General features: G+C 58.8%; 39 protein-coding genes and 26 pseudogenes. 32 read left to right on the top strand and 33 right to left on the bottom strand.

Annotated elements, in window-relative coordinates; genetic code table 11:
• Nucleotides 1–315 precede the first annotated feature (315 nt).
• Nucleotides 316–1,206, bottom strand: a complete 891-nt coding sequence (dapA, locus tag ACVIGB_RS42055; protein WP_456724915.1) for a 4-hydroxy-tetrahydrodipicolinate synthase — start codon at nucleotides 1,204–1,206, stop codon at nucleotides 316–318.
• A 178-nt stretch (nucleotides 1,207–1,384) separates the two neighbouring features.
• Between dapA and ACVIGB_RS42050 the strand changes: the two genes are divergently transcribed.
• Nucleotides 1,385–1,579, top strand: a complete 195-nt coding sequence (locus ACVIGB_RS42050) for a hypothetical protein (RefSeq protein WP_456724916.1) — start codon at nucleotides 1,385–1,387, stop codon at nucleotides 1,577–1,579.
• Between the two features lie 258 nt (nucleotides 1,580–1,837).
• On the opposite strand, the gene ACVIGB_RS42045 is transcribed toward ACVIGB_RS42050, so the two are convergent.
• Nucleotides 1,838–2,200, bottom strand: a complete 363-nt coding sequence (locus ACVIGB_RS42045; protein ID WP_456724917.1) for an ABC transporter permease — start codon at nucleotides 2,198–2,200, stop codon at nucleotides 1,838–1,840.
• Nucleotides 2,201–2,282: 82 nt separating this feature from the next.
• On the opposite strand from ACVIGB_RS42045, the pseudogene ACVIGB_RS42040 reads away from it, so the two are divergent.
• The 3 pseudogenes from ACVIGB_RS42040 to ACVIGB_RS42030 all read left to right on the top strand — a co-directional run.
• Nucleotides 2,283–2,384: pseudogene (locus tag ACVIGB_RS42040) on the top strand (GntR family transcriptional regulator); the annotation flags it as partial.
• Nucleotides 2,385–2,726: 342 nt separating this feature from the next.
• Nucleotides 2,727–4,115 (top strand): annotated as a pseudogene (gene pabB / locus ACVIGB_RS42035) (aminodeoxychorismate synthase component I); the annotation flags it as partial.
• A gap of 48 nt (nucleotides 4,116–4,163) precedes the next feature.
• Nucleotides 4,164–4,651: pseudogene (locus ACVIGB_RS42030) on the top strand (anthranilate synthase component II).
• A 1,117-nt stretch (nucleotides 4,652–5,768) separates the two neighbouring features.
• On the opposite strand, the gene ACVIGB_RS42025 reads toward ACVIGB_RS42030, so the two are convergent.
• From ACVIGB_RS42025 to ACVIGB_RS42010, 4 genes and pseudogenes are all read right to left on the bottom strand, one after another.
• Nucleotides 5,769–6,014: a hypothetical protein gene (locus tag ACVIGB_RS42025; RefSeq protein WP_176540006.1), complete on the bottom strand. Its 246-nt coding sequence runs from the start codon at nucleotides 6,012–6,014 to the stop codon at nucleotides 5,769–5,771.
• Between the two features lie 2 nt (nucleotides 6,015–6,016).
• Nucleotides 6,017–6,163: pseudogene (locus ACVIGB_RS42020) on the bottom strand (transposase domain-containing protein); the annotation flags it as partial.
• A 164-nt stretch (nucleotides 6,164–6,327) separates the two neighbouring features.
• Nucleotides 6,328–7,267, bottom strand: a pseudogene (locus ACVIGB_RS42015) (tyrosine-type recombinase/integrase).
• Nucleotides 7,264–8,277: a tyrosine-type recombinase/integrase gene (locus ACVIGB_RS42010; RefSeq protein ID WP_456724918.1), complete on the bottom strand. Its 1,014-nt coding sequence runs from the start codon at nucleotides 8,275–8,277 to the stop codon at nucleotides 7,264–7,266. Before ACVIGB_RS42010 ends, ACVIGB_RS42015 begins: the two are co-directional and overlap by 4 nt.
• Nucleotides 8,278–8,352: 75 nt before the next feature.
• On the opposite strand from ACVIGB_RS42010, the gene ACVIGB_RS42005 reads away from it, so the two are divergent.
• The 6 genes and pseudogenes from ACVIGB_RS42005 to ACVIGB_RS41980 form a co-directional block, all read left to right on the top strand.
• Nucleotides 8,353–9,530, top strand: a protein-coding gene (locus ACVIGB_RS42005; RefSeq protein WP_456724919.1) for an IS3 family transposase whose coding sequence is annotated in 2 segments (ribosomal slippage) — nucleotides 8,353–8,650 and nucleotides 8,650–9,530 — 1,179 coding nt in all. Because the reading frame shifts where the segments join, the coding sequence is not laid out codon by codon here.
• A gap of 111 nt (nucleotides 9,531–9,641) precedes the next feature.
• Entirely contained in the window at nucleotides 9,642–10,385 is a 744-nt protein-coding gene (locus tag ACVIGB_RS42000) for a reverse transcriptase domain-containing protein (protein WP_456749401.1), read from the top strand.
• The gene (locus ACVIGB_RS41995) at nucleotides 10,382–10,711 is read left to right on the top strand and encodes a group II intron maturase-specific domain-containing protein (RefSeq protein WP_456749400.1); all 330 of its coding nucleotides are present in this window, start codon (nucleotides 10,382–10,384) and stop codon (nucleotides 10,709–10,711) included. The genes ACVIGB_RS42000 and ACVIGB_RS41995 overlap by 4 nt, the downstream gene beginning before the upstream one ends.
• A gap of 529 nt (nucleotides 10,712–11,240) precedes the next feature.
• Nucleotides 11,241–12,296, top strand: coding sequence for a group II intron reverse transcriptase/maturase (ltrA, locus tag ACVIGB_RS41990; RefSeq protein ID WP_456724921.1), 1,056 nt, complete (start codon nucleotides 11,241–11,243; stop codon nucleotides 12,294–12,296).
• Nucleotides 12,257–12,541 (top strand): group II intron maturase-specific domain-containing protein, encoded by a 285-nt coding sequence (locus tag ACVIGB_RS41985; RefSeq protein WP_456725305.1) that lies wholly within the window; start codon nucleotides 12,257–12,259, stop codon nucleotides 12,539–12,541. Before ltrA (ACVIGB_RS41990) ends, ACVIGB_RS41985 begins: the two co-directional genes overlap by 40 nt.
• A 172-nt stretch (nucleotides 12,542–12,713) precedes the next feature.
• Nucleotides 12,714–13,136: pseudogene (locus ACVIGB_RS41980) on the top strand (IS66 family transposase); the annotation flags it as partial.
• 226 nt (nucleotides 13,137–13,362) lie between these two features.
• On the opposite strand, the gene tnpB (ACVIGB_RS41975) reads toward ACVIGB_RS41980, so the two are convergent.
• Together tnpB (ACVIGB_RS41975) and ACVIGB_RS41970 are read right to left on the bottom strand one after the other, a co-directional pair.
• A complete protein-coding gene (tnpB, locus tag ACVIGB_RS41975) occupies nucleotides 13,363–13,809 on the bottom strand; it encodes an IS66 family insertion sequence element accessory protein TnpB (protein WP_456724922.1) in 447 nt (148 codons plus the stop codon).
• A gap of 170 nt (nucleotides 13,810–13,979) precedes the next feature.
• Nucleotides 13,980–14,180, bottom strand: a complete 201-nt coding sequence (locus ACVIGB_RS41970; RefSeq protein ID WP_456724923.1) for a hypothetical protein — start codon at nucleotides 14,178–14,180, stop codon at nucleotides 13,980–13,982.
• Nucleotides 14,181–16,931: 2,751 nt separating this feature from the next.
• On the opposite strand from ACVIGB_RS41970, the pseudogene ACVIGB_RS41965 reads away from it, so the two are divergent.
• Nucleotides 16,932–17,082 (top strand): annotated as a pseudogene (locus tag ACVIGB_RS41965) (Dabb family protein); the annotation flags it as partial.
• A gap of 1 nt (nucleotide 17,083) precedes the next feature.
• Here the strand turns inward: ACVIGB_RS41965 and ACVIGB_RS41960 are convergent.
• The 3 genes and pseudogenes from ACVIGB_RS41960 to ACVIGB_RS41950 all read right to left on the bottom strand — a co-directional run.
• Nucleotides 17,084–17,314: pseudogene (locus tag ACVIGB_RS41960) on the bottom strand (ATP-binding protein); the annotation flags it as partial.
• A gap of 739 nt (nucleotides 17,315–18,053) precedes the next feature.
• Nucleotides 18,054–18,743, bottom strand: coding sequence for a cytochrome-c peroxidase (locus ACVIGB_RS41955; protein WP_456749306.1), 690 nt, complete (start codon nucleotides 18,741–18,743; stop codon nucleotides 18,054–18,056).
• Nucleotides 18,744–18,834: 91 nt separating this feature from the next.
• A pseudogene (locus tag ACVIGB_RS41950) lies at nucleotides 18,835–19,074 on the bottom strand (cytochrome c peroxidase); the annotation flags it as partial.
• A gap of 630 nt (nucleotides 19,075–19,704) precedes the next feature.
• Here ACVIGB_RS41950 and ACVIGB_RS41945 point away from each other — a divergent pair.
• The 4 genes from ACVIGB_RS41945 (at nucleotide 19,705) to ACVIGB_RS41930 (ending at nucleotide 22,984) form a co-directional block, all read left to right on the top strand.
• Entirely contained in the window at nucleotides 19,705–19,854 is a 150-nt protein-coding gene (locus ACVIGB_RS41945; protein ID WP_456724925.1) for a Flp family type IVb pilin, read from the top strand.
• Between the two features lie 516 nt (nucleotides 19,855–20,370).
• Nucleotides 20,371–20,700, top strand: coding sequence for a hypothetical protein (locus tag ACVIGB_RS41940; RefSeq protein ID WP_456749305.1), 330 nt, complete (start codon nucleotides 20,371–20,373; stop codon nucleotides 20,698–20,700).
• Nucleotides 20,701–20,747: 47 nt separating this feature from the next.
• Nucleotides 20,748–21,455, top strand: coding sequence for a PAS-domain containing protein (locus ACVIGB_RS41935; protein WP_456724927.1), 708 nt, complete (start codon nucleotides 20,748–20,750; stop codon nucleotides 21,453–21,455).
• Nucleotides 21,416–22,984 carry a putative bifunctional diguanylate cyclase/phosphodiesterase gene (locus ACVIGB_RS41930; protein WP_456724928.1) on the top strand — a complete coding sequence of 523 codons (1,569 nt, stop codon included), beginning with the start codon at nucleotides 21,416–21,418 and terminating at the stop codon, nucleotides 22,982–22,984. The genes ACVIGB_RS41935 and ACVIGB_RS41930 overlap by 40 nt, the downstream gene beginning before the upstream one ends.
• 79 nt (nucleotides 22,985–23,063) lie before the next feature.
• Here ACVIGB_RS41930 and ACVIGB_RS41925 read toward each other — a convergent pair whose 3' ends face one another.
• Together ACVIGB_RS41925 and ACVIGB_RS41920 are read right to left on the bottom strand one after the other, a co-directional pair.
• Nucleotides 23,064–23,372, bottom strand: coding sequence for a hypothetical protein (locus ACVIGB_RS41925; RefSeq protein WP_456724929.1), 309 nt, complete (start codon nucleotides 23,370–23,372; stop codon nucleotides 23,064–23,066).
• A 1,366-nt stretch (nucleotides 23,373–24,738) separates the two neighbouring features.
• Nucleotides 24,739–24,966, bottom strand: a pseudogene (locus tag ACVIGB_RS41920) (transposase); the annotation flags it as partial.
• Between the two features lie 197 nt (nucleotides 24,967–25,163).
• Between ACVIGB_RS41920 and ACVIGB_RS41915 the strand changes: the two are divergent.
• The 4 genes and pseudogenes from ACVIGB_RS41915 to ACVIGB_RS41900 all read left to right on the top strand — a co-directional run bounded on the left by ACVIGB_RS41915 (nucleotide 25,164) and on the right by ACVIGB_RS41900 (nucleotide 30,395).
• A pseudogene (locus tag ACVIGB_RS41915) lies at nucleotides 25,164–26,505 on the top strand (IS110 family RNA-guided transposase).
• A 33-nt stretch (nucleotides 26,506–26,538) separates the two neighbouring features.
• A complete protein-coding gene (locus tag ACVIGB_RS41910; RefSeq protein ID WP_456724930.1) occupies nucleotides 26,539–27,000 on the top strand; it encodes an IS3 family transposase in 462 nt (153 codons plus the stop codon).
• A 602-nt stretch (nucleotides 27,001–27,602) separates the two neighbouring features.
• Nucleotides 27,603–29,060 (top strand): group II intron reverse transcriptase/maturase, encoded by a 1,458-nt coding sequence (gene ltrA, locus ACVIGB_RS41905; protein ID WP_456724931.1) that lies wholly within the window; start codon nucleotides 27,603–27,605, stop codon nucleotides 29,058–29,060.
• 428 nt (nucleotides 29,061–29,488) lie between these two features.
• Nucleotides 29,489–30,395, top strand: a pseudogene (locus tag ACVIGB_RS41900) (IS481 family transposase).
• A 275-nt stretch (nucleotides 30,396–30,670) separates the two neighbouring features.
• Here ACVIGB_RS41900 and ACVIGB_RS41895 read toward each other — a convergent pair.
• Nucleotides 30,671–31,765, bottom strand: a pseudogene (locus tag ACVIGB_RS41895) (IS3 family transposase); the annotation flags it as partial.
• 392 nt (nucleotides 31,766–32,157) lie between these two features.
• Entirely contained in the window at nucleotides 32,158–33,330 is a 1,173-nt protein-coding gene (locus ACVIGB_RS41890; protein WP_456724932.1) for a M24 family metallopeptidase, read from the bottom strand.
• Between the two features lie 221 nt (nucleotides 33,331–33,551).
• Between ACVIGB_RS41890 and ACVIGB_RS41885 the strand changes: the two are divergent.
• Nucleotides 33,552–34,646: pseudogene (locus tag ACVIGB_RS41885) on the top strand (IS630 family transposase).
• A gap of 176 nt (nucleotides 34,647–34,822) precedes the next feature.
• Here ACVIGB_RS41885 and ACVIGB_RS41880 read toward each other — a convergent pair.
• Nucleotides 34,823–35,479 (bottom strand): class I SAM-dependent methyltransferase, encoded by a 657-nt coding sequence (locus ACVIGB_RS41880; protein WP_456724933.1) that lies wholly within the window; start codon nucleotides 35,477–35,479, stop codon nucleotides 34,823–34,825.
• A 262-nt stretch (nucleotides 35,480–35,741) separates the two neighbouring features.
• Here ACVIGB_RS41880 and ACVIGB_RS41875 point away from each other — a divergent pair.
• Together ACVIGB_RS41875 and tnpA are read left to right on the top strand one after the other, a co-directional pair.
• A pseudogene (locus ACVIGB_RS41875) lies at nucleotides 35,742–35,909 on the top strand (IS5/IS1182 family transposase); the annotation flags it as partial.
• A gap of 87 nt (nucleotides 35,910–35,996) precedes the next feature.
• Nucleotides 35,997–36,458, top strand: a complete 462-nt coding sequence (gene tnpA, locus ACVIGB_RS41870; RefSeq protein WP_456749304.1) for an IS66-like element accessory protein TnpA — start codon at nucleotides 35,997–35,999, stop codon at nucleotides 36,456–36,458.
• Between the two features lie 1,157 nt (nucleotides 36,459–37,615).
• On the opposite strand, the pseudogene ACVIGB_RS41865 reads toward tnpA, so the two are convergent.
• Nucleotides 37,616–38,821 (bottom strand): annotated as a pseudogene (locus tag ACVIGB_RS41865) (IS91 family transposase).
• Nucleotides 38,822–38,832: 11 nt separating this feature from the next.
• Nucleotides 38,833–39,206: pseudogene (locus tag ACVIGB_RS41860) on the bottom strand (tyrosine-type recombinase/integrase); the annotation flags it as partial.
• A 41-nt stretch (nucleotides 39,207–39,247) separates the two neighbouring features.
• Between ACVIGB_RS41860 and tnpB (ACVIGB_RS41855) the strand changes: the two are divergent.
• Nucleotides 39,248–39,442 carry an IS66 family insertion sequence element accessory protein TnpB gene (gene tnpB, locus ACVIGB_RS41855; protein WP_456749399.1) on the top strand — a complete coding sequence of 65 codons (195 nt, stop codon included), beginning with the start codon at nucleotides 39,248–39,250 and terminating at the stop codon, nucleotides 39,440–39,442.
• A 74-nt stretch (nucleotides 39,443–39,516) separates the two neighbouring features.
• A pseudogene (gene tnpC, locus ACVIGB_RS41850) lies at nucleotides 39,517–40,566 on the top strand (IS66 family transposase); the annotation flags it as partial.
• Nucleotides 40,567–40,654: 88 nt separating this feature from the next.
• Here the strand turns inward: tnpC (ACVIGB_RS41850) and ACVIGB_RS41845 are convergent.
• Both ACVIGB_RS41845 and ACVIGB_RS41840 read right to left on the bottom strand, forming a co-directional pair.
• Entirely contained in the window at nucleotides 40,655–41,479 is an 825-nt protein-coding gene (locus tag ACVIGB_RS41845; protein WP_456724935.1) for a reverse transcriptase domain-containing protein, read from the bottom strand.
• Complete coding sequence (locus ACVIGB_RS41840) at nucleotides 41,392–41,808, bottom strand: hypothetical protein (protein WP_456724936.1); 417 nt, start codon at nucleotides 41,806–41,808, stop codon at nucleotides 41,392–41,394. The genes ACVIGB_RS41845 and ACVIGB_RS41840 overlap by 88 nt, the downstream gene beginning before the upstream one ends.
• Here ACVIGB_RS41840 and ACVIGB_RS41835 point away from each other — a divergent pair.
• The 3 genes from ACVIGB_RS41835 to ACVIGB_RS41825 are packed head-to-tail and all read left to right on the top strand — an operon-like array spanning nucleotide 41,807 to nucleotide 44,175.
• Nucleotides 41,807–41,974, top strand: coding sequence for a hypothetical protein (locus tag ACVIGB_RS41835; protein ID WP_456724937.1), 168 nt, complete (start codon nucleotides 41,807–41,809; stop codon nucleotides 41,972–41,974). The genes ACVIGB_RS41840 and ACVIGB_RS41835 overlap by 2 nt on opposite strands.
• On the top strand, nucleotides 41,967–43,424 hold the full coding sequence (locus tag ACVIGB_RS41830) for a recombinase family protein (protein ID WP_456724938.1): 1,458 nt from the start codon (nucleotides 41,967–41,969) through the stop codon (nucleotides 43,422–43,424). The genes ACVIGB_RS41835 and ACVIGB_RS41830 overlap by 8 nt, the downstream gene beginning before the upstream one ends.
• Nucleotides 43,372–44,175, top strand: coding sequence for a helix-turn-helix domain-containing protein (locus ACVIGB_RS41825; protein WP_456749421.1), 804 nt, complete (start codon nucleotides 43,372–43,374; stop codon nucleotides 44,173–44,175). Before ACVIGB_RS41830 ends, ACVIGB_RS41825 begins: the two co-directional genes overlap by 53 nt.
• An 11-nt stretch (nucleotides 44,176–44,186) precedes the next feature.
• On the opposite strand, the gene ACVIGB_RS41820 is transcribed toward ACVIGB_RS41825, so the two are convergent.
• A complete protein-coding gene (locus ACVIGB_RS41820; protein ID WP_456749303.1) occupies nucleotides 44,187–44,633 on the bottom strand; it encodes a reverse transcriptase domain-containing protein in 447 nt (148 codons plus the stop codon).
• A 681-nt stretch (nucleotides 44,634–45,314) separates the two neighbouring features.
• Here ACVIGB_RS41820 and ACVIGB_RS41815 point away from each other — a divergent pair.
• A pseudogene (locus ACVIGB_RS41815) lies at nucleotides 45,315–45,701 on the top strand (IS66 family transposase); the annotation flags it as partial.
• 28 nt (nucleotides 45,702–45,729) lie between these two features.
• Here ACVIGB_RS41815 and ACVIGB_RS41810 read toward each other — a convergent pair.
• The 4 genes from ACVIGB_RS41810 to ACVIGB_RS41795 all read right to left on the bottom strand — a co-directional run bounded on the left by ACVIGB_RS41810 (nucleotide 45,730) and on the right by ACVIGB_RS41795 (nucleotide 48,240).
• Entirely contained in the window at nucleotides 45,730–45,894 is a 165-nt protein-coding gene (locus ACVIGB_RS41810) for a hypothetical protein (protein ID WP_456725307.1), read from the bottom strand.
• 274 nt (nucleotides 45,895–46,168) lie between these two features.
• Nucleotides 46,169–47,236 (bottom strand): recombinase family protein, encoded by a 1,068-nt coding sequence (locus ACVIGB_RS41805; protein ID WP_456724941.1) that lies wholly within the window; start codon nucleotides 47,234–47,236, stop codon nucleotides 46,169–46,171.
• Nucleotides 47,211–47,642: a recombinase family protein gene (locus ACVIGB_RS41800; protein WP_456725308.1), complete on the bottom strand. Its 432-nt coding sequence runs from the start codon at nucleotides 47,640–47,642 to the stop codon at nucleotides 47,211–47,213. Before ACVIGB_RS41800 ends, ACVIGB_RS41805 begins: the two co-directional genes overlap by 26 nt.
• Nucleotides 47,643–47,913: 271 nt before the next feature.
• Nucleotides 47,914–48,240: a DUF5372 family protein gene (locus tag ACVIGB_RS41795; RefSeq protein WP_456724942.1), complete on the bottom strand. Its 327-nt coding sequence runs from the start codon at nucleotides 48,238–48,240 to the stop codon at nucleotides 47,914–47,916.
• Between the two features lie 35 nt (nucleotides 48,241–48,275).
• Here ACVIGB_RS41795 and ACVIGB_RS41790 point away from each other — a divergent pair.
• Together ACVIGB_RS41790 and ACVIGB_RS41785 are read left to right on the top strand one after the other, a co-directional pair.
• Nucleotides 48,276–48,446: pseudogene (locus ACVIGB_RS41790) on the top strand (transposase domain-containing protein); the annotation flags it as partial.
• A 391-nt stretch (nucleotides 48,447–48,837) separates the two neighbouring features.
• Nucleotides 48,838–49,205 (top strand): annotated as a pseudogene (locus ACVIGB_RS41785) (IS481 family transposase); the annotation flags it as partial.
• Here the strand turns inward: ACVIGB_RS41785 and ACVIGB_RS41780 are convergent.
• Nucleotides 49,158–50,069 carry a TauD/TfdA dioxygenase family protein gene (locus ACVIGB_RS41780; protein ID WP_456724943.1) on the bottom strand — a complete coding sequence of 304 codons (912 nt, stop codon included), beginning with the start codon at nucleotides 50,067–50,069 and terminating at the stop codon, nucleotides 49,158–49,160. The pseudogene ACVIGB_RS41785 and the gene ACVIGB_RS41780 sit on opposite strands and share 48 nt — an antisense overlap.
• Before the next feature lie 494 nt (nucleotides 50,070–50,563).
• A pseudogene (locus ACVIGB_RS41775) lies at nucleotides 50,564–50,850 on the bottom strand (transposase zinc-binding domain-containing protein); the annotation flags it as partial.
• 767 nt (nucleotides 50,851–51,617) lie between these two features.
• Between ACVIGB_RS41775 and ACVIGB_RS41770 the strand changes: the two are divergent.
• A pseudogene (locus ACVIGB_RS41770) lies at nucleotides 51,618–52,079 on the top strand (integrase core domain-containing protein); the annotation flags it as partial.
• Between the two features lie 407 nt (nucleotides 52,080–52,486).
• Here the strand turns inward: ACVIGB_RS41770 and ACVIGB_RS41765 are convergent.
• The 6 genes and pseudogenes from ACVIGB_RS41765 to ACVIGB_RS41740 form a co-directional block, all read right to left on the bottom strand.
• On the bottom strand, nucleotides 52,487–52,804 hold the full coding sequence (locus ACVIGB_RS41765; RefSeq protein WP_456724944.1) for a UPF0149 family protein: 318 nt from the start codon (nucleotides 52,802–52,804) through the stop codon (nucleotides 52,487–52,489).
• A gap of 50 nt (nucleotides 52,805–52,854) precedes the next feature.
• Nucleotides 52,855–53,067: a transposase domain-containing protein gene (locus tag ACVIGB_RS41760; protein ID WP_456724945.1), complete on the bottom strand. Its 213-nt coding sequence runs from the start codon at nucleotides 53,065–53,067 to the stop codon at nucleotides 52,855–52,857.
• Between the two features lie 47 nt (nucleotides 53,068–53,114).
• Nucleotides 53,115–53,261, bottom strand: a pseudogene (locus ACVIGB_RS41755) (IS66 family transposase); the annotation flags it as partial.
• 119 nt (nucleotides 53,262–53,380) lie between these two features.
• Nucleotides 53,381–54,301 (bottom strand): IS66 family transposase, encoded by a 921-nt coding sequence (gene tnpC, locus ACVIGB_RS41750; protein WP_456724946.1) that lies wholly within the window; start codon nucleotides 54,299–54,301, stop codon nucleotides 53,381–53,383.
• Nucleotides 54,302–54,587: 286 nt separating this feature from the next.
• Nucleotides 54,588–55,181: pseudogene (locus tag ACVIGB_RS41745) on the bottom strand (transposase).
• 192 nt (nucleotides 55,182–55,373) lie between these two features.
• Nucleotides 55,374–55,535 (bottom strand): annotated as a pseudogene (locus ACVIGB_RS41740) (Mu transposase domain-containing protein); the annotation flags it as partial.
• A 1,129-nt stretch (nucleotides 55,536–56,664) separates the two neighbouring features.
• Between ACVIGB_RS41740 and ACVIGB_RS41735 the strand changes: the two are divergent.
• Nucleotides 56,665–57,414, top strand: a complete 750-nt coding sequence (locus tag ACVIGB_RS41735) for a phytanoyl-CoA dioxygenase family protein (RefSeq protein WP_456718260.1) — start codon at nucleotides 56,665–56,667, stop codon at nucleotides 57,412–57,414.
• Nucleotides 57,415–57,671 lie beyond the last annotated feature (257 nt).

The following is a 57,671-nucleotide window of genomic DNA, read 5'->3' as shown; positions in this document are numbered from 1 at the left end:
CGCCGATTCGCCTCAACAGATCCCTAGCAGGACGATGGACGCACGTTCGTCGAGACGTGCGACAAGATTGCGTCGCATTCGCACAGCGAAATTGACGCGCAGGATGACACACGTGCTCGACCTCCGATGGGCGACGCGAACCGACGATGTTTCATCCGAATTTCTTTCACGAAGGCATCACTCCTTCAGCAATCACCTGAGATCGACGACCAACTTCGGAACCTCTATCACCATGGATCAGATGCTTCACCGCGAACCGCAGATCGATCCCAAGCTGTTCGATCATGGAATAGAAGACTTCAAGTCGGGTTTGGATCAGTTGATTAAACCAGCGTGTAGCATCGCTTCGCGAATCCGCTCTTGCGTGTTTTCGCTAACGGGTACCATCGGCAATCTGAGCGTCGACGAACATTTCCCAAGCAGCGACAACGCAAACTTGACTGGTGCAGGATTTGTCTCTTCAAATAGACTGACATGTAGGGGGGCAAGCTTGTCGTGCAATTTGAGCGCTGTCGCGTGATCCCCCGTCAGGCATGCGTTTTGCAAGTCCGCACAGAGGCGCGGTGCGACATTTGAGGTTACGGAGATCCAGCCGTGGCCACCATGCGCCATAAAGCCCAGTACAGTCATGTTCTCCCCCGACAACTGAATAAAGTCCGGACCCATAGCAGCGCGCTGCTGCGAGACGCGGCCCAAATCGTTGGTCGCATCCTTTACTCCCGCAATATTCCTCAGTTCCTGAAGCCGCTTCATCGTCTCCAGTGACATGTCGACGACAGAACGGCCGGGGATATTGTAAATGATTATAGGAATCCCGATCGCATCGTTGATCATCTTGTAATGTTGGAAAAGACCTTCCTGAGTTGGGATGTTGTAATACGGTGTAACAATCAATACCGCGTCCGCTCCCACCTTCTCCGCGTGTCTCGATAGTTCAATCGCCTCTGACGTTGAGTTTGAGCCGGCACCAGCAATTACCGGCACTCTTCCCCCAGCTTCATTGATGCACCACTCAATCAGCTGTTTATGTTCATCGTGAGAGAGGGTCGGACTCTCGCCGGTGGTTCCGACGGGCACCAAGCCATGCACTCCTTCCGCGATCTGCCATTCGACGAGATTGCGAAATGCCTCCTCATCCAGATTGTCTCCGTCAAAAGGGGTAGCCAGGGCGGTGAAACATCCTCGAAAATGCGCCTTTTTCGTCATTCGCATCCCTTCAAATTTGTCGCTGCAGCCAGCGTCGAAAGAAGCTTCTCAGGTATTGGTGGATGTCGAATTTTGGATCTGCCTGAGTGGTGGCGGACTGCTTGCCCCGAACGATCGTTAGCGACAACGATGTCATTTAGCTTGATATGGTACCGACCGATCGATATCGAATAATGCAATGGGCGCGCCATTTGCGCTTGAATTCGGCGCCGAGTCGCCATTTGTGACGGATTTCGCCGACCACATGAATCTCAGTGCCCTCGTGGCGATGAATGTCATTCCGAAGATAGTCGAGAGCCTGAGCGAGACAGTCGGGGATCTGCAGGAGGCGGAGCGTTTAGACTGGAGTGTGCAATGTCGGCTTTTCCATTAGATGACGCCGGTGCGCAATTCGCGAGGAAAATATGACGACCTCGTCGCCGAAGCGTCGCGAGTCGCCGCGGAAAAGGGATGGATCATAGTGTCTGGCTACTGCGGACGGTAGCACGAGTCGCCAAGTGCGCCTCGGGGGGCGTAGCACATCGTCCATCGACTTGGTTACGTGCCCTTCGCGTCTTCGCATCCGGCGACGCCCGAACAGGTCCGCCAAGGGAGCGCTGAAGCCACATAGATCCTGCGCTCGGAGAGCGATTCATATGTCAGCTCGGGGCGGCCCAATGCGGCGGAACGCGCCGAAGAGAAATTGTGCCAGTAGTGGAATGGTGACCGTAATCGCGATGAGGATCGAGGCGAACGCGTTCACCGTTGGCTCAATTCCGGTCATAATCATCGAATAGACCTGCGTGGGGACAGTCTGTGTCACCGGCGTGACTATGAATTGGGTTGCCGAAAACTCGTCGAATGATGCCGTGAATGCCAATAAGAGGCCGCCGATTAGCGCCGGCATCATCGTTGGGATTGTCACCCGGAACGTCGCCTGAATTTCGTCCGCGCCTAGGCTCAGCGCCGCCTCCTCGTAGTCCTTTCCGGTGGTCCGCAGCCGCGCCCAGATCACCAGGCGGTGATCCTAATTGGGCCACGGTCGCCAGCCAGCATTGCGCGCCACCGCGAACACCAATCGCGAATTTGCAAGCGTAGTGATTCTGCAAGCGCTGCGAGCGCGCAGCATCGATCAAGCCTGTAACCTGCTGGCGCGCCACATTCAAACGATTGAGCGTCTCGCCCTTCCCGCGGCCTGACCCGGAATGAGATCTGGCGAGCTGCGTTTCAGACCGCCGGCCATCGCAAGAGTGTCAAACCACTCTCTTTGGCACACGAGGCGGCAGGTGGCGCTAGCGTTGTAACGGGCTCGATCTCAAGATAGCGCCTCGCGGCCGACTATGACGTATCAACGGACGCGCGTTTCGCCTCAGAGGCAGGCGTAATCCAGCTTAGTCGGCGCGTCGTATCCAGCGACGGATCTTAATCTGACAGTCAACCTCGAGAGCATGCGACGCTCCGACGAGCGTCGCGCTCGTTGGGGTCGGGATCACAACCGAAGCGCGTCCCACAGCATGCCAGTCGCCGGTGCTTCATCAACCATGCACGTCCGTGAACTACAGTGGATTGAGCCTATCACAGCCGTGCGATGTCTCGCGCATCGACCGAACCTCACGTTTCTCGACAGCGCAGCAAGGCATGAATTGCTCGGGCGTTATTCCTATCTGACTTGCGATCCATTCAGCACCTACATAGTCGCGGGTGGACAGGCGAGTTGCAACGGCGAAGATATCGATGGCGATCCATGGGGCGTTCTTCGCACCCTTCTCGGCAAGTATCCGCAAGAGCATCGTCCCGACCTCCCGCCGTTTCAGGGAGGAGCGGCTGGCTTTCTTGCCTACGATTTGAACAGGACGCTGGAGGAATTGCCGGCGCCAGCAATTCCCGGTCAGCATTTGCCCCAATCCATTCTGCATCTTTAAGACGTTGTCGTCAGCTACGACCACCGGCACAACAGATGCCGGATCGTCTCGACCGGATGGCCGGAGCAGGATCCCGCGCGTCGCGGCGAGCGCGCACGTCGTCGAGCAGATGAGTTTGAAGCACTGCTTGCCAACCCGAAGTCGCCGCGGATTGTGCTCCCTGGCACAGCCGGTGCATGGAATTCCAGCTTCAGCCGGGAAGCATATATTGCGGCTGTACAGCGCGTCATCGATTTGATTCTGGCCGGAGACCTCTTCCAAGCCAATATTGCGCAGCGCTTCACAGCCAGGCTGTCGACTATATTCGATCCGCTCACCTTCTACCGCCAACTGCGGTCATTGAATCCGGCACCCTTCGGGGCCCTCCTGCGCTACGGCAGGCTGACCATCGCATCGAGCTCACCTGAGCGCTTCCTGAAGCTAGACGGAACACGGGTCGAGACACGACCCATCAAAGGCACGATCGCGCGTTCGTCTGACTCCAACGAAGACCAGCGCCGCGCTCAAATGCCCGTTGCGTCCGAAAAGGATCGGGCCGAGAACATTATGATCGTCGACCTCGTGCGTAACGATCTATCACGCGTTTGCACTCCGCATTCTGTCGACTTTCCAGCCCTGTGCGATCTTGAATCCTATGCCTCCGTGCACCACCTCGTCTCCGTCGTTACGGGTCAACTTGCGGGAGACGAAGATGCGGTTACCCTACTTCGCGCTTGCTTTCCTGGTGGCTCCATTGCCGGCGCGCCGAAGGTGCGATCGATGCAGATAATTACGGAAATCGAGCGTGTGGCGCGAGAGGTCTATTGCGGAGCGATCGGCTTTATCGGCTTCAACGGGCAGATGGACACGAACATTGCGATCCGCACAGTAACGATTGACGACGATATGGCTGTGTTTCATGCAGGCAGCGGTATAACGGCGATGTCGGACCCAGCGGCAGAATACGAGGAGACGCTTGCCAAGGCGCAGCGAATCTTTGACGCATTTCGCGCTGAAACATGCGGTGCACATTTCAACATCGCCCGCTATTTCCACAAGCTTGGTGAAGCAACGGAAGTGTTCCGCAACGACGTGGTCAGCGTCAGCGACCTGATTGACCTCAAGCCGCGCGCAGTGGTCATCTCCCCCGGTCCCTGCACTCCAATGGAGGCCGGAGTATCGACTACCGTCGTCCGCGAACTCTCAGGGCGTATTCCGATTCTCGGCATCTGCCTCGGACACCAGTGTATCGGCAGCATATTCGGCGGGCGCGTGGCGCGTGCACGTCGCCCAATGCACGGTCGGTCCTCGTATATAACCCACGACGCCGAGGACTATTCAAGGACCTCCCGTCCCCAATTTGCGTTGGTCGCTACCATTCTCTTGTCGTTGAGCTCAATGAGTCATGCGCACCGCATCTTGCGGTTACCGCGCGTTCCGACGAGGGCGAGATCATGGCGCTCGCACATCGGTATGAACCAACCTATGGCGTGCAGTTCCATCCGGAATCGATACTTACCCGAGACGGGCACGGGGTGCTTAGAAACTTCTTGCGAGTCGCGTAGACTTACTCGTCGCAGCAGGCAATGGCAACAAAGTAACCTCGTGACTTGGAATTGGGCGCCGCTATCTCGTAGAACCAACCATAATCGAAGAACTGCTTTTTGTGGCGTGCACCCACTACATCCGGAGCGGAGGCCGCCTTGCCGAGCAAAGCGAAATATTGAGAGCGTCGATCGGGAGTGATTCATCGCAGCTGAGAACTTCAAGACGATGGTCATAGCGGGCCGTGTGAAGGCGAGCTTTGCCAAGCTAGTTGAGGCTCCGTCCGAAGGAATGACGCAATGCGACCTTGCACCTTCAAATATTTCGACTAGAAAATGAGAGGCCCCGCTCTCGTGGAGACAAGGGCGGGGCCGCTCCCCTGCCCCCGAGGGTGGGAGCCGCGCTGGTGAGAACAGCGCGCTACTACGCAACGTTCGTTTCCGTCGGCCTCGTGTTCGGCGGAGCGCTCAGAGACTCACGGCGCTGGCCTTTGTGCCTCTGCGCTATCTACGACGTTGCGTAAGACGATTTCAGACAGTTGCAAAACCAGCTGTTTGAGACGCGTAATCTCTTGCTTGCAGCGCTCAAGCTCGCACTGTTCGTCGGTCATGAGCGATATTTCGTGACGATCTCTGTTTTCTGTCACATGAGTCATCCAGAACCTGGTCGAGAAGAGGCTCAAATCCGAATTCGCAATGAGTTCCGCGTGTGTCCACCCCATTCATTCCGCTTAGTTACTTCGCGAACCATCTAAAATGCAAGGATGCAAGGCATTGGCCGTGCGACGTCAATTCGACAAGTAGTGGCCTTGATGCAATATTCGCATGTCATCTCGGATGGAGTTACACCGGTTCAGGCACCGTCGCTTCCTGCCGAACGGGCTGGTTCGCTGCGCTAGACCAGTGCTCGGAATGCCTCAATTCCTTCCCCAGCCGAATCAGGTTGTACCGCAGCCAGTCCCTCTCATGCCTCTCGCGCTGGCTGCGCCGAAACAACGTCTCAGCATAGATGCCCATGCGATGTCGGTAGAAATACCTAGCCATATCGTAGCTCATATGCCGCTGGGCCGAGGGGAGATGGTTTAGCCTTTGCTAGAACCAAGGTTAGCATCCGGCGTAGGCCCGCAGCTTGATTGGATTATTCCGGCGGCCAGCGCTTAAGCAATCCCGGATTTTCTTTGTACATGCGGACGAGCTCGATCAGGTTTTCGATACCGAAGTCTGTGAACGCCTGGACGCCATCTTCTCCGACGCCATAGACCCAGATGACGCCGTCCTCGATCTCCATTCCGTTGGCGACATCCGACAGCCAGTCTTCTTCCACACCGAGATCCTCGGCGACGCGATTGATTGTGGTGACGTGATGGACCTTGTTGACGTGCATGGTCACGCAGCTCGAGCGGGGATCCTTGAGGCCGATGGGGTCCAATTCCAAGGCAGCAGCTCGTCCAGCCGATGAGCTGGATGAGAGGCGATACGGGCAAGGACATCGGTCAGCCAAGCCTGCGGATCAACACCGTTCATCTTGGCCGTTTATGCCGGCCGCCGAACTATGCCGAACGGGTTTGGTATGGCGCGCCGTTGTCACGCTGGCACGCGTCGATTGCGTGCGCGGCAGCCCCACTCCATTCGGCATAGTCTGGCGTTCAGAGCGCCTCCAGAAAGGCGAGCAGGCGGTCGTTCGGCTGGAAGCGGGTTCACTTGCCGCGCTCGTACGGCTTAAGCTTCGCCAGGGCAGCTTCCTTGAGGGCGAGGTGGGCGTGCAGGTACGTCTGCGTCGTCTCGACCGAGCCACAGCGCGATCACGGAACAGTCGACGCCGGCTTGCAGCAGTTCCATCGCAGCGCTGTGCCTCAGCACGTGCGGCGACACGCTCTTGGCCTTCAAAGACGGGCAACTCTTGTGAGCGACACGAACATGCTTTCCCAGCAGGGACTGGACGCTGTCGGCACTGAGCCGGCCCCCGTGCACGTTCGGGAACAACGCTGTTGCTCCTTTCCGCAACGGTTCCTTGAGCCATGCCTGGAGCGCACACCGAGCGAGTGTGGTCAGCGGAGTGGTCCGCTCCTTCCGCCCTTTACCGACGCATCGCACGTGTGCGCCAGACCCGAGGTGGACGGCATCCCGGTCAAGGCCAGTCAGCTCTGAGAGGCGTAAGCCCGTCTGGGCCGCGACCAGCAGCAAGGTGTGATCGCGGCGGCCAAGCCACGTCGTTAGATCGGGCGCGGCGAGAACCGCCTCGATCTCGGGGCGCGTCAGGAAGTGCACCTGTCGCTTGTCGTGACGCTTGCTCGGTATGGCGAGCACGCGCTGGATCAGCGAACCGTCTGCCGGCTCTTCGAAGGACACAAACTTGAAGAAGGATCGGATGGCCGTCAGACGCAGGTTACGCGTCTTCGCGCTGGCGCCGCGCTTTACCTCGAGATCGGTTAGGAACGCGCCGATGAACGTTGCGTCCAAATCGGTGAGCGTCAGGGCCGATGGGGGCTTCCGCAGCTGCACCTGTGCGAACATGAACAGCGGCCGGAACGTGTCCCTGTAGGAGGCGATCGTGTTGCCGCTAACATTGCGCTGGCGCATGAGGCGCTCGGTGAAGAAGCGCTCGATCAACGTGGCGACATTGCAGGCGGGCTTCATGGCGTCACCTCCCATCGCCGATCGAGACGCCGCGCGGCTTCTTCCATCAACTCGGGGCAGGCCGAGAGATACCAGGAAGTGTCGCGCACGCAGGCGTGGCCGAGGTAAGTGGATAGTACTGGGAGTTGTTGCTCGACGTCCTTGCCTTCGCGATACCAGTTGAGCAGCGTCCGGATGGCGAAGCGATGACGGAAGTCATGCACGCGTGGCCCGGTACGATCACCTGGGCGCCGCAGCCCGATCTCTCTGGACAATCGCCAGAAGATGCGATGAACGTACTGGTGCAGCAAGCGGCCTCCCTGTTCGGCAACGGTCGAGCCGCAGCGTGATCCGAGCAGCGCATCGCGCCGGTGGGCGTAGTCGCGCAGCGCGGTTCTCGTCGTCAAATGCAATGGTACGAGCCGCGACTTGCCGAACTTGGTCAGCCGGACCGTCAGCACGCCGGCGTCGAGGTCGACGTCATCACGCTCCAGGCCCATCGCCTCGGATATACGCATGCCCGTCACCGCGATCAGCCCGAACAAGGCATGGTAGGTCCATCGGCGCAGCCCGTCCGCTGGTGACAGAGCCAGCGCTGCCGTCAGCAACGCATCGATCTCCGCGTCGCTGTAAACATAGGGCTTGGCGCGCTTCCATCCGGGCAGCATGCCGACGGGCGGCACCTCCGTTCTCGGGTCGAAGTTGGCGACATGGCGCGCGAACCCGCGCACGTCGCTCAATCGCAGCGCCCAGGATGCATGACGATCAGGCGGCAGCGTTGCCCATTCCATGGCCAGCTTCGTCGTGATGCTCCTGGCCTTGCGCTTCTCCATGAAGGCGACGAAGTCGGCGGCGCCACCGGGGCACACCTCGTGCAGGAACCTGCGGATGACCGGGAGATGGCGGACGATGGACCTCGGGGCCAAGCCGCGCTCTGATCGTAGGTAGGCATCGAACTCCTTGAAGATCCGTTCGTGCGGGGTGAGAGGCAGTAGCACCAACGGCGCGATCGCGCCTTCCGCGCGCAGCACCGACAGCCATCGCTTGTGAACCTCCTCCGAATTGATGGACACCTGTAGTAGGCTCGAAGAGCCAGGAGGTGTCGGATGGAAGGACGTCAACGTCGGTCATTTACGGATGACTACAAGCGGCAAGCGGTCGATCTCGTAGCATCGAGCGGGCGCTCGGTCGGATGGGTGGCCAAGGAGCTTGGGCTGCGCGATTCCGTGCTGCGGCGGTGGGTGGAGCAGCGAGGGGCCCGGCTGCAGCCGACGGCGGCGACGCGGCGCCCCACAACGCAGGCGGCGCTGCCGTCGGCGGACCACGCGGCAGAGATCGCGCGTTTGCAGCGAGAGAACGAGTGGCTGCGCATGGAGCGCGACATTTTAAAAAAGTCGATCGCGATCTTTGCTGGAACGCGGACATGAGGTTCCGCTTCATCGAAGATCGTCGCGCCGATTATCCGGTAACGCTCCTGTGCGACGTGCTCGGCGTCTCGCCGGCCGGCTATTATGCCTGGCGCTCGCGCCCGGAGAGTCAACGATCTGCGGCCAATCGTGACCTCGTCGACGACATCAGGCGGGTCCATCGCGGCGCCCGCGGTCGTTATGGCAGCCCGCGCATCCATGTCGAGTTGAAGGCCCAGGGCCGCGGGGCGAGCCGCGGTCGCATCGAGCGGTTGATGCGCCATCACGGTATCAGGGCCATCATGGCGCGGCCACGCCGGGTGCGCACCACCGACAGCCGTCATGACTTCCCGATCGCCCCGAACCTGCTCGAGCGTAACTTTATCGCCACCGCGTCGAACCGAATCTGGCTCGCCGACATCACCTACGTCGAGACCGATCAGGGCTGGCTTTATCTGGCCGCGGTCATGGACCTCTACAGCCGCAGGATCGTCGGCTGGGCGATGGCGGATCATTTGCGCGCCGAGCTGCCCTTGGCGGCCTTAGCGATGGCCATTGCAACACAACGGCCTGGCACCGGCCTGGTCCACCATTCAGATCGTGGCGTTCAATACGCCTCGGCGGAGTATCGCAAGGTGATGCAGTCCGCCGGATTCCGGGCCTCGATGAGCCGCAGGGCCGATTGCTATGACAACGCTCCGATGGAGAGCTTTTTCCACACGCTCAAAACTGAACTCGTCCATCACCGGCACTATGCAACACGGCAGGAGGCCACATGTGATATCTTTGCCTACATCGAAGGCTTCTACAACCGGACCAGGCGCCACTCAGCCATCGGCTATATCAGCCCGATCGAGATGGAGCTAAAAGCAGCTTAACCCTGTCCATTTTTTGGGGGGAAGATCACTTGAGCGCGGCTCGGTCACCGGGTTGGATAAGGTGTCGCTCGAAGTTTTTGAGAAGGACTTGAAGGGCAACCTTTACAAGGTCTGGAATCGAATGTCTTCTGGCAGCTACTTTCCACCTGCCGTTCGGGCTGTCCCTATTCCCAAGCGCAAACGGTCGTCAAGCTGCAGATTGACCAAGCACTCGAGGAAATCTTCCTTCCCGATTCCTACGGCTACCGGCCCGGAAAATCCGCGCTGGACGCCGTCGGCGTGACCCGGCAACGGTGCTGGAAGATGGACTGGGTGCTGGAGTTCGACATCAAAGGCCTGTTCGACAATATCAGCCACAAGTTGCTTATGAAGGCCGTCAGGAAGCATGTGCAAGACGAATGTGCTCTGCTCTACATCGAACGCTGGCTAACAGCGCCGATGCAAGGCAGAGACGGGGCGATCACCGCTCGCGACCGGGGCACGCCCCAAGGCGGCGTGATCAGTCCCGTCCTTGCCAATTTGTTCTTGCATTATGCGTTCGATACATGGATGGCGCGGAACTTCCCGCGGTCACCATGGTGTCGATACGCGGACGACGGGCTCGTTCATTGCCGAATCAAGGCTGAGCGGAAGCCATCAAGGCGGCGCTGCAAGCAAGGTTTGAGGAATGCGAACTCGAAATGCATCCCGACAAGACCAAGATCGTCTACTGCAAAGACAGCAATCGCCCGGGTAGCCATGCCAGTCAGTCATTTGACTTTCTGGGATTTACCTTTCGACCGCGCAGGGCAAGAAACCATCAAAAGAAAGAAAACTTCTGTACGTTCTCGCCAGCGGCCAGCAGGGTGGCGATGAAGTCTATGCGTACGACGATCCGGCAGCTCCGGCTCAGGCTTCGCTCGCAGACGGAAGTCGACGCAATCGCCTTGGAACTGAACCCCGTCCTTCGTGGATGGTTGCAGTACTACGGCAGATATGGGCGGTCAGAAATGCACAACCTGTATCGATACGTCGACGAATCTCTTAACCGCTGGGCGCGACGCAAATACAAAGGGCTGAAGAATGGAAAAGTCAGAGCCTCCACCTGGCTCAGATTGATCCGCTGCCGTAGGCCGAAGCTGTTCGCTCATTGGGCGATGTTGAGTTCTGCTTCGTTACTTGTTGAGAGCCGTATGACGTGAGAGCGTCACGTACGGTTGTGTGTCCAGTAAAGACTGGTGTGTTCAGCAGGAGATAGACCTGCCGGGGCAAGAGTCAGGAACCCCGTAGTTTGGATGGCAGGATGGAGGGAAACCAAAATCCTGAAGCCCATCGACAAGATCTCCCTTGGGGAGATTAGCGAGTCACCGGGCCGTAATAACAGTGAACGCGTTGTGGCCTCGAAAGTGAGTAAGTCCGAGGGCCGAGCCCGCAACCGAAGGGCGAAGGCAGCATGAACAGTCGAACACTGACCGACACGACTGTTCATCTCGGCGGGGTGGAAGCGACAGCACGGTGACAAGGACACACCGAGGAACTGGAGAAGCCTTCCTCGTCCCGGGGAGAAATCGTCGGAGCAAGGTAAGTCGTATAACCGGCAACACCGGGAAGGCGGCTAAAGACGAGAAGGTGGCGGCCGGGTCCGTAGTAGCAATGAAGCGGAGTAATGTCCGTGGAGCCAAGGGGCCCTGCCATTTGCAACGTCTCCAACATAAGGAAGGCAAGGACGAGATGACAAAGGCGTCCATCGATTTGCAGGACCTGAGGCGGAGACTATACGTCAAGGCGAAGGCTGAACCGTCCTGGCGTTTTTGGGGACTGTACGTCCACATCTGCAAGATGGAGACGCTGCGCGCAGCGTATGAGATGGCCAAACAAAACGACGGTGCTCCGGGAGTAGACGGAGTGACCTTCGAGGTCATCGAAGCGCAAGGCGTGGAGACTCTCCTCGAGCAGCTAAAGGACGAACTGACCGGGCGCACCTATGAACCGCTTCCGGCCCGGAAGCACGAGATACCGAAAGACGGGGGCAAAGTCCGCGTCCTGTCGATTCCGGCGATCCGGGACAGAGTGGTGCAAGGTGCGCTCAAGCTCATCCTCGAGCCTGTGTTCGAGGCTGACTTCCAACCCGGGTCGTATGGATATCGGCCCAAGCGGACAGCACATGGCGCGATCAAGCGCGTGGCTGAAGCGATAGTCCAACAGAAGACGCGAGTTCTCGACTTTGACCTGCGGGCCTACTTTGACAACGTCCGACATGACCGGCTGTTGGAGAAGGTGGCGCGGCGGGTTGATGACGCGGACATCATGCATCTCCTGAAGATGATGCTGAAAGCCTCCGGCAAGAGGGGCGTTCCTCAGGGCGGTGTGATCTCGCCCTTGCTCAGTAATCTCTACCTCAATGAGGTGGACAAGATGCTGGAGCGAGCGCGGGAAGTGACCCGCAACGGCAAGTACATCTACGTCGAATACGCGCGGTTCGCTGACGACCTGGTGGTCTTGATCGACGCCTACAAACGTCATGACTGGCTGATTGGAGCCGTGACCAAACGACTCCGGGAGGAGTTCGCCAAGCTGCAGGTGGAAATCAATGATGAAAAGAGCCGAACCGTGGACCTGGAACGAGGCGAGAGCTTCGGCTTTCTGGGGTTCGACTTCCGCTACCTCCGCAGTCTACGCGGAGCGATGCGGCCGCATTACACGCCCAAGCTCAAAAAGCGGACGGCGCTTTGCGCGGGCTCAAAGAGGTGTTTCGCCGATACCGGTCGCAGCCGATTGACAGGGTAATAAGCCTGATCAATCCGATGCTCCGGGGGTGGGTGAACTACTTCGCGGTTGGACACTCCAGCGAGTGCTTCAGCTTCATCAAAGATTGGGTGGAGAAGAAGGTCAGGCGCCATCTGGCGCATGCTCGGAAACGAAAGGGCTTCTGCTGGAAGCTGTGGAATAGGTCGTGGTTGTACGACACTCTCAGGCTGTTCAACGGCTATCGAGTGCGACGCGACGGACCGAAAGCGGCCCCAGCCGGATAAGTCCCATAAGCGTTGGAGTGAAGCAAATGGGAGCGCGCAGTGCGGGAAATCCGCATGCTGCGTGCGACGTGGCGGGGGCTGGAAACGTGGCACGGTCGAGAGGCCTGCCGGCGCGCCAGTCCTCGACCCTACCTGCGAGAGGCTGGAGGTGAAATCCCTCCGGCCTACTCACCCGACGGTGCCGGTGCTGGCCAAGGGAAAGACCGACACGGGGCGATGCTGGATCTACGTGCGAGATGACCGGCCTTTTGGTGGCACAGGCCCGCCGGCGGCGATGTTCTACTACTCGCGCGACCGCAAGGGCGAGCATCCCCAGGCGCATCTGGCCCGCTATGCAGGCATCCTGCAGGCCGACGCTTATGATGGGTATAACCAGCTTTATCTGGCTGGGCGCCATCCTGGACCGATCCGTGGGGCAGCTTGTTGGGTCCATGCGCGGCGCCCGTTCTTCGCCATGGCCGATATTGAAGAGAATGCGCGTCGTAAGGCCGACGGCAAAAAGGAAATCCCTCTCTCCCCGATCGCGATCGAGGTCGTGCGTCGGATCGATGAGCTGTTCGAGATCGAGCGCTCGATTAATGGCAGGAGCCCCGAGGAACTTGTTTCGGCCCCTTCGCTCCAGTCCCATTACAGCACCTTCATCACTACTACGAGCCGATCCGCCCCAGTGTTGTGCTTCGGTACTCTCGTCTCGCGGTTTGCGCCGCTTGAACTTCTCCCTTGGCATCACAACGACTGGTTCCTGCAGTTCTCTACAAGAGCCTGTATCCAGATCGCGTCCCCTAAACGCCGGTCGCCATCCGGGCAGTAATCCAGGCGCCTCACGGATTGATCTCAGGGATGGCACGCGCCCCTGATTTTGGCGACGCCTTAGTAATTTTCGACGCGTCATCGGAAGATTCGCTTTCGCTCGCCTTCTGGATACTTACCTGCCCCGTAAACCCGGGACTTTTGCAACACTTGCTCATGACCGCGCCTTTTAAGCGAAGCCACAGTGTCGTGGTTTTGCATCTGCGCCTGAAACGCCGATGCAGGAGGGCCATCCTCCATCTCTCATAAAGCTGTACCTCCTTCATGCTCTGCAGCACACCATGCCAAAGAATCTTGACCAGATCGCCGCGACGGCCGCGGAAGATGTAGAGGTCGCCGGCGTGAGGATCGCGCTTCAGGCTCTGCTGAACCGTAAGAGCCAGGCTTTGCATGCCGCGGCGCATATCGGTGTGGCCGGTGGCGATCCAGACCCTGACGCCGCTCGGGAGCGGGATCATCGCGTTCGCCCATCCGCCAAGGCCGCGACAGCAGCCTATCCCAACCGATGTCGCTAGAATGGTATGCCCCTCCTAAACTCCGCCAAGTGCGCGAACCCGCCCGGATAAGTTCACCACGATCTTCAGACTGCGACTTGAAAACTCGCCTTACGACAACACCATTTCTGCTCTCATCGCCACATAGTTGGTGCTTGACGAACAGCATCTACGCCAATCTGCTTAAGGCGCTCGCGTGTTCTCTCACCTTGGCTGGCGGCCTCCAAAATCTTCGAGGCGACATGTGCGCGGATGCCAGTATCACGCAGAGGAACGCCCTGGCAGACCTCATCGAGGATCGCGCGCAGGAGCGCGGTGGTGACAGCGTCCAGCATCTCAAGATTCTCCGCGGATCACGATAACACGAGCAGACCTGCTCTTGAATTCAAATAGTTTGCCACGCAGCACAACTCAAAAATCCCGTTCACTCGCAATACCTGTCCCGTCTTATCGCCTGAATTCATCTTTCTTTCCTCAGGTCGCCACTCTTGCCTGCCCTGCTGCGTGATCTTCTGCTGTGCCAACGTTCCTGTCTTTTATGCAGTGACGACAAAACAAATCCATAATGCTTACGATGACGCTCAAATACCGCAACCGGGCAGCCGCTTGCGGCGCATTTCATCTTAGCGATTGTGCGAGGTTACGGCGCGTTCAGATAGGCTGGGCTTGTCGCCATCCAGGAAGTCTCTTGGACGCCGTTGGCTGGATCAGGCGGAGGGCATGCGCGCAGGCAGGCCTAACTTCGAGATTGGCGAGTGCAGCATTAAGAGTCCAATCTGCTGAGCGAATTGAGATCTCTCATAAACGTCCTCACCATCACTCTAACTGGTGACACCATTGAATATTCCAGCGCTGCTTCGGACACGGCTCCGGTAAAACGCAGGGAGTAGTCTGGCGGCTTATTGAACTATTGAAGAGGAAAATCAGTTCTCACGGCGCAAGCTGTGCATGCTGCCTCGATCAGTTCGCTTCCGATAACTGGCTGAGTTCCAGACCCAGGCATCACTTGGAAAGGGAGCTTACGAGAATTGCACTCGAGTCAATTTTCAGGATACAATCGCTTTAATGACGATTTATACTTATGTCCGATCAATTTTCAGTTTTTGATATCTTTGTAACTCGACCAGGACGTCACTGGGTATGGTCTGTCCGGTCGACCGAGGGCACGCGGATTATGACAGGATCGAGAAGCAGCCGCCCTGGCGCTAGTTACGAGGCCAATAGGGCGCTCTTTCTGTTGCTGATGAACGCGCCATATCGCTTGCGGCTTTAGCCTCCAGTGATCCAGCCCCTCGCGAAGACCTCCGCAACGCACCCGCTTCCCAGGGATCAGAAGCAATGATCGATGATCTTCAGCGATCGGTGATTGCACAATTGCACACGTCAGTTTCTGATCTGGACTTGAACCGCCTCTACAAAGCGGTAGTCCGACTGATCGGCCACGACGCTTAAAACCTAGGAGCCGAGCGGTCGTCGTCGGAAAAAATGGCCCCCATCGATCAGGATCGTAGATCCGATCTCGTCATCGGCCACGGGAGGTTGTTCATTCGTTCATTCCGCCGTGAGCAAGGTTGCTGCTGCAGCAATCGTGAACATCGACAATCCTGGAGCTACTTCCTCTCCGCCGGGATGTCCAGAGCGATTACGCGCGCTTTGCGCGAGTTCGATAATGGGAATCATTTGATTCGGCTAACGAGGCTCAACCAAACGTCAGGATGGCACCGAGCACATCACGATAGTTCCCGCTTTATCGCCATGGACCGCCATGATAGGCATTTCGACTTCCCGCAAGCTTTGACGTTATGGTGACGAGAGCAGATTCAGCCAGCCCATTTGCATCCGGCGAAGGAGCCACCAGTAATAGTAAAAATGTGCGAGCGTATCATCGGCCGCAGTCGAGCAGCCCTCACTGCCTGACCGCTCAACTGCAGCTCGTTTGTTTGCCCTGTAAATACTGAAGTCGATGATTGTTGCCGATGTTTCGGTCACTTTAATACCTTCGTCTTGCGCGTTGGGGCACCAGATTCAAAGAGCTGCAACTATCGGCTAGCACTTGCTCGCGGCTTACGCATTCCACACGATAACTTGGTGGAACAACCTGCGCCGCCAGTATCCGGCGAAGCCATTTATGATCAGCTTCCCGGCGAGCCTTGAAGTGCTCCAAGCATTTCTTTGAGCAAAGGGCCGTTCGCCAACAATAATGACGGATTAGGCCGAACCTTCTGCCGCATATCGCGCAGCGCTTTGCTGAATCATCGTGGGACGGATGGGACTTTTCGCGCATTCTTGCCTCCTGTCGGGATGAATGAACAGCCTTGCTTCTTGCACTTACTGTCGCCACAGCAGGACGCCCGCTCGGGCGGCATCTGCTTGCTTCTTTTGCGACATGTATGGCTACCAGGCGCAGGCTCGCGAAGCGGAATGCGCCTCCTCGGCGACGCAGGCGCTCCGCCGAAGCGCGTCACCAAGATTTTTCTATGATAGTGAATAATTGATCTGTTTTAGTGCACTGATCAACGCTGCGCCGGTTAATTTCTGCGTTCTGTCGCGGGCCGCTGAAGGATTTCAACATTCCATGGGCCTTCTAACTAGCCATCTCATGATTGCCGCCTCGTTGACCTGTCAGATGGCGGCGATCACGCTTAGTTCAACGTCTCGCCTATTGCCGTTTGCGCGTACGATTCCGAATGTGGCGATCTGCATAATTTGATAGAGAGACGCGGGATCATCGAATTCGACGCATAAAGTGGAACGTCCCGCAAGCAGCCGCGCGTTCAAGCAAGCACATAGGCTGCCTCGTTGGTATAGATACAGATGATCTAATCAGGATCTGCCGCCTCAGGCGCAGTGAGGGCATCGCATTTAGATCAGCCTGTTCAGTCGAAGACTGTCGCGCCATCTCAATCTGAGAAGCGGACACATATCCCGAATCTCGATCGATCGTCACACCTAATTGCGAACCTCAGGCGATCCTCGAAGCTGACAGATCGAGGCTGTTACGGTGCGGGGCACAGCGTACTATGGGTCATGGCGGATCCGATCCACTTTGTGCTGTAATCCGCTCGAACAGACTCCCAAGGCTTTTCATGATTCGTCACATCGTCTTCTTCACCTGCAAGGATAGGGCGGATATCGATCAAATAGTTGATGGCCTATCGATTCTCGCGGGGATCCCGCATGCGCGCCGGCTGCAGGTGGCTCGCAATCGGAAAAACTGACCAACTCGGCAATGAGATTGTCAAACGCCATCCGGAACTGCCCCCTTTGCGTCATGAAGAACTGCCCCCACCATCGGGATTATGATCTCGGTGGCTCCGCCGCTGACGGGACGGAGGGAGGCGGAGCCGACCCGAGGGCCGTCAGCGGCGGGCAGCTTGATGAGGCCGCTCTTTCGCTTGGCGCGGAGCCGATAGCTGTCGCCGCGGATCGTCAGCACGTGGCTGTGGTGCAGGAGCCGGTCGAGAATCGCGGTGGCCACCACGGGATCGCCGAACACGACAGAGTACCAGTCCTTAGATATCCAGAGAACCTTGCCGCAACGCTCATCAAGCCCATGCCCGCGAAGGATTGCCCAGTCACCAACGGCTGGCAAACCAGGCGGCGCCAGTCCCCTGCTCACCTTCAGCTCAGGAAAGAGACGCCGCGCGACCCATCCCCACCAGCCCAGGAAGGCTCGTTGCGTTGTCGTTCGTAGTTGTCCGGCCACAACGTGTACTCCACCTGCTTCAGAGCGGCTGTTAGTGCTGACTGCCATGATTCGGACATCCATACCTTGGGCCCGTAGGCTGCGCTCCTGCAAACACAGTACGCCACGGACGAATAATCTCGTTTCGCGCCTGTCATCTAGGTTTCTGATTGGAGTGCTTCGTACAAAGGATCCCGCCATCTCGCTCTGAACACGCTTTGTTGCGCGCGGCTAGAGGTCGCTTGGACCAAACAGAGTTCAACGACAAACCTTCAATCCATTCGTCGTAACTGAATGCTTAGACGAACGGATGTCTGGAGCCATCAATGTTCGGAACGTACAGTGCGAGGGTTTTGGCCAAGGGCTTGGCGCTCGTGGTCAGCGCAAAGCGGTACGTAGCCCGCACTGAAACTCTGGAGAGCTGGACGGGCGCACTCCTCATCGCTGCGTTTGGCCTGCTAGGAGCAGCATTGGCGCACTTTCCCTGAGGCCTTCCCGCCCGCCGTGCAATCAGGATAACTGGTCATTGAGCCAACCCCCGAAACGTCGGGGCCGTTGAAGACGCGGTGAGCGTCTGAAGGAAAGCGACCAGGTCGGCCTTTTCGCTTTCCGCAAGGAACAGCGGCTTTATTGAAGGCGAGCCGCTGGGACGGTCAATGCCACCCTTGTTATAGAGTTCGACGACCTCTTCGAGGGTTGCGACCGATCCATCATGCATGTAGAGCGCCCGCCGCGCGACGTCGCGCAATGTCGGCGTCTTGAACGCGTAACGTAGCTTTTCCGAGGCCGGAAACAGCCAGCCGCGTCCAACATCGCTGTTTCTTCCGATGCCAATATCCTGAAACGATCCATCAGTAAGAGATGGTCCACTGTGGCAAGAGCAATGGGCCTTGCCGTTGAAAAGCTCAAAGCCACGTTTTGCCGCCGCGCTGATCGCGATTTCGTTTCCCAGGATCCATCGGTCGAATGGCGCTTCGCCAGCGACGATGGTTCGTTCAAAAGTCGCCAAGGCGCCTTCGATCCTAGGGCGTCTGATCGAACCATCCCCGAATGCAGTTGTGAATGCATCAGTATAGGCCGGGATGGCGGCTAGACGCGCGATCAGTTCCGATTCCGTCAAATTCATGTTCGCCCGGCCTGTGATTGGCGCGAACGTGACGGCTTCGAGAGTCTTGAATCTGCCGTCCCACCCTAAGAATTCGATGAATGCCACATCGATCAATCTCCAAGGTCGGCGTACGCAGTGGCAGTCCGTTCGGATCCTCGCCGATCGCACGCGCAAGGCCGTCCCCCCAGGAAAGCGCCGGATTGTGGCATGTCGCGCAGGAACGGGTGCCGGAGCTCGAGAGCAACGGATCGAAGAAGAGTCTTTCCCCGACTTTCGGCACCGTATAGGGATTGCGATCTGGAAAAGGGATCGCCGCCGGCCGCCGATAGCTGGCGCGCTGCGCGGCATCGCCTGATGTTTCTGCTGCTGCCGGGGTAGAACACTGACCCAGCGGCAAACAGGCCGCGAATAAAGCCAAGCTGATCCAGATCCTCATCGGCTCCTCCGCGATTGACTGGCTTCTATACGCCAACCTGGTCAGAACACCTTCAACCCCAACTATGCGCAGCCGCCGATTCGTTGAAGTTGACTCTATAAATCCTCCCCGCTTCCGCGACGATTGTGACGGCAAGCAAGTGCTGCGCCGCGGTCGCCGCAAATTTGGGCAAAGGATTCGAAGCACATCGGCCGCCGGAAACAACCTCCTCAGGCTGAACAGTTCGACCCAATTTTGTCCAACCGCCGACAGGAGACTCACGCCTAGCGATGAATGATCCCGTCGGATTATCGTCTGCAGCGTCGCGACAGGGTTGCGAAGTTCTGAAGCCCTCCCTCGGCAATGCCCATTTGGGCTCCACCTCGCATCGGGTTCGCAGATCACGCTTGATGGCCGTCCACCGCCAACTTGTCGCTGCGCGCGCGGATCGTAAGCAGAATCGCGCGAGACCCATTGCGGCTATTACCTAGCTGGAGCAGCGAGAGTTTCGTCACGACCTTGCACAGTGCATACTGTTCGTTTCGTACAAAGTTTTCGTGCCAACAACGGACGCAATGTCGAATCAGATTTTGCCGATTTTAACAAATTGCCGCCAAACTCCTGAGCGCCAACCAAGGAAAGGCGCGCACGGTGAAAACGCTAGTACGCTTTTCTGGAGCGACGGCCATAGAATATGGGCTGATAGCGGCGGGTATTTCAGTGGCGATCATAGCAGCGGTGAATGGGCTCGGCGTTAAGCTCAGCGCGAAATTTGCTACGATCAGCAGCTCTCTGAAATAGCCCGACGCCGCCTCAGTTGCTGCTCTCCGCTTTCTCGCCCCACATGCAAGAACGAGCCCAGTCGGGGGCAAGCTGCGGCCGGCCGAAATTCGTGGCACTTGAGAAGCAGTGCGGCGAGGAGTGAACGGAACCGTCTCGATGCAGCTACTCCGAAGTTCTTATATCTTAGCGAAGGACTTTGGATGAATCTTTTCGTCGGCAGGTTTGCCCGTCAATCGAAAGTCGCCCCGGAGGCCATTCGGTCCGTGGCCACTTGGTTTTCGCGCCTTGTCCCGCCTCGAGGCTCGATCCGAATCGCGATCTTGTTCTTTTGTCTCGCAATGACCGCGATTGCAGCGGGCCTTGGAGGGTATTCAGTCCTTGGTGTCCGGCACGCAGGGGACCTCGTTACCGGAACCTTCGATCAGTCTCTGATGTCGATTAACTACGCGCGCGCAGCCGGTGCCGATTTTGCTGCGATGCGCGTAGCGTCTTCACGACGACGCGTCACAAGGGACCCGGCGGCCCGTGCCCGCGATGATGATCAACCTCGGCAAGCTGGCGAAGACACTTGCGGATGATGTGACCATAGCGGCTGAACGGTCGCAATCGGCGCGCGCTGCGCAGGCGGCCGCCAAGGTCAAAGAGGCAGCAAACGCCTGGCTCGCGCTTCATCGCCGCCCGCTTCAAGCCTCTGCTGATGACGGTCGGGACGATGAAACAGGCACTCGGGACATCGACGATGTTGACAACCTTTCCGACGCCGTAAATCAGCAGATTGAACTGCTGGTAAACTATACGGCGGGAGATGGCTTTCTATTCCGTCAGCGAGCGCTACGATCAAACGGGATCTGCAACTTAATATAGCAGGGCTGACTATTGCGCTGCTTCTGTCCGGGTTCTTTTCGTGGCTATTGGCGCGCCGAATCATCGGGCCTGTAGCCGTTGCGTCCAAGGCGGCGAGGAGCATTGCCGATGGCGACTTGAACACGGACATTCCCACAGGCGGCAGTGATGAGTTGGGTTCGCTGCTCGCGGCCATGAGGAAGATGCGGGACAACATCAGGGAGATGGTTGACCAAGAGGTGGCGCAACGACGGTCCGCGCAGGCGCGGCTTTCCGACGCGCTCGAAAACTCTCAAGAAGGTGTCGTGCTGTTGGACGCGAACGGACAGATCGCATTGGCCAATTCCCGAGCGAGCGAATTCATCCGCTGCTCCTCGCGGCTCGTTGATTCGAATGTTGCGCAAATCGAGCGGGGGCCGTGCCACGGGTCAACCGCAGTGGCAATCACTCGCCAAGAGGCCGTTGACGACGCCGAAGCGGCGCCGAGCGAAACCCGCCTCCCCGATGGACGCTGGTTGCGCGTCAGCCGCAGTCCGACTCAGGAGGGGGGCGTCATCCTCGTCTATGGCGATATCACCGGCTTGAAGCAGCAGGAAGCCGAGTTGGAAGCGACAAACCTGAGACTAGACGCGGCGCTGACGCACATGTCTCAGGGGCTCTGCCTCTACGACCGTGATGCACGGCTGCAAGTCGTGAACCGACGCTTCTGCGAATCTATGGTCTTTCGCTCGAGCTCGTGCTTCAGGGCATCACTTTCGAGGATGTGCTCGGTCTGAGCGTTGCGGCTGGAAATCATGGTGGCCAGACGGTGGCCGATCTGCTGGCGGAGCGGGAAACATTTTTGGCTCGCCACGACACCGGCAACTATCTCCAGCGCCTCAGCGACGGACGTGTCATCTCGATCGCGCATCGTCCCACGTCAGATGGCGGCTGGCTCAGCAGTTGCGAAGACGTGACCGAACAACAGAGAGCGCAATCCCAAATTATCTTCATGGCGCGCCATGATGCTTTGACCCGACTGCCAAATCGCTCATTGTTCACCGAGCGCATTGAACAGGCCGTTGCGGAAGCCGGCCGGGGCTCTGGCTTTGCGGTGTTCTGCCTGGATTTGGATAATTTCAAACAGATCAACGACACCTTGGGCCACCCGATCGGTGATAGGCTGCTCTGTGCGGTCGCCGAGCGATTGAGCGCATGCGTCCGCGAAGTCGATACCGTTGCCCGTTTGGGCGGCGACGAGTTTGCGATCATACAATCTGATATCAGCAACGCTGAGGACGCCGAATGTCTCGCCCGCCGCGTCGTCGAATGCATTGGAGCTCCTTATGAACTAAATGGGCATCGTCTTATGGTCGGCTGCAGCGTCGGCATTTCGCTCGCGCCAAGTGACGGCACGACAAGCGAAAAGCTGCTGAAAAACGCCGATATGGCGTTGTACCGATCCAAGACAGACGGCAGGGGAACATGGCGGTTTTTTGAGCCGGCGATGGACGCAAGTCTGCAGAGCCGCCGGGCACTCGAACTCGATCTGCGCGAGGCCATGGACAAGGACGAGTTCACTCTGTTCTATCAACCGATCTATGACTTGCGCAGGGACCGGATCAGCGGCTTCGAAGCATTGTTGCGCTGGCGGCATCCGGAGCGGGGGCTGGTGCCCCCCGACCAATTCATTCCCATTGCAGAAGACATTGGTCTCATCACGCAACTCGGTGCATGGGTCTTAAATCGCGTCTGCGAGCAGGCGGTCATGTGGCCGGACGAGATCAAAGTTGCTGTCAATGTGTCCGGAGTTCAATTTCGTGACCCGAACTTTGCTACGCTCATCGCGGGCGCACTAGCTGCATCACGGCTGTCTCCCCTCCGACTTGAACTCGAGATCACCGAAACTGTTCTGCTTTCAAACAGCGTCGAGACGATTGCAACACTGCACAAGCTGAAGGCGCAAGGGTTGCGCATCGCTTTAGACGATTTTGGGACCGGCTATTCGTCGTTGAGCTATCTGCGCAGCTTTCCCTTTGACAAGCTCAAGATTGACCAGTCATTCGTCCGTGACACAGCGGCGACACCTGGATCGAAAATAATCGTAAGAGCCATTACAAGCCTCGCAAAAAGCCTCGGTATGACGACGACGGCAGAGGGGGTTGAGACGATGGAGCAGTTGAACCAGATGAAGGCGGAAGGCTGCGACGAAGTGCAGGGATTCCTCTTCAGCCGCCCGGTCCCAGCCACCGAGATCGCATCAACGATCCTCACTCTGAGAAGCGGCCTCCCGAGACGTCACTTGAGCCGGGCGATAGCCAGCTGACAAGGTTATTTGCAATACTGTTTTGCATCTGTACGTCAACGCTATCGCTCCATAAACCACGCTACCGTCCGACATATCGTCAGCCCGACCACAGTGATTGAAGACTCGCGATCAGCATGAACAAATTATCTTCATTCGTAATCTGCGCCGACCGAATCGTGGCCTGACGCGAGGCTAGGCCGTTCCGATCGACGCGACCCAGCTTCAGCTTCAACTTCGCCAGGCCGATAAACTCGTCCACTTGACGCCGAAGGTCGTCCGCGACCATTGGCGGCTGGTTCGTCATGGTGGAGACCACGGTCCACCTGTGCTCGGGGCTGAGCGCCTTGGCGGTTGCGTGGCGGTTGGCGCCGTCGGAAAAGTGCGCGATCTTGCCGCAGGGTGACATTGCTGCTCTGACTTTCACAATTGGACGCGCGAGGCCGCAGGCAGACAAGGAGCTTGGGGGCTTTTTTAAGGTCTGTGACTTGCCTTTGATAGTTCGCGGGCGACATCACAATTTTCACAATTGACCGCATGAGATACGGGCGTCGGCGAAGAAGTGCCAATCAGCGTTGCGATTGGCGCGAGACCATTGGGCCCAGAGATACGAGAGACGGATTCGCCGCCGCGAGGGCCTCACTCCATAGAGAGCGCTCCCGTCTTGTCCGGCCATAATCAGAGACAAGGAGATGGTTTGATTTTCCTCTCGTTAGCGCTCGGCGCTTTTGCCCAGCAGCACTCCGCCCACGCTCAACCCGTTCGACCGTGTTGCGTAAGGCGATTTCGGAGAGGCTTACAACCAGGGCTTTGAGGCGGACAATTTCCTGCTTGCAGCGCCTCAATTCGCGCTGTTCAGCTGTCTCCGATACTTCAGGGCGGCTGCTGTTACTGTCTGCCATGATCCGTAATGAGATACCTTGATTCGGGGGTTTGGCGCTCCGACGAACACAGTACGCAGCGGACGGACAATCTTGTTGCCTACCTCAACGTGTCACCTCGACTTTGCCAGCTCATTGCCTCTTCCACCGAGATTGCCGACTGAACGAGGCATAAGCGCTTGGAACCAGCTTATAGGAGCTGCATCCATTTTCTTGGAGGGATTGGCGTTGATCGATCTGCAACACGCCGCTCATCTTGCGAATCAAGCCTCGGGCTTCGAAGCGGACCAGCGTCTGGGTTACGCCAGAGCGGCGCAATCCAGGACAGACGAAAGTAGTCATGTGTCACCGGAAGCACATGCGCATTCAGAGCATCACCGGCCAAACACGGACCCCGCACAATGCTGTCTGAACGCCCTGAAATGTCACCGCTTGAACGTACCCAAAGAGAGGCCCCCGGATCTAGGCGCTCCTTGACCAGCCGACGCAATCCTCGATACGGATCCTGTGTGCGTTGCCGTGAAACAGCACGACTGATTGATGCGTCGAAAGATGTGTCCCCCACAAAAACGAAGCACCGCCCCTCCGATATATCTGATCACCGCAGTTTCAAGCAAGCTTCCAGCCGCGACAACCCTGAGCGAGACCAGGCCCGCCTCCCTGAAATAGACGTGCTCGACAGCTTGTTCGGCTCTTGCAGAACCATATGCTCTTGCAGGACGACCGGCTCAAGGTGCTCCTAGTGCCGTCGGATGATCGCGACCCTGCGCTCATTTCAAACGAACTAGACATTTTACGAATGATCGCAACGCTTAAGCCTTTCCATCGTAAGTTTTAAGACGCGACTTTGTGCGAAACGCTCCAATCTGTGGCCGGGATGGCACGCTCGGGCAGACAACATCGGTGACGGTGGTTATCCGCAAGGCTGTGCACGATGCGTCCCGGATCGCGCCGCTCCGGGAATACGCAGGACAACTTCGCGGCCAAGCCGAGGCGCCGGTCCGCCATGGCCAGAAGCATGACGCCGCCATCCGACGTCAGCTTGCCGCCGTCGAACGAGGCTGTGATCTTCTTGCGGGAAACGGCTGGAAATGAGAACGGCAGACTCGTATCGTCGGTCATGGCGAGTGTGGCGGCCCGGATGTGCGGAGGGTGGGTGTTAGCAACCGAATCCTACGCCACCTCAGCGGCTTACGCCACGCTCGCCAGCCTCTCAACAATCCGCTGATGAATAAGACGGGCTAGCGACGATCCCGATTGGGAAGATGACGATTGGCATAGCCCAGACCCTCCTGCTCATCATTGATTGGAGGACTGCCATGCCCAAGAGGACGACCGGCAACCGACCGGAACTGAAGCCGGTCAACGTCGGGGCCGCCGCCATCGACATCGGATCAAGGATGCACATGGCTGCGGTTAACCTCTTTCGGCACATTTACGCGAGACCTGCATGAGCTGGCGGATTGGTTCAAAGCCTGCGGCGTGACGAGTGTCGCGATGGAATCTACCGGGGTCTATTGGATCCCTGTCTATGAGGTTCTGGAGCAGCGCGGGTTTGAGGTGATTTTGGTCAATGCGCGGTACGCCAAGAACGTGCCCGGACGCAAGACCGATGTCAGTGATGCTGCGTGGTTGCGCGAGCTTCATTCCTATGGCCTGTTACGCGGCAGCTTCCGACCTGATGCCGAGATTGCAACCCTGCGCGCATACCTGCGCCAGCGGGAGCGGTTGGTCGAATATGCCGCCGCCCATATCCAGCATATGCAGAAGGCGCTGATGGAGATGAACCTGCAACTCCATCATGTCGTCTCCGATATCACCGGCGCGACCGGCATGCGGATTATCCGAGCCATTGTAGCAGGCGAGCGCAATCCTGACGTCTTGGCAACCTACCGCGACGCGCGATGCCATTCATCCATCGAGACGATCCGCGCGGCACTGGTGGGCAACGACCGGCACGAACATGTCTTCGCGTTGACCCAATCGCTGGAACTCTACGACGTCTACCAGGCGAAGATGCTGGACTGCGACCGCAAGCTCGAGGTCTTGATCGCGGCACTGAACAATAAAGGCGCAAGACCGGTCGCAAAGCTATCCAAGCCACGCATCAAGACCAAACAAGTCAATACGCCCACCTTCGATGTCAGGTCCGCGTTGTATGGCCTGCTCGGCGTCGATCTGACTGAGATCCATGGGTTGGGTCCATCGCTGGCCTTGAAGCTCGTCGGCGAGTGTGGCACAGATCTGAGGGCAGCTCCGAGTGCCAAGCACTTCACTTCCTGGCTGTGCCTTGCACCAGGCAACAAAATCTCTGGCGGCAAGGTGTTGTCCTCGCGCATACGAAGATCATCCAGTCGGGCAGCCGCACTGTTGCGGTTGGCGGCAACAACGGTCGGGCGGAGCGATACGGCGCTCGGAGCATTCTATCGCCGACTGGCCTCACGTGCGGGTAAGTCAAAGGCGGTGACAGCGACCGCCCGCAAGATCGCAGTTCTATTCTACAACGCCCTCCGGCACGGCATGAGCTATAAGGATCCAGGCGCCGACCACTACGAGCAACAATATCGCAACCGCGTCCTCGCAAACCTTCAGCGCCGGGCCAAATCGCTGAGCTTGGTATTGCAGGCCATTCCGGGGAACGCAAATCCGGCTGTTTCTTAGGAAGTCGATCGCGATCTTTGCCGGAACCCGGACATGAGCTTCCGCTTCATCGAGGATCACCGCAACGTGTATCCGGTTCGGCTGATGTGTGAGGTGCTCGAGGTCTCGCCGGCCGGCTATTACGCTTGGCGCACGCGCCCGGTGAGCGAACGGACAGAAGCCAATGCCACGCTGCTGGCTGAGGTCCGGCAGGTCTATCAGGACAGTGGCGGGCGCTATGGCAGTCCGCGAATCCATGCCGCTCTGACGTCGCAGGGACGCGGCACCAACCGTGGCCGGATCGAGCGGATGATGCAGCGGCATGGCATCCGAGCCATCATGGCGCCACCACGCCTGGTTCGCACCACCGACAGCCGTCATGACCTGCCGATCGCACCGAACCTGATCATGCGCGACTTCACCGCCGCAGCCCCAAACCGGGTCTGGCTTGCCGACATCACCTACAGTGCGCCTCGCTCCGAGAAATCGGGGAAGCGTATGTTTGGAATGCATTGAGAAAGGAGGAGTTTGACGAGCTGCTTCCCGCTGTGGGGAAGCATGAGCCCAATCGGCGGTGACCTGCTGTCAACTGGCATGATGACGTAGCCCGCAGGTAAAGGGGACTGAGGCGAAACCGTTACGCCTAGTCTAGATGGTTCCCGAGGCTGAGTATCGGAAGGTTGAGGAACACGAACCGGTTCATCCGCGTCTGTGGGCTGAAATGTCGCCTCCGCCTACACGGTTTAAGAGGCGGAATGCTGAATGGTGTCGATGGATATGTAACCGGAGACACGCGAACGCGAGCGCAGATGTATGGCGTCTTGCGGGGGCCGAGGGGAGAACACAGCCAGACCGAGGCAACGGCATCGACTTGCAGCAAGCAAGGGAAAAGACTGCGACCGGTAATCTCACCGATGCGCTGGTAGTCCAACATATGAACGAGGGAAGGCATGAGCGGAATGGCAAGGGAGTTGACCCCGATGTCCCCCATGCTGGTAGAGCTCCCGTAGTAGTCCGAGACCGGGAAAGCCGGTTACATGGCGAAGGGGAGCAGTTTGAGTTGCTTGAAGTGCATGTGATCTGACCTAACGAGGTGAAGACCTTAGATAATCAGTGAAATGCAGCACAAGCTCGCGACATGGGCCGCGGCCGATCAGACCCGCCGGTTTGATCGATTGCTGAGGCTCATCACCGACAGGAATTGGCTTGCTGAGGCGGCCCGGATCGTCCTGGCGTCGAAAGGCGCCAATACACCGGGTCTTGACGGAACGGACAAGCGACGGCTTGCTGCTGGTCTGGACCGTCATCTGGAGCGGTTGCGAGTGGTCCTGCTGGACGGCAGCTATCGTCCGACACCGGTCAAGCGCATTCATATCCCGAAGGCCAACGGCAAGTTGAGACCATTGGGTATACCGATCTTGCTGGACCGTATCGTCCAGCGGGCGATGCTGATGGCCATGGAGCCGATCTGGGAGAGCGACTTCCACTCCGGTTCCTACGGCTTCCGTCCTGAGCGCAGTGTTCATCATGCGGTTCGCACAGTGATGATGCAGTTGCAGGATAGCTCTGACTCGAAGGGCCGCTGGATCATCGAAGGTGATCTGGCGAGTTACTTCGACACTGTCCATCATCGGCTGCTCCTGAAATGCGTGCGTCGTCGCATCAGGGACCTGAGGTTCATTGATCTGCTCTGGCGACTTCTCAAAACCGGTCACGTTGACCGTGGCTTGTTCTTCGCAGCCAGTGAAGGCGTTCCGCAAGGCGGCGTTCTGTCGCCGCTCCTGTCCAACATCATGCTCCACGAGTTTGATTGCTGGTTGGAGGCGAAATACCTGAACAAGAAAGCGAGGAAGGATCGCTGGGCGTGGAACTTCGGCATTCAGCAGGGTCGTCCGATCACGGTTCGAGAGAACCGCGAGTGGAAACCTGCCGTAGCCTATTGCCGCTATGCCGATGACTTCGTCGTCATCGTCAAAGGGACGAAGGCCCATGCCGAGGCTGTCCGTGAGGAATGCCGTGCCTTTCTGGAAGGCAAGCTGAAGTTGACGTTGAATATGGAGAAAACCCATATCACCCACGTCAATGACGGCTTCGTCTTTCTGGGGCCTCGGATCATTCGCAAGCGAGGATCAAGCGGACGGATGGCGGTCGTCACGACCATACCCAAGGAGAAGGCCAAGGCATTCGCGCATAGATTGTCAAAGGTCCTCTCCGGTGATCATGATCTTGCTAAGGTCGACATGGTGGACCGCCTGAACCGCCAACTGCGGGGCTGGGCGGCCTTCTACAAGTATACGGACTTCACTGCGACCACATTCCGGCACATCGATCATGTCGTGTTCTGGAAAATGGCGCACTGGCTGGCGATAAAGTATCGGAGCCGTATCAAACCATTGATGCGGAGCTGGTATCGAGCGCCAGTCGCTGGGCAGGCCAAGACCTGGCTTGTCCATGGGGTCGGTGAACGAGGCTACCGTGTCGGGAAAGCATTACACCGATTGGTATCCAGTCCAAAGGGGCAGTTCCGATGGAGAAGCCCGGAAGCAAGTCCCTACATCTTCAGGGAGGAGCCCTAAGACCATCACCTCGCGATATCAGGATGTCGCAATGGCCATGGGCCAGACCTGAACGGAGAGCCGTATGCGCTGAAAGGTGCCCGTACGGTTCGGGGAGGAGAAGCGCTTATGCGCTTCTTACTCCATTCGAGACCGCGGAGGGCTGGCTTTATCTGGCCACGGTCATGGACCTCTTCAGCCGCAAGATTGTCGGTTGGGCGATGCGCCAACCGGTACGCTTGACATCGGACTTTCATGAAGTCTTGGCGGAGACTGTACGCGCTATGACCAGCCAGTTACCGTTTGTTTTTGGCTCTGCCGACTGTTCGGATCCGGTTCCTAGAAACGCTGCCGAAAGACGCTCCTCATCAGAACGGCTCGTCTCCGCCCCTACTCGTTCGCAACTGTTTTTCAGAAATTCCATTCTGGCGAGGCTTTCCCCTCTAGATATTTCAGCGACGGGCTGCGCCACCACGACGGAGGCTGTCCGTCGAGCAATACAAAATAGTCAAGAGAGCCTGAGAGGCCTCGCCAAGCGCTCGGGATCAACCAGAAGACTGTCGCGAAGTGGAAGCAACGCGAGACCGTCGCTGATCGTTCGACTGGCCCTAAGGAGGATCATCGTCACTTTCCGGCGGCATACGCTGCTGCCGCTCGACGATTGCTTCTATGCGCTGCAGCCGACCATCCCGCATCTGACGCCGGTCGTCCCTGCATCGCGGCCTCCAGCGCCATGGCATCAGCCGATTGCCGGAGGCTGAGGGCAATCGGCCTGCGAAGAAGAAGTTCAAGGCTTATCGGATCGGCTATTTCCATATCGATATCGCTGAGCTCCAGACCGCTGAAGGCAAGCTCTACCTCTATGTTGCCATCGATCGCACCAGCAAGTTCGCCTTCGTGCAACTGGTCAAGAAGACCGAAGGACCTCAGCCTCGGCTTTCCTCGAAGCTCTGATCGCAGCCGTCCCCTACAAAATCCACACAGTGCTCACCGACAATGGGATCCAGTTCACCTTCCCGCCGCGCTACGCCGGCGGTCCGACGGCAAGATACGTGACGCACGACATGCGATGCCAGGAAAAACATCGGCTGACCAAGATCAAGCATCCCTGGACCAACGGCCAGGTCGAGCGCATGAACCGCACGATCAAGGAAGCTATCGTCCAACGCTACCATTACGATCGACTCGATCAGCTCGAAGCTCACCTTGCCGACTTCATCACCGCCTACAATTATGCTCGGCGGCTGAAGACCCTGAAGGGCCTCACACCCTACGAATAAATCTGCAAATGCTGGACTTTCCAGCCAGAACGATTCAAACTCAACCCGCCAGCAAATGCCGGGACTAAACACCTAGTCCAGTTTCAAATGCAAGGCAATCGTTCGAAGATGGGAGGTTAGCATGCGTCAGGTGAAGTGGACCCTATGCTGAGGACCACTGGGTCCGGTTTCTTAAGTGGAACTGCTGCCGTTCGTTCTTCAATAACTTTACGCTACTCTTGCTTGCTGCTGTTGTGGCTGTGGGGATGTGGGCAACGCGCAGCGTTGTCCAAGCTTCTCGCTTGCGAGAAGCGTCATATCCACAGCCTCTTCGCCGAATGCGCCGGTGACACCGGCCCGCCAGACCGCCATCGGCGCGCGGTTTTCCAGCGCCTGATGAGGGCGCTGAAAATTGTAAAACTCGATCCATCGGGCGATTCCGGCTTTGGCCTCGTGGCCATCCGAATAACCCTTGAGATAGATGTCCTCGTATTTGAGAGAGCGCCACAGCCGCTCGATGAACATGTTGTCCATCCAGCGCCCGCGACCGTCCATCGAGATCCTGACGCCGGTGGCGGCCAGCGTGCTGGTGAAGGCGGCGCTGGTGAACTGGCTGCCCTGGTCGGTATTGAAGATCTCAGGCCGGCCGAAGCGTGCCAAGGCCTCTTCGAGCGCAGACACGCAGAACGATGTGTCCATCGTGTTCGACAGGCGCCAGGCCAGCACCGCACGGCTCGCCCAATCGATGATCGCCACCAGATACAGAAAGCCATGGCCGATCGGCACATAAGTGATATCGGCCGCCCACACTTGATTCGGCCGATCGATGACCATATGGCGCAAGAGATACGGGGAAGATCTTGTGTCCCGGCGCCGGCTTTGTGGTTCTGGGCTTTGGTCCCAGCGCCGCGATGCCCATCTTGCGCATCAACCGCTGCACGCGCTTGCGATTGATGCGACACCCTTCGCCATTGAGCATCGCCACCATTCGCCGCGAGCCCAGGAACGGCCAGGCCGTGAACAGCTGGTCGATCCGCCGCATCAGCTCAACGTCGTTGTCATTGGCCGGCCGCAGCGGCCGATATATGCTCGATCGCGCAACGCTCAGCAGTTGGCATTGCCGGCGGATCGATAGACTCTCATGATCGCGCTGAAGCAATCCTCGGCGATCCGGCGCGCTCATCTTCCGGACCTCCTGGCTAAGAAATCTCGCTCGACCGTCAATTGTCCGATCTTGGCGTGGAGCTTCTCGACCTCCAGTTCGTGAGCCGCCTCGCCATCCCGACCAGCGCCCGCGTCGAACGCCCGAACCGCTTGATCCTGAAGCTGCTTCTTCCACGCATAAATCTGGTTCACATGCACCTGGTAGCGCTGCGCCAGATCCGTCACCGTTGATTGTTCCCGCAGCGCCTCCAAGGCAATCTTCGCCTTCAGCGCCGCATCGATTTTCCGTCTCGTCTTCTTCATGGTCCGCTCCGTTTACCAAAACGGAACGACATCCGCACCACCTAAGCCGCTGGTCCAAAATCCGGGGTCCACTTCAGCGTCAGGATTCATCTTGTTTTCGGCCGTGCTTAGGCGTGCGACCCGGCGGATTAGTCGATGGCGCAGAAATCATCTTAAAAACGCCGCCCCAGCAACCCTACAACGTGACCCTCACCAAGTTTGCTGTTCGTACCACCAGGTTAGCTAGGCCGACCTCGCGATGCTACGTTGAATGATTATGATGATAGTTTACTTAACGACAGTACGACGACACGTTTGGCTCCGCACACCCGCATTCTTCGCAGCCAGGATTTGATCTCAACGGTCCAATCCATGCCGAGGAACTCGCCGTTTTAAACGGCTTGTTCGTACCGTTACGACATCTCGAAAAGGTCACGACCTAACTTTGTGAACGGCTCTCCACAAGTGTCGGTGACGCGAAACGTCTCGCTGATCACGTAGCCGAACTCCTCGTCTATCCAGTTGCCGAGCATCAAGTGGAACGTCATGTTCGGCTGAAGTATAGTCGTATCTCCCTCCTTTAGACTGGCTGTTGGTTCGGTCCAATCGATTCCAACTGCATAACCACAGCGCGATTCCTTCACGAAACCGTGCTTCTTGAGCGTGGTGTTGAAGGCGACGGCAACGTCGCTACAAGTTGCCCCGGTCTTAGCAGACGCTAACGCGGCTTCTAACCCGGCCACCTCCCCCTCGTGCAACCGACGCAAGCGCTCTGATGGCTTACCGATCGACATCGTGCGCATCAGAGGAGACGTATAGCCGTGACGCACGCCACTGAATTCGAGATTGATCTGTGAACCTGGTTGAAAGACATCCTCAGTCCAACGAATGTGGCATGTAGATATTCTCGGCGTCGCACAGAGGTAAAAGCTTGCGGTATCCGTACCTGGCTTACCGTTAGCGCCGCGGATCAAGGTTGCGAGGATTTCGGCGGCCGCATCAGCTTCTCTGACGCCCGGCCGGATCACTTCTCTTGCCCGCAACATGCCCGCATCGGTAATGGCGGCTGCTTCGCGCATCAAAGCAATTTCGAGATCGGACTTTACGCCGCGGATCCACGTTACAGCGTTGGTACAGTCGAGAAGCTCTGCTTTCGGTAAGCGCGCCTCGAATTTGCCAATGTTATCCCTTGTAAGATACTTTGCTTCCAAACCGATCCTCTTGTGGTTTAGACCTTTGTCCAAAACAAAATCTATAATGGCGTCAAAGCCGTCTTTTTCGGGGTTTGCGATCAGAGCTTCTGGATAGCCAATCACACGACTGCGATCGATGAACATTTGATGAAGTGCTGCGGGTCCGTCCATCCGACGCGTGATGAAGGTGGGCTCCTCATCTCCTATCGAGACCACCAATCCTTGGGGCACATACCCAGACTTAGCGGTGTATCCCGAGAGATATGTAATGTTGGCTGGAGTCGTAACCACCAGAGCATCAACTTCGCGTCGCTTCATCTCCGCCTTAACTGCGGCCAGCCTCCGCAAATACTCGCTGCGCGGGAATACTTGAGTTGCGTTGGGCAGTACCATTCGCTGAACTCCTTCCATAGGTGATGGGTTCGCTTGGGTCAAGCCTCGGGAGACAATCCGCAAGGTTGTTCTGCATACGGTGGTGAATAGACCCTGATGGTCTTAAATATGGACAGAAGGCGCCTCCATGCAGGATGCAAATGAAAGAGCGCCCTAGTGTCCTGTCCCGCAAATAAATGGCATTAATTCTGCATGGTTTTCGCGGTTTCATGGAGATGGCGATGACGATAGGCAGACCGAAGGTAGAGCTTGTGTTGTCGGATCAGGAGCGTTCGCAGCTTCAAGCGTTTGCGCGTAGCCGCTCGCTGCCCGCGGCGCTCAGCAGTCGTGCGCGCATCATATTGAGTAGCGCAGATGGTGAGCCCAACAATGCGATCGCGCAGCGGATGCAACTGAGCAATGCTACAGCCGGGAAGTGGCGATCGCGCTTCATCAGAGGGCGCCTGGCCAACCTGTACGACGATGTTCGCCCAGGCGCGCCGCGAACGATCGATGACGAACGCGTAGCTCAGCTGATTGGAACGACGCTGTACACCAAGCCGTTTGATGGTTCCACACATTGGAGCGTTCGCTCCGCGGCTGCCGAAACTGGCATTTCCAAGACCAGCGTACAGCGCTATTTCCGGACGTTCGGCTTGCAACCGCATCGCTCTGAAGGCATCAAGCTGTCCAACGATCCATTCTTCATCGAGAAGTTGCGCGACGTCGTCGGGCTGTAACTGAGCCCGCCCGACAATGCTTTGGTGATCTGCGTGGATGAGAAGAGTCAATGTCAAGCTCTGGAGCGTACGCAGCCAATGCTGCCGATGGGCTTCGGTTACGTCGAAGGGATTACTCACGACTACAAGCGCCACGGGACCACCACGTTGTTGTTCGCAGCGCTGAATGTGATTGATGGGACGGTACTCGCCAGATGCAAGCCGCGTCATCGGCATCAGGAATTCCTGTCGTTCCTGCGCGAGATTGATAAAGCGGTTTCCACGGGACTGGATATCCACTGTATCATCGACAATTACGCTCCCCACAATCAGCCGAAGATCAGGGCCTGGCTCGCGATCAGACCTCGTTGGCACATGCACTTCATTCCGACCTACAGTTCCTGGCTTAACCAAATAGAGCGCTTCTTTGCATTGATCACCGACAAGGCGATCCGCCGCGGATCCTTCTCCAGCGTTAAGCAACTCGTCCGGAAAATCGATCACTTCGTCTCGGCATACAACGCCAACTGCCAGCCCTTCCGCTGGACTGCTACGGCAGACGCAATCCCTGAGAAGCTGCATCGACTTTGCTCACGAATTACCGGGACAGGACACTAGAACTCCTCAATGCCCCGTCTGCGCCGATTACCCCATGATTGGTGCGAATGCGCTCCGACGCATTCTTCAAGCTCTGGCGTGAATACACCTTGTCCGCCAGAACTTCGAGAACAAAGATGATACGGTAGTCTCCAAAGGTATTAGCGCCGCAAACGGCGAACAACCAGAAGCCGGGATTACGATATCTTTCGCAAAATCCATTTCGGTGTTTCTACGGCGAGCGGAAGACTATGCTGTGCCGAGAACTCTCCGACGGCGCGAATGACTCCTGAAAAGCGCTCTTCGTAGTCATCACCAATCATATACCCACCCATTTCAAGGATATTCCAGTACTCCTCGATATCTCGCCGAACCTCGTCATATTGATGCTCAGCGTCTATATGTATGACATTAGCAGTGATTCTAAGATTTTTGAGAATCAACGCAGCGGCAACTGACGTTTGAGGTAGTGGAATTACGTAGTCTTGTAGACCAGCGTTGCAGACATTTGACATGAACGTCTGAAAGACGTTCGGCATTGCATTACTACGCTCTAGCAGTGGCGGCTCTGTGCGTCCCCAATACTTGGCAGAACCCAAGAATGTGTCGACGGCGATAACACAGCCATCAAGTCCAGTTTCCCTAATAGCTTGAGCCATCGTGATGGTCGATTGCCCCTTCCAAACTCCAACATCAATGGCAGTCTTTTCGCCGTTGGAACGAGCCAAGCGCTGCAAAGAGGGATGATCTCCGTTCCATCCTTCTACGTCGTCGGTCGTCCTAAGCGGTATGAACCCCTCCCATATGTTGCGACCATATAGTGCTTCCATGAGCAACTGTTGAGATTTAGACATGCGCACTGTCCTCCTCGGTTTGATGATAAAAAGGTGATGGGCTAGACATGATGGCCATTGTCGCCTTCATCCCGTAGCGCGGTGCACGATTTGGGCCAAGTATTAACTAGAGAAATCGCTCGCGGTTTTGCCGCCGATTGTCACGTTCGCACACAGCTTGGTGTTTCCAGACATCGGGCGCGTTCGTTTTCGAACAGCAGCACGCGGTACGCCCCGATTCAATTTTCGCGTTGCCGCAAGCATGCCCCGTGCGTCGGGCGCGAACCGCAATGATTTAGCGGTTTTGGGCGGGGTCCGCCAAGCGACGGGCAGCGCCGAACGGGAGGTCGCGCTTGCCATGATCGATGCGCGCGGGTGCACGAAACGGATCACACTAGGGGCCGACAAGGCCTATGACGTCACGAAGTTCGTGCACGACCTCAGAGATAGATTGTAACCGGCATGAGGCCTCCACCTCGTCATCGCACGGTTCGCTTGGGATATAGCCTGGCATGAGGTGAAGGGTGGAGGTGACGCGATGGCAAATGCCATGCTTGATGCCAGGCAGGAAGGTGACTCTTATCGTCGCATCGAGGTGATCACTGGGGAACGCCGGCGGCGCCGGTGGACGAGGGAGGAGAAGACCCGGATCGCGGCGGAGAGCTTTGAGGAGGGTGCGAACATCTCCGAGGTGGCGCGGCGCAACGGCGTTTCGCGCGGACTGCTCACGGTGTGGCGACGCCAGGTTGCGGGGGCGGTAGCCGGCCAAGCCCAGAACTTCGTGCCGATCCAAATTGGTGCCGAGAGCGATGGCGGGAGAGCTGGCGAGTCCGAGTGTATTTCGCCGGTACAGATGAAGCCCTTGGAGATTGCCGCGTCGCCGGCCAAGGTCTGTGCAGTGGTCGAGATCGAGATGAACGGGGCGCGCATCCGGGTCGAGCCGGGCGTGGAGCTGGCGACGCTTGCGACGGTGCTGGCGGCGCTTCGAGGGATCGGGTGATTGCGCTACGGTCAGACCTCAAAGTGGTGCTGGCGGCCCAGCCGGTCGACTTTCGGAAGTCGGTGCACACGCTGTCAGCGCTGGTGAGCGAAGCACTGCGCGCGAACCCGTATTTATGTGTCGGACGAGATTATGTGGCGGAGGCGCCCTAACGCCAGCCAGGGCCGGCCACGGCTGGATTCCTCCGCCACATAATTTTGTGCCCCTCGTGCGGACGCGGGATCCCCCTGCGCCGTAACGCCGGAGGGGCACAATGCTCGAGTTCTATTTTTCGTACCGCGGGGTGCTTAAGCGCCTTCGTGACGGGGCGCTCGGCGCCGAGATGGATCGCATCGCGGGGCACTTTTTCTCGCTCGGTTGCAAGCAAGCATCCGCTAAGCTTTATCTGAGCCGGATCGCGCGGTTCGGCCGTTTTGCTGCAGCACATTGCGGTTCTCGGCCGATCGGCGAAGCTATCGTCGATAGCTATCTATGCACATTCACCACGGACTCACCGCGGATTGCGGCAGTGTCTGCGCTCCAACACGCGCGACGGGTGGCGCCCGAACGGTTCATTGCTTCGACGCCCATTGTAGTCGATGATCCGGACGCTCCGCTTTTGCGCTCCTTTTTTGACTATCTGAGCAGGGTACGAGGCCTTGACTCGAGAAGGCGGGCGTCTCAGGCGACCGCAGCGCGCGCTTCCGGCCGAACGACACCATCCTGCAGCTGCTGGCCAGCATCTGATTATTATGTGGCGGAGGAACCCTGGGAGGCCGGACCTGGCTGGCGTTAGGGCGCCTCCGCCACATAATCTCGTCCGACACATAATAGAGAGCGTTTTTAGATTGGCGGCGCGGTACCGAAACTTCAAAGTGCGCAGCTGCGAGTGCGCCGGTAATCTAAAAACGTGTTGGACGAAGCCGCCTAGCGCGCAGCTGCCGCTATGGACATTGGAAGCTGCTTCCCGGTGGACAGCGCCGTCGCCGCGGCTTCGGAGACATGCTGGATGCGGTCTTGGTGGCGAAACATTCTAATCGAGATATGGTCTCCCGGACGAAAGGACCGGCGACGCCAGCGCCTGGAGGGCTCGATGTCGGAGGCGTGACAATAGGACGCCTGCTGTCTGCCTTGGCAGACGGAAAGCACGATGATCAATGAGTTGAAAAGCCCGACCGTCATGAAGTGTCCATAAGAGGTGGGTCTTGTGACGCAACGGGCGCGAGCACCTCGATGCACACCATCTGCCCTTGACGGCAAAAGGGACATTCTCGCAGGGAAACTCCGGTCAGCTCCTCGACCTTGTCACGATAATCGCGCCCCTTCCCTCGGTTTTAGCGGCGTATCGGACTGCTGCATTCCGAGCAGTTCGCGGCAGCGGGCGAGCTTTTGCTTGCGGTAGCGGTTGCCCATGAAACCGTAGTAGCGGATGCGCTGAAATCCCTCGGGTAAGACATGGACGAGGAAACGTCGGATGAACTCCCCGGCGTCGAGCGTCATCACCTTTTGCCGGTTCTCGTTGCGATAGTCCTTCCACCGGAAGCGTACCTTGCCATCCTCGATATCGACGATCCGGTTGTTGGTGATTGCCACCCGGTGTGTGTAGCGTCCGACATATTCCAGAACCTGCTCAGCGCCCGCGAAGGTGGCTTGGCATAGACCACCCAGTTGACCTGGCGGGCGGGATTCAGATAGCGCCGGAATGCGACGGGATCGTGCAGCCGTTCCAATGACGAAAAGAATCGCAACTCACCGGCATCGAAGGCCCTTTGCAGGCCTTCGAGAAACAATCGCCGGAAGAGTCGGGAGAGCACGGCGACTGGTAGGAAGAAACCGGGACGACACGCGATCCAGCGGCTGCCGTCAGGCGACAGCCCGCCGCCGGGCACGACGCAGTGGAGATGGGGATGATGGTTGAGATTCTGACCCCATGTGTGAAGCACCGCGAAAAACCCGATCTCCGCGCCGAGATGTCGCCGATCGGCAGCAATGGTGCGTAAAGTCTCGGCGGCTGCGTGGAACAGGATCTTGTAGACCGTGCTGGCATTCTGGAAGGCAATCGCGGCGATCTCGTCGGGAACGGTGAAGACGACATGGAAGTACTGCGTATCGAGAAGCTCTTCCCGCCGAGCCTCGATCCATTCCGCTCGGGCGAGCCACTGGCACTTGGGGCAACTGCGGGAACGGCAGCTGTTGTACGCGATCCGTCGTTCACCACAGCGGTCGCACTGTTCGACGTGCCCTCCGAGCGCCGACGTTCGGCAGCGCTCGATGGCAGTCATCGCTGCGCGTCGTTCGGTCGATAGCGAGGCCCAGTGCTGCTCTCGCCAGGCAGCACCGTAGCGACGGAATATATCCGCGACCTCCGGACCTGAGCGGCCCATGAGGCTGGCCGTCAGAAATGTTCGGGCGTTGGCGGCGAGGAAGCCTTGAGGATCGGACGCGGCAGCAGTTCAAGCGGGCTCGTCGCTGCGCAAACCTTGTTGGTGGCGATCCGAAGATACTGAGCGGTCGTTGACAGGCTGCGATGGCCGAGCATGAGCTGGATGGTGCGGAGATCGGTTCCGGCTTCGAGCAGGTGCACCGCAAATGCATGCCGCAGCGAATGCAGCGTCACCGGCTTGGAGAGTTTCGACACCCGATGTGCCTTGCGGCAGGTGGCATCCACGGCGCTTGTCGATATCGGTTCTCCAGTAACGGCGCCGGGAAACATCCATCCCCGGTGGGTCGCACAGCGGGCCAATAGTCCGTCAGCACCTTAACCGTTCGACGGTGCGCTTTATGTCTTCCGGGCCAAAAGAGCCGATAGAATAAAGATCGTATGGTGGGATGGGTCCGGCGTGTGCCTCTATTTAAAGCGTCTTGAAAAGGCGAAGTTCTGCTGGCCGCGGATCGGGCATCATCGGGTGCAGCTTAACCCCGCGCAGTTGATGGCACTGGTGGATGGGATGGACTGGAAGCGGGTCCGGACCGTGGCGGTCAAGCCGCCGGAGATTGTTGGGTAAAAGAGCTGCGGCGAAGTGAATCAGTGAGCTGAAAGGGCAAGAGAAACGGGGCAAAATGTGCTCTGGTCGGGCCAATGACGCCGCCCGATCTCAACCTCCCGAATGACGTAGAGATGTTGAAAGCCATGGTGCTTGCCATGGCTGAGAAGGCGGCCCGCGCCGATGCTCTGGAGAGCGAAGTCACCGATCTCAGGGTGCGCAACGCCGACGCCGATGCGCGCATCGAGCGGCTGACGCAGATCCTGAAGGCCTTCGACCGCGCCCGGTTCGGCCGACGATCGGAAAAGCTCGGCTCTGCGAACGGTGACGATGAACAGCAGGCCTTTGTCTTCGAGGAGATCGAGACCGGCATCGCTGCAATCAAGGCCCAGGTCAGCAAGGGCCGTGAGCAAGCGGATGGCAAGCGTGCACCGCGTCGGCGCAAGGGCTTTGCGCCCCATCTGGAACGGATCGAAACCGTCATTGAGCCGGAAGACCTTGCTGAGCATGCCGGCAAGCAGAAGGTGCTGATCGGCGAGGACGTGTCTGAGCGCCTGGATGTGGTGCCAGCAAAGTTCCGTGTGATCGTCACGCGCCGTCCCAAGTATGCCTTCAAGAACGCGGACGGCGTAATCCAGGCGCCGGCTCCGGCCCATATCGTTGAAGGAGGCATTCCGACGGAAGCGCTTCTGGCCCAGATCGCCGTCTCCAAATATGCCGATGGCCAGCCGCTCTATCGGCAGGAGGCCATCTACGCCCGCGACAAGGTCGAGCTCGACCGCCAGTTGATGGCGCAATGGATGGGCAAGCTCGGCTTCGAGCTGGAGATCGTGGCCGACTACATCTTCAGCGAGGTCAAGAAGGCCGAACGGGTCTTTGCCGACGAAACCACTTTGCCGACGCTCGCTCTGGGCTCCGGATCGACCAAGACGGCCTACTTATGGGCCTATGCTCGAGATGACCGAACCTTTGGCCGCAACGGTCCGCCGATGGTGGCTTATCGCTTCGAAGACAGCCGCGCCGGCGAATGCGCGGTCCGGCACCTCAATGGTTATCGCGGCATCCTGCAGGTGGGTGGTTATGCCGCCTATAACAAGCTCGCGCGATCCGATCGCGGCAATGATGACATCACATTGGCTGGCTGCCGAGTAGGCGGGGGTGTTGCCATCCCCGCCCCTCACAGGCCCGGACGAGCGGATTACCCGCATCCGGTTCTTCACGCGCAAGCTTCGCTCACGAGACGGCATATTGGTGGACGATCTTGGCTGTTGGCAGTGGGTATCGCGCGAGCATGGCCCGGAAGCGCGTCCACGGCAGATTGCTGTGGCGGCCACGCCGTGCGAGCCATTTCCTCCATGACCGCGTGACTTGGTGGTGGTACCATCTGATGCGTCGGCCGTTTCCGGAGATGCCGTAGTAGGCGCAGTGCCCCCGGATTACCCGTGACAGATGGGCGTGCTGCTCCCTGAACGAACAGTGCAGGTTTTGCCGACACCATTCCATCACAGAAGCCAGCGCGCGTGCGTAACGGTCTTTTGCCGTTATCTGACGGACGACATTCTTGCCTTGCCTCGACAGACCCCACACGTGGGTGAAGCCAAGGAAGTTGAACGTGGTTCCCGCCGTCGCAGGATGACGTCCGCCTGGGCGTTTGAACCGGAAGTCTACGAAGCGAGTCTTGGCCGGATGGAGTTGAAGCCCATACCGATCAAGCCGCTTTGCCAACACGTTCAGCAATCGCTTGCCGGACAGGTGGTCCTCAAAGGCAATCACCGCATCATCAGCGTATCGAACCAGTTGGCACCGCCCCTTGAGCCGCGGTCGCGCCACCTGCTCGAACCATTCGTCCAGCACATAACGCAGGTAGATGTTTGCAAGCAGTGGCGAGATCACGCCGCCTTGGGCCGTTCCACCAGTCGTGCGGCGCAGGATGCCCTTTTCGAGTACCCCCGCCTTCAGCCATTTATCAATCATCTTCCGGACGACACCGTCCGTGACTCGCTGGTCGAGGAATCGGCGCAAGTGTGCGTGGTCGATGGTGTCGAAGGAAGCGGCCACAGACTGCCCATCGCCATGATATTCCGGCTTCGGTGACGATCACCCGCACGCGTCACGCCTTTGAAGGTCAGGCGTTGGCCGTGATCGACGCCATTCGGCGGCGCGGCATCCACTATCTCCTCACAGTTCTGCCGGATGGCAGTCGGTCGTTGGTTCCGGCGAGCTGAACCGATTGGAAGGTTGAGCCGTTTGGAGGCACGCCGCCGATCGATGCCGATGACGTTGTCCACGATGTCGGCAGGCTCGGTGATTTGCTCCACTTGCGCAAGCTCGTCGACGCTCTTTGCATCCGGGGTGCCGAGTCGGCGCCGTGCAAGGAGAGCCGCCATGCAATTGAACCTGGAGTTTTTCGATCAGCCCGCTGTTCCACCAAGCGCGCCAGTCGCCTGGGAGCAAATCGACGAAGCCGCCCGCATGGCGGCAATCGAGATTCTGGCGCGTCTCATCTCACGCCTGCTTCAGAACGGCCCGTCGAAGGAGGCAAGCGATGAATGAGCGCGCCAAGATTACGTCAAGTCATCTGTCTCGACAGGCCGTCGTGTATTTGCGCCAATCCAGCGCCGCACAGGTTGAGCGCAACCGCGAATCGACCGAGCGGCAATATGCGCTTGTCGGCAAGGCGCGCGACCTCGGCTGGCCCGATGACCGCATCACCGTTATCGACGAGGAGCTTGGCCTCTCCGGTTCGGGCGCGGTGGCGCGTTCGGGCTTTGCCCGCCTCACCGCGGAAGTGGCGCTCGCGCGCGTCGGTCTGATGCTCGGTCTCGAAGTCTCGCGGCTGGCGCGCAGTAACGCCGAATGGTATCGCCTGATTGATCTGGCCGGATTTACCGACACGCTGATCGGCGATGCCGATGGCATTTATCATCCGGCCGTGTTCAATGATCGCCTTTTGCTGGGGCTCAAAGGCACAATGAGCGAGGCCGAACTGCACGTGCTGCGGGCTCGCCTCAACGGCGGAATCCGCAACAAGGCGGCGCCCGGCGAACTGCGCCGCGGTCTGCCGGTCGGCTTCGTCTGGGGCGACGCTGATGGCGAGGTTCGCTTCCATCCCGATGAGGCTGTCGTTGCCGCCATTCGCAATGTTTTTGCGCGCTTTGCCGAGATGGGATCGGCGCGTCGCGTTTGGCTCTGGTTTCGTTCCGAGGGGCTCACGTTCCCGCTGCAGCTGCACGCCCGTGCCGAGATCCGCTGGGTCGAGGCAAGCTACACCGCCATCCACCAGGTCTTGACCAATCCCGTCTATGCCGGCGCCTATGTCTATGGCAAAACGCGCCAAGAGACGATTCTCGATGTCACTGGCGCGCGCAAGAAGCGGATTCGATTCTTGCCGCGTTCCCAATGGCAGGTCCTCATCCCCGAGCATCATCCAGGCTTCATCGATTGGCAGACCTATGAAGCAAATCAGCAACGTCTTGCCGCGAACACGCGACCTCAGCCGCACAAGGGCGGCGGCGCCGTGAGAGAGGGCGGCGCCCTCCTGCAAGGTCTTGCCAGCTGCGGCCATTGCGGCCGCCGCCTGCATACCCACTATCGCGGACGCAATTCTTCGCCGGGCTATCACTGTGCTGGCAAAGTGCTGGTGGAGAACCGAGGCGTCTATTGCCTCCATATCGGCGGCGTTCAAATCGACGGCGCCGTAACCCAGGCGTTCATCGCCGCCTTAGAACCCGCAACGCTCACCGCGACACTCACCGCCGCGGAACGGCTTGAAGCGGATCGCGAGGCGGCGCTCAAACAATGGCGACTTGCCGTGGAACGCGCCAGCTACGAAGCCCAGCGCGCAGAACGCCGCTATCGCGCCGTCGATCCCGACAACCGCCTCGTCGCGCGCGGTCTCGAGCGAGAGTGGGAAGCATCCTTGAAGGCGCTGGAGGCCGCAAAGTCCGACCTTGCGCGTCGCGAGGCCGCTCGCCCCCATACGATCACCCAACAGAGAGCGTGACCGCCTGCTCACACTGGGCCCCGATCTCGTCTCCGTCTGGAACGCAAGCACGACGACGCCGCGCGACCGCAAAGAGTTGCTGCGGACGCTCCTCGACGAGGTCATCATCAAAGTCGAACGCAATGCCTTTGTCGCCCATTTGACGCTGCGTTGGAAGGGCGGCGCGCTGACCGAGATCGATCTCGCCCTGCCCCGATCGCGGCCAGCGACGATCCGCACCGACGAAGATACAGTTGCACTCCTGCGACGACTGGCAATGCATTATCCCGATGCCGTGATCGCCGGCATCCTCAACCGGCAGGGCCGCACAACGGCCTACGGCCACCGCTTCGACCGCAACCGCGTCGGTAATTTACGCCGGCATTGGAAGATCCCGAGCTTCCCAGACAAGCCGCAAGCCGCCGGCGATCTTCTGACCATCAAGCAAGCCGCCGTCGCGCTTGGTGTCGCTCCCTCGACGATCCACCGTTTACTCAATGACGGCATCATCGCCGGCGAGCAGCTCACGCCTTGCGCTCCCTGGCGCATTCGGCTGACCGACGAACTCGAGGCCCGCTTCAACGGCAAAACGTCCGACGACTTTCTGCCGATGCGCGAGGCCATGCGGGCGCTCGGGGTGTCGCGCCAAACCGTATTGCAGCGTGTCAAGCGCGGCGAACTCGAAGCCGTGCACGTTGTGCGCGGGAAGCAAAAAGGACTCCGCATCAAGGTTTTAGCCCCTCAATCCAGCCTTTTTGACCAAACCGCATGAACCAGGGGGTATTATGAAGCCACGTCCAAGTATTTCGAGATATCGACGTCCACCACCCAGCGCAGCCCTTGCTCCATGAACCCATTACGCAGGGCGTGTAGGGCATCATGGGCCGATCGTCCCGGTCGAAAGCCATACGAGCACGACAAGAAGTCGGTCTCGTAGATCGGCTCTAGCAGCAGGAGAATCGCCCGCTGTGCCACCTTGTCTTCCAGTGTCGGAATGCCGAGTGGCCGTTCGGTGCCATCCGCCTTGGGGATGTAGTGCCGTCGCACCGGCGGCGCGATGTAACGGCCGGATTTGATGCGCGCCAGGAGATCATCGAGATTGGCCTCCAGGTTCGTTTCATAGTCCGTCGCCATCATGCCGTCGATGCCGGGCGCGCCATCCTTGCGCGTCAGGCGATAGGCCTCGAGCATCCATTCACGGTCGATCAGGTGATGCAGCGAGGTCAGCACCCGCTTGGGATTCTTCCTCGCCAGATCGGCTATCCATTGTCGTTTCGTGGACAGGTTCGTGGGACTCAGCGTTCCCTCCCGTGTTTCTCGTCAATGGGTCTTAACGCGTGGCGGCTCCCTTCCCTCCAGTGGGTCCCGGTGAGCCCAGTTCCCCGCCTTCCTCGGTACTACGAAGCCGCTACGACTTCCCGCCGCGCGCGTCCGTCGGCTTATGTCTTCACCTCGGGATTCCACATGTCTTGGTGTTTCGTGTTCGCGTGCGCGCTCCCGATGCTCGCCAAGTCGGTCATCAGGCCTGGAGCGTTGTTGTGGCCGGTGCTCCGTGCCGGCTTTCCATGTGGGCACAAACGGGACCTCTCAGGTTTCCTGGTGGCCCATCCCGTACCTTTGCCCTGCTCTGAGACCCCGGCCGAACCGGTAAGCCTGACCATAGCGGCTTTCCCAGTGCTGCCCCCGGATCCAACACGGCGAAGGCTTCAGCACGACCATGATTTCGAGGCTGCCACAGGGCTTCAGTACCCGCTGTCTACGCTTCACGAATGACGTTGCCGTCACCCATGCAAGACTCGCTTCCGGCTGGCGGGCTCCGCCTTTGCCGCGAGGGCGTCGAACCCTCTGGGTCACGTTGAAAGGTTTCAGGTCACATTCTTCCTCCTTTCCAGGACTTATCCTGACGCAAGCTGGTCACACTGCAGACGCAAGTTCTACGAGCTGCATGTTGCGGGGAGCTCAGAAGTGGCAACGGCGACGGTCGAGCGGATGGCAAGGCTCTCGCAGGTCGAGAAAACCGTGCGCGGTCAAAGCCCCGACGCTCGCGTTGCCGCGCGCCAGCAAACCTCCGCGGCGATCGTCGCAGATCTCTTCGATCTCTGGCAGCAGACCTTGCGGCGGATCTTCGGCAAATCAAAATTGGCCGAGGCGATCCGCTATGCCGTCTCGCGCCGTGCCATCTTCGAACGCTTCCTGACCGATGGACGTATCGAGCTCGACTCCAACATCGTCGAACGCGCCATCCGGCCACAAACAATCACGAGAAAGAATAGCCTCTTCGCCGGCAGCGACGTTGGCGCGACATACTGCTCATCTGGTGATGCCCTTACAAAGGAAGGAGATTTTGCTGCGGATCTCGAGATATCGGGCGACGTGATCGTCTGGCATCGGCTTCGCGACACACAGCGTCCCGCTGCAGGTCAGCGAGCTGGATAATCCAGGGCGCGCCGCCGCACAGTTGCCGGGCCGGAAGGGTGCCACTGCGGACCATCCGAAAGGCTGTCGTGCGACTTACCTTCAGAAGGTCGGCGGCTTCATCCAATGTCACTTCGGCGCGCTCGGCTCGTTCACCTTCGCGGTAGACAGGAATGCCGTTGGTGTTCCGGAGACTGCAGACGCTGGATCGTGTCCAACTCGCACCATGTGCAGTCAGCTTGCCAGACCGATTGAGGATCGCAGCGATTGCCGTGTCCGATAATTGCCTCGCCAATGCTCGAACAAGATCGAGGACATCGGCTTCTACCGTCCAGCGGGTCTGTCCGATCTTATTCTTTTTTGACCGTCAACTGGGTATGATCGCCGCCTTGCCAGTGGATGATGAGCGCCAATGTATCGCCCACGACATCGACGATGATCTCTTTGACAAGCAGCCTGATGATCTTCTTGCGTGTCTCGATGAATGCCCCAGGACGGTTCCACGCCTTGGTCAAATCCTTGCCGAGAGTCATTAGCCTCGCGCGATCCGCGGCGGAAAGCGCCGGAGCATGCTGCCTCTGTTTGAGGGTCTCAAGCTGCGCCTCCACGTCGCGCAGTTGAACCAGCCTTTCGTTCCAGCGCCGCTCCAACTCACTGGCAACCAGCCGATTATCAGGATCGACGGCGTCGTATTGCCGCCGTGCTCGGACGGCTTCGTATTGAGCATGCTGGATTGCGTTCTCAATATGCCGGCGCTTGTCGCAATGATGCACGCTCTGGGCTTCCATCGCGGCCAGCGCCGCTTCAATCCCAAGGGGCTGCAGTCGATCCAGCACCTCCTGGGCGATGACGCGATCGACCCGCATGCCGCCGAAGCCGATACAGTTGTCGGCCGCTTTGGTGCCGAACGCTCCGCGACAGGCGTATCGCTGTGTGGTACCGCCTTTGGCAGTGTAGTGGATGTGCAGGCGTCGGCCACAGCGCGCGCAACGGAACAATCCCGGCAGCAAGGCTTCGCCACGTCTTATAGAGCCGCGCCCCATATAGCTCTTCCCATTGGCGTTGTCGGCGATCAGGTGTTGATTCATCTCGAACTCAGTCCAGGCAATGTAGCCCTCATGATGGTCGTGGATCAAAACCTCCCAATCCTTCCAATTGCGCCGGAGCGTGTCGCGCATGATCCGCTTGCGGCCATCCTTGATCGTCACACGTGTCCCCCGTCGACCGTAGGCGTAAGAGCCGGCGTAAACCGGATTCGTCAGCATGTGGTATAGCGTGTGATAAACGGGTGCCTTCCATTCGACCGGGCGTTTGCCGCGACCTTGCACGATCGCTGGAACGAGAACGTTCTCCTGCCTGAGCCAAAGCAGCACCTGCCGGATTGACTGGAGCTCAGCGAATTTGCGGAAGACGAGCAAGATGCCGATCCTGGACGCGCCGATCAGGATCCTTCTCGATACGGCTGTCATCCGTCTTCACGTAGCCGACGGCGACGGTCAAATGGAGTTCGCCTCGTCGCGCCTTTTGGCGCATGGCTTCAAGGGACCGTTGCCGGAAGATCGACAACTCCATCTCACTCATGGTGCCCTTCATACCAAGCAATAGCCGGTCATTGGGTGAGCGTGGATCATAGATGGCTTCCTCATCGACAATCAGTGTGCCGACCAGGCCGCAGAACTCCAGCAAAGTGTGCCAATCCCGGCCGTTCCGGGCAAGGCGTGATGCCTCGAGCGATACCACGGCGCCAAGCCGCTCTTCAAATTGCGGCCAGCAGCTTCTCGAAGCCCGGTCGGACCGTTCCGCCACCGGATCGGCCGAGATCATAATCGACAAGCTGGACGTCCTCCCGGCCGAGCTGCCGCGCGCGTTCGACCAAGCCATACTGGCGTCGCTGGCTCTCAAGATTGTTGACGACCTGATACACTGTCGATCGGCGGACCTACACGAAAGCGGCGCGAGCCAGGTGTGCAGGCGTGACCTTACTCATTGCCGGCTTCCTTTTTGCTGCTGGCCTGAGGTTCGTTGGCCGGCTTCGTCGCCGCTTCCGTCAGCAATGCTCGCAGAAGCGCCAGCGCCCTTTGGCGTTCGGCGCCTCTCATGTCGCCGGGTTAGGGGAAGGAACAGATCCATTTGCGTACGACACCGCCTTCTCATCGCCGAATCCTCCGGGGCTTACTTCCTCCGGACGACAGGCTACGGTCTGATCAATCAGACTACGAAGTTCGAGAAGTTGGCTGACGGGAAGGCGCGGAACCGCTACAATCTCCGTCGAACATGCCGCCGGATCAAACATCCAGCCCGGCACCTGGAAGGAGCCGCCCTGCGGTTGCCGAATCAAGAAATAATGAACACCGTCGTGCTCATGATCGCCGGTCACCACGACCGTTCGGCCAGTCAGCGGGTGGTATGGATAGGCGATCACTGCTTCGAATGTCAGAAACCCGGCATTATGGCCCCGGCTCGGACGGCGGGGGACGAACTTGGGCGACCATCGCGACACTGCTGCAGACGGCGACGATGAACAACGTCGATCCGTTCGCCTGGCTCGCCGTAACACTTCAGCGTATCGCCAACGGTTGGCCGAGCAGCGAACTCGACGCGCTTATGCCATGGAACCACACCGCCTGACGGCCCCAGCTTGCCGCTTACGGCCGATCGCTCACCAACTCCGCCAGACGGGGTCTCCTAGCCGCTTAGCGATGGTCTAGCGTAAGTCGTTGTTATTATAGGTTCCGTTGGCCAGCACGCCTCGGTCTTGAAGCCCTCGGGCACGGTCTTTGCGCTCGGGTTGATCGGCGTCGTTATCCAGAAGTTGGGTCGCAAAACTGTGCCACAGCGTTATCCACCGTCGCGTGCTTGCTTAGGCTGGCTGCAGAGCGAGCTGAGCAGTAGGCGGCAGTAGCTGGTGGGTTCAAGCGGCCCCGCCATCCCCAGCAAGAAACAGCCAGCGCGTTGGTCGGGTCAACCGCCAATAGGCGCGCAGAATCCTCAGACACTGTGGTGGGAACATGACGAGACGAGATACGTGACGCATGTGTTCAACGTGCGACGTCAGGAACACACAATCGAACATCGACTGACAGAGACAAGCATCCCTGGACCCACGGTGAGGTCGAGCGCACAAACCGCACAATCAAGAAAGCGATCCCGCAATGCTACCACTACGATCGACACATCAGCTCGAAGCTCCCCTGGCCGACTTCATCATGGCCTACACCTACGCTCGGCAGTTGACGACCCTGAGTTGCCTCACACCCCTACGAATATATCTGCAAATGCTGGACTTCCCAGCCAGAGCGTTTCAAACACAACCCGCTCCGGAAAATCCCGGGACTGCTCCTAGACGGCACTCGCAGCCAGTTTCTTAATCTCCTTGATACGCGCTAGGCTGCACCGACCATCGATGCTGACGGGCACCTCACCCTCGATCACCGCGCGGCGGACGACGCGGCGCTCCTCGCCGTAATCATCAGCTGCATAATGCATCGTGGCGCGGTTGTCCCATATGGCAACGTCACCCTGCCTCCAGTTCCAGCGCACCGTGTTTTCCGGTTTAGTGATATGAGACTCAAATAGATCAAACAGTCGCCGGCCATCATGTTCAGGGACATCAACAAAACGTTTCGCATAAGCGCCTAGCACCATTGTGCGCTCGCCGGTCTTCGGATGAACACGCACGAGGGGATGCTCAGTCTCGAATCTCGCTATAGTACGAGCTTCGTCATTACGATTACTATCGGCTTCGGTAGGGCGAGCAACTACTACGCAGCTGTGAACGGCCCAGAGGTGGTCGGCAAGCCGTTGCAGCGGCAACGGCAAGTCGAGATATGCGGCCGCAGTGTTCGACCACACCGTGTCGCCGCCGACCGGTGGGATCACTACTCCTCGCAGCACCGAAATTTTGGGATAGGCATCCAAGCAGGACCAATCGATGTGCCAGAAGTCAGCGCGGAAGATTCTGCGTGCGGAGTCAAGGTCAAGGGTCCACATCGTTCCCTTGGTAGAAAGCAACTCCGGATGTAGTGCTCCAAAGCGACGAGCAAAGCGCTCCTGCTCCGCGTCGTCTAGGTGGCCCTGATCGCGGAAGAAGATGACCTTGTGCTCAAGCAGAAGGCCGTTGATTGCGGTGATAGTCTTTTCCGGCAAGTCACCCGACAATTTGATGCCCCCGATTTCAGCACCAACGCGCGCCGTCAGTTTGACAACATCGGCACGCGGAATGACATTGTCGCTCATGACCATTTCACTCATAGTCGCATTCTCCATGTTGCTATATTCTTTCGCCAAGCAAGGCTGTTCAGCTGCCACATCCAAGTCCACTCATGGCATTTGACCGATCGGTCCAATCGATTATCGATATCTTGAGCGTCTTACTGAATGTCGCTCGGATGATTGACCCAAAAGCTATCTGCTCAGAATAGAAATGCGATCACGTGGAATGAGAGCAGTTGCCCAAGGTGGGTCCGGTGCCAAACATCGCATCAACATTTTCGTTCCATCACCATTTTACCTCATGTCATCAGCTTTATCTCATCTCCTGTCTTATCTCATCTCCTGTTGGTTGGCGGCCAGTGTTACATCTTCCCACTGCGATCGCACCTATCTCTCCTGGTGGGTTCATCAGATCGAAATCGGCGCGAGGTCAAGATTGGAAAATAGTCGTCGCGCCGGTCTAATAAGACGGTGTCGCACTGGCATTGGGATGCATTCGACTTCGGATGCAGGGACGGAAGACGCAATCTCTCCGGAGGCAAGGTGAAGACGACGTGGAAGTACGACACGGGAACGAGCTCGGCTTGTCGCTCGGCGAGCCACTGCGCACGCGCCGAGTCCTGGCACTCGGTCGATGTCGATTGCGACAGGAGTTGCAGCCGATGCGCGTAGCACCGCAGTCGTCGCTCCGCTCGACATGGCCACCGAGCACCGCCGTCCGGCGTGCCGTGATGGCGCCCTTCACGTGCCTTTCGGCGCGCTTGACGTGACCGACATGCGCCGGTCGAAGGGCTTCGCCCCGGCGGCGGAATACATCCACTCCCTTCCAAGAGCGCCCCCATGACGTGCCGAATCACCTGGGCGGAACGATCTCCGGTCGCGGGCGATCATGCGGACTCGGGTGCTGGCTGATCGTTTTGGTGACGACCTGAACGTAGCGCGACCGCGCTCGACAGGCCGGCGTACCAAGCAATACCTGGAGGACGCGGACATCGGCGTCGTTATCCAGAAGATCGGTCGCAGCTGAACGGCAGGCGTCGACGTGCAGCGCGATAGGCTCAAGCAGCGCCGCGCCATCGCGAGCTGGAAACAGCCAGAGCGTTGGTCGGGTCAACCGCCAATAGGCATGCAGGATCCTCAGAAGCTGGGGTGGGAGCATGTCGCAACGATCCCTACCGCCTTTTACCCTGCTTGCCCTGGATCACCATCCCCTGGCTGTCGATATCCGTGATCTTGAGAAACATCACTTCCGATACCCGTTAGACCGTCGTCAATACAACCCGGCTCTTCAGGTTCGGAAAATCGCCTCCAGAGCGCTCGCCACCTCGTCAGCACTCAGCACGACCGCCATCCGGGATCGGGCTCCCGCCTCATGTCCTACAAAAACCTCAAGGGACAGACAGTCGGGCTAAGCGCAAGCCTTGAGACCTCCGACGCACTAGATGTTTGATCCCAGGCCTTGATGGAGCATCCTTGTCCTCCGAATCAAAGGATGCGCTATTGTTCCATCACTGACAGACGATTCACAATCGGCGCGAACCTGCAAGTCTGCTGCACGAGAAGGCCACGACCGCCATCTCAAGAGACTTCCTGCCGCGGCTGATCTCGGCCGTCCCTTACATGGTCCACACCGTGCTCACAGACAATGGCATTCAGTTCACCACGCCCGGCGCCGGAGGGACGGTCGTTCCACTGATCAAGGGGGTAATCGCCAATGGTGAGCCATTCCGTGCTCACGCCTTCGAACTCGCCTGGGCCAGAAACGACATCGAGCACCGGACGACTAAGTCCAAGCATCCATGGGCCAACGGCCAAGTCGAGAGGATGAACCGGACCATCAAGGATGCCACCGTCAAACGCTTCTACTACGAGCACCACGACCAGCTCCGCCAGCACCTCACCGACTTCATCACTGCCCACAACTTCGGTCGCAGGCTCAAAACCCTCAAGGGTCTCCCCCCCTATGAGTTTATTTGCAAAGCCTGGTCTGCTCGACCCGAACGATTCTCTGTCAATCCGCTCCACCAAATGCCGGGACTAAACACCTAGCTAAACCCGGAATGCGCGGACATCCTCCGCGCCTAAAATGGTCGGGAGATCGACCGTAACCGGTATGAGCTCCCACGTCTGCAGGCATCAGCGCGCGCGAGCGTAGCGGGTCGGCATCCAGTACTGGCGCATGGCCTCGACGACGTCCGGAATGTCGGTATGGGCGTTACGCAGGAATTCCTCGGTCTCGCGGCCTGGCCTTGGCGGTCCAAGCAGTGGATGCCCTTGATTGTCGACGCAATGCAATCACTCCGACAATGTACCAACCCGTCATCCGCATACCGACACCACCTGAGATCGGGGAACGTCCGCGCGATGGCGAGTAGCGGACAGATCCAGTCGGGCGCACTCATTGACACCGGCCCGGCCACAATCGCGGCGCAGGATGGGCAGGAGCAAGCCGTGGTTTATGTTCGGATGTCGAGCAGCGAGGCCCAGGCCGATAGTCTCAGCCGCATGGCGGCATGGAATCCCTGGCACCACGGCCGCGCATCAACGTCGCCATCCGGCTTGCGGCGATGGATCGGCGCGAACCGATGTGGCGCGGTGGAAAGAACGTTACTGATGTCGTTGTGGCGCAGCGCGACGGCCGAAATCGCAGCGAATTCCGGCGTGCCGCCGTGGTTGAAGCGTCGACATAGCCGTCGAGCATGGGAAGACTCGTGGCGACGGGATGCTGCTTGGCGCGAGCCTGCAGCCCAGGCTCCAGGCTCGTCGAGCGGCATCGCGGCTGCCGCCATCGATGATGAAGATGATGATGAGCGGCGGCGCCGGCTCATGCAGCCACCCGTGCGCTGAGCTCGCGGGCCGCCTTCCAGTTCCAGGGGAGAAGTTCGTGCAACTGGTGGCTCCTGGTCTGACCGGAGACGATGCGCTCCAGCACATCGACCAGATAGGCCTGCGGATCGAGTTCGTGGAGCTTTGCCGTATTGACCAGCGACCCAAGAATTGCCCAGCTCTCAGCGCCGCCCTCGCTGCCGCTGAACAATGAGTCCGCCGTCCCATCGCAATCGGGCGCATTGAACGCTCGACGGTGCTGCTGTCGACCTCGACGCGGCCGTCGCGGAGAAACAGCGTCAGTCCGTCCCAGTGATTGAGCGTATAGTTGATGGCCTCCGCCAGCTTCGACTGGGAGAACAGTTGGTCGAGCATCGAGGTCAGTCGCGCCTTCAGCACCTCCATCAGCGGTGCGGTCCTGGTGCGGCGGGCGGCCAGCGCTGTTCGGCGCTCAAACCGCGGATCTCGGCCTCGATGGCATAGACCGCGTGCAGGCGCTCGATCACTTCGTGAGCGAACGGCGACTACATCGTCTTGTACACCTCGACGAATTTGCGGCGAGCATGGGCGAGACAAAAAGCGAGCTGGATCGCGCCGCCATGACCGCGGGCAAGCGCTTTGTAGGCGGCATAGCCATCCACCTGCAGAATGCCGGAGAAGCCGGTCAATTGCCCGGCGATCGCCTCGGTGCCGCGGCCATCGGCAAACACATAGGCGACCGCCGGCGGCGATGGGCCGCCCCATGGGCGATCATCCATCGCATGCGCCCAGAACTGGCAGATACGGGTGCGATGTCGCCCGGAATCGAGCACCGGCATCGGCGTCTCGTCGCAGAACAGCCGCGGCGCAGCCTGGATCGTCCGCAGCTGAAGTTCATAAAGGCTCTTGAGCCACCAAGCCGCACGCTTGACCCAGCCGGCGAGCGTCGCGCGGTCGAGCTGAATGCCCTGGCCAGCCAGGATCTGCACTTGGCGGTACAGCGGCAGATACCAGGCGAACTTCGAGACCACCACGTGAGCCACGAGTGCCGTCGATACCATGCCGCCCTCAACCAAACGCGGCAGCACCTTCGTCTGGACCACGCCGTCGGTGCAACCGCGGCAGGCGTATTTGGGACGGATCGTCCGCAGCACCCGCAGGATCGCCGGGATCACGTCCAACACCTCGCTGACGTCCTCGCCGATCTTGTGAAGCTGACCCTGACAGCACGGGCACGCGGTCGCCGCCGGCTCCAGCACCTGCTCGCAACGCGGCAGGTGCTTGGGCAGCGCGCCGATGTTGCGGCGCGCCTTCTTGCGCGGCTTGTCGGACGGGTTCGTCGCGGGCGCAGAGTCGTTGGTCGGCGCAGGTAGCGTGGTGGCGTCGGTCTCGAGATCGCCCAGCTTGAGCGCCAGTTGGGCCGCGACAATCACCGCAAGCCGCTCCGAGCGCTTCCCGAAAATCATCTCTTTGAGCGTCTGCAGCGCCACGCGCAGCTTCTCGTTCTCGGCGTCAACAAGTCCGATGGCGAAATAGCGTTTGGGGCTCTCAAGGGCTTCCTGGATGCTCGCTACGGCACCCGCGACGGATCGGCCTGCTGCTAGGCCGGATTGAACTGCATCGACATTCAATGACGCGCTTCCAATCGTTTTCCGCCTTATGCCCTGTTAGGCTCGGCAAAATTGATCTCAGATAGGCATCGGCCAACGCACCGAAAGCTTCCTCACAGCCGACGCTATCAATCGCCGCCTCTTAGGTCATGTTGACAAAGTGTTTGGTCCAGAGGCAGACGGCAGCGATGTTGATGATGCTGAGGTAGCTGAGGCAGTTTTGTCGTACCGTGTAGCGAGGCGGCGCGAGTTCTTCAGCTTGTTAAAACAGCGCCGGCTTGCTCAACAACATCGCGTAATCCGAGACTTCGCCGCGCCCGTGATGTCTAGCTGGATCGGGAGACCTTGAGCATTGTTGCGGAGATAATTCTTTGTCGTGAAGCCATCTTTTGAGCGCCAAAAACCCTGGCGCCGAGTCCCTTTTGCTCCGGCGGCTGATGGTGTGCCTGGCCAATCGTGGCACCGACCATCTGGACGCTACGTGGCAATCGCCCAGCTTTATTCATTGCCTCCAACATCGCGTCCCATACCCCAGAAACCGTCCAGCGACGAAATTGCCGATAATAGACGACTAGTTTCCAAAGGACTGATCAAGGTGCGTCCACCGTGCGCCGGTCCGCGTGATCCAAAACACGGCATCCAGCATGCGCGGGTGGTTCTGCGGCGGACGTCCGCGCTTGCTTCCGGTTGCGTCCACAAAAGGCTCAGAGAACATCCACTCACGATCCGCAATCAGCCCCGAACCACCACTGCCTCCCTTCTGAGGAGTAGTTGAATAGCGACTCAATTGATTTGGAAATTCACTTTCTCAACACGACACTGGGCCGGGGCAGTCCACCCCTACGCGTTCGACGAACGCCGGGTCATTCTTCGGTAGATCCGGCAGCGGGCCGATCCGGCTTGGCTTGCTGCGGATCTTTGCTTGCGTTTACTCGCCATAGCGCCGGTGGCTTGAAGGCATGTTCGTCGTGCGCCCGTTGCCGCTGCCGCGCATGTGCGTGGCGACACGCTCGCTCGCCAGGAAGATTTCAATCGTTCGTGCACAGATCCGCGCTTCTATCTCGCCACGAGCGAAGCGGTAGGGCACTGAGTAGCAGTGTCGACGTGATAGTCGAGGCCGCCCCGGATCAGCGCCATTCCGATGAACCCACGACCGCTGGGGAGCGGCCTAAGATTCGGCGCGTCAATTTCCTCGAAGATCGCGCGCCGTGTGTGACCATACTGGCGCAGCACCCGCCCGTCATTAACCTTGGTCAGCCACTCGGCGACCGCATTATTGGGCTCGGTCAGCCTGTAAAAGTTCGTTTCCGCAGCCGCCCAGCAGCCAATCCTCAACGATTCCGACGCAGGCCTCACTCTTCGCCTAATCCTCCCGGCGACGCGGTGTTCCGGCAAATCGCCGTGCCGATATCGCTTTAGCTGCGGTTGACCATAAGGCCACAGATAGGGCTTCATCACCGCGACTTAAGCTCTCGACGGATCCGGATTTCGGGGCCAAGGTGCGCAACTGGTCGGGATCCGCTCAGTACGCCGTCGTCCTGAGGGATGAGAAGTCCCAAATGCAGGCGCTCCGCCGTCCGCGCAATCTCGACGTCCATCTTGTCGTGGACAACTATGCCACCCATCCCCGGCCCCCAACTAGAGACGCCGCTCTGGCACGTCCTTTGTATGCAGACCAATTCATCCAACGTCAATTAGGTTGAGCGCTTCTTCGCTCATCACTGATAACAATTCGGCCAAGCCTCTATCGCAGTGTCCAGACTTTGCGCGCCAGCATTATGGAGTTCATCAATCATCATGACACGGATTCCCGCCCATTCAAATGGACCAAATCGGCCGATGACATCCAAATAGGGCATTGTAATCTTGCTTAGCTTCGCCGGCCTCATCGACCATGATGCCCCCTAACTCGAAACATTATGTGTAATCCAGCCAAGCATGGCTTTACGCTTTTCTCGCCGGTGCGCCATTTCGGGAGGCGAGATCCACTGAAAACGCCGTCCGCGCACATGGCGAATCGGATCGAACTCTCAAGTTTTCGATTAACTTCGGCTTGGCGCAGCAGACAACACTGCGTCGCATACTTGCGGGCGGGGTCCGGATCGCCGGCAAAAAAGGATTCGCCGAATACTGGTAGGTGCATCTCAGCCCTCTATAAGGTTAAACTTTGCTCGCCACACTCCCATTTGCTAGATTTCCACTTACTAGGGTGCCTGTAAATGAAACACGCGACATCACTGAAAGTCCGCTACGACGAATGCGGTTTCGCCGTGCTGGAGAGTCCGTTTGATGACAAGGAATTGGCGCTAATCTGCAGGGAGGCCGACGTTCCCTGCCCTGACGCGAAACGAGTCAGCTACGAGAACGATGGGACATCGTTGCGCATTCGATATGGCATACATCTTGATTCGCCCGTGTTCTCACGTCTTGCGAGAGACGACCGATGTGCTGGCGCGGCATGCGAGGCGCTCGGAACAGACGTCTATCTTTATCAGTCGAGGTTGGGTGCAAAGGTGCCCTTCGCAGGAGGCGACTTCGCTTGGCATCAGGATTTAGCTTTTTGGAGCGCCCGGGACCGCGTGCCGAGCCCCAACGCCTTGAGCATAGCTCTGTTCCTGGACGATGTGACGCTGGTCAACGCCCCGATGTTCGTGATGCCTGGCTCGCACATAGCTGGATTATTGCCGACCAACGATTATTACCTTAGCCGAGCTCAGGTGAGCTCAGCCGCTGCTAAATTCGGGATTGAGGCAATTCTTGGCCGCAGGGGCACGATGCTCATCTTTTCCAGCGCATTGATCCACGCCTCGCCGCCTAACATCTCTCCTGTGGGACGACGAATCCTTTTCTTCTGCTATAATGGTCTCTCGAATGTCGGAGGGGATGCTAGTTCGGCAGCTCCCGACTTCGTCGCCTCCAAAGATGTCAAAGCTATCGTCCCTGAAACAGGGCCTATAAATCGATCTTAGCTTCCGACAGGATTGGGGGCGGGCGCCCACGGCCTTGGGGGCTTGCGACGACGATCAGTCCTTGCTTCTACGAAAGCGGTGCATCCGCTTGGATCCCCGATGGCTTACCGTCGCGCCGTAACACGAGCAGCTGGCGGTAGTTGAGATACCGTCGCCCGTTTACAAATTGCGCAGCCGGCGCGCAGAGCCTGTGTACCACGAGTTGAGCCGGCAGCGGCGCAACAACACTCAATCGCATCACCTCCAAGGTGCGAATA

It is taken from the genome of Bradyrhizobium sp. USDA 4341, from assembly GCF_054063755.1.
This window is presented reverse-complemented; position numbering and strand designations above follow the sequence as displayed.

Bases quoted from the DNA above. Each gene is read 5' to 3' on its own strand.
- dapA (WP_456724915.1), bottom strand. From the start codon at position 1,206: ATGACGAAAAAGGCGCATTTTCGAGGATGTTTCACCGCCCTGGCTACC.
- ACVIGB_RS42050 (WP_456724916.1), top strand. From the start codon at position 1,385: ATGGGCGCGCCATTTGCGCTTGAATTCGGCGCCGAGTCGCCATTTGTG.
- ACVIGB_RS42025 (WP_176540006.1), bottom strand. From the start codon at position 6,014: ATGCACGTCAACAAGGTCCATCACGTCACCACAATCAATCGCGTCGCC.
- ACVIGB_RS41995 (WP_456749400.1), top strand. From the start codon at position 10,382: ATGAAGTCTATGCGTACGACGATCCGGCAGCTCCGGCTCAGGCTTCGC.
- ltrA (WP_456724921.1), top strand. From the start codon at position 11,241: ATGACAAAGGCGTCCATCGATTTGCAGGACCTGAGGCGGAGACTATAC.
- tnpB (WP_456724922.1), bottom strand. From the start codon at position 13,809: ATGATCCCGCTCCCGAGCGGCGTCAGGGTCTGGATCGCCACCGGCCAC.
- ACVIGB_RS41970 (WP_456724923.1), bottom strand. From the start codon at position 14,180: ATGCTGGACGCTGTCACCACCGCGCTCCTGCGCGCGATCCTCGATGAG.
- ACVIGB_RS41940 (WP_456749305.1), top strand. From the start codon at position 20,371: ATGATGATCAACCTCGGCAAGCTGGCGAAGACACTTGCGGATGATGTG.
- ACVIGB_RS41925 (WP_456724929.1), bottom strand. From the start codon at position 23,372: ATGTCACCCTGCGGCAAGATCGCGCACTTTTCCGACGGCGCCAACCGC.
- ACVIGB_RS41910 (WP_456724930.1), top strand. From the start codon at position 26,539: ATGAGCTTCCGCTTCATCGAGGATCACCGCAACGTGTATCCGGTTCGG.
- ltrA (WP_456724931.1), top strand. From the start codon at position 27,603: ATGCAGCACAAGCTCGCGACATGGGCCGCGGCCGATCAGACCCGCCGG.
- ACVIGB_RS41890 (WP_456724932.1), bottom strand. From the start codon at position 33,330: ATGGTACTGCCCAACGCAACTCAAGTATTCCCGCGCAGCGAGTATTTG.
- ACVIGB_RS41880 (WP_456724933.1), bottom strand. From the start codon at position 35,479: ATGTCTAAATCTCAACAGTTGCTCATGGAAGCACTATATGGTCGCAAC.
- tnpA (WP_456749304.1), top strand. From the start codon at position 35,997: ATGGCAAATGCCATGCTTGATGCCAGGCAGGAAGGTGACTCTTATCGT.
- ACVIGB_RS41835 (WP_456724937.1), top strand. From the start codon at position 41,807: ATGCAATTGAACCTGGAGTTTTTCGATCAGCCCGCTGTTCCACCAAGC.
- ACVIGB_RS41840 (WP_456724936.1), bottom strand. From the start codon at position 41,808: ATGGCGGCTCTCCTTGCACGGCGCCGACTCGGCACCCCGGATGCAAAG.
- ACVIGB_RS41830 (WP_456724938.1), top strand. From the start codon at position 41,967: ATGAATGAGCGCGCCAAGATTACGTCAAGTCATCTGTCTCGACAGGCC.
- ACVIGB_RS41810 (WP_456725307.1), bottom strand. From the start codon at position 45,894: ATGGTCCGCAGTGGCACCCTTCCGGCCCGGCAACTGTGCGGCGGCGCG.
- ACVIGB_RS41800 (WP_456725308.1), bottom strand. From the start codon at position 47,642: ATGATCTCGGCCGATCCGGTGGCGGAACGGTCCGACCGGGCTTCGAGA.
- ACVIGB_RS41780 (WP_456724943.1), bottom strand. From the start codon at position 50,069: ATGAGTGAAATGGTCATGAGCGACAATGTCATTCCGCGTGCCGATGTT.
- ACVIGB_RS41765 (WP_456724944.1), bottom strand. From the start codon at position 52,804: ATGCCGCTCGACGAGCCTGGAGCCTGGGCTGCAGGCTCGCGCCAAGCA.
- tnpC (WP_456724946.1), bottom strand. From the start codon at position 54,301: ATGATTTTCGGGAAGCGCTCGGAGCGGCTTGCGGTGATTGTCGCGGCC.
- ACVIGB_RS41735 (WP_456718260.1), top strand. From the start codon at position 56,665: ATGAAACACGCGACATCACTGAAAGTCCGCTACGACGAATGCGGTTTC.